Source organism: Actinoplanes italicus (assembly GCF_003001815.1).
GTDB classification, from domain to species: Bacteria; Actinomycetota; Actinomycetes; order Mycobacteriales; family Micromonosporaceae; genus Actinoplanes; species Actinoplanes italicus.
Map to the genome: position 1 here is coordinate 56,159 of NZ_PVMZ01000024.1, position 57,671 is coordinate 113,829.

Here is a 57,671-nt window from a genome sequence, read left to right on the forward strand (position 1 = left end):
CGCGGTCGTCGTGGCGTTGCTGCCGGCGATGACCGCCGCGTTCGCGGTGGCCCGTGCCGGTGAACGGCCGCCTGTCCTGTTCTGGGTGGCCGGTGGCAGCGGTCTGGTGGCGGTGCTGACCTTCCTGATCGTCAGCGGCTCGGTCCGGGGCGGTCTCGGAGTCACCGATCTGTACCTGCTCGCGGCCATCGCACTGTGCGCCCTCGGTTACGCCGAAGGAGGCGTCCTGGCACGGGAACTCGGCGGCGCCCGTACGATCTGCTGGGCCCTGCTCGTGGCACTGCCGGTGACCGTTCCGCTGACCGTCGGGGCCGCACTCGTCCACCCGCCGCACGCGCCGGTGACCGGCTGGGCGGCGTTCGGCTATCTCACCGTGGTCTCCATGTTCCTCGGCTTCTTCGCCTGGTACGCCGGTCTCGCGCGCGGCGGGATCGCCCGCGTGGGGCAGATCCAGCTGGCTCAGCCGGTCCTGACGCTGCTCTGGTCGGCGCTGCTGCTCGGTGAGCAGGTCGGTGCCGGCTCGATCGTCGCGGCCGCGGTGGTGCTCGTCTTCGTCGTCCTCACCCAGCGCTCCCGCGCCTCGCAGCCACCCGCTGCTGCCGGACCGCGTCAGGAGACGACGGCGACGACCGGACCGCGTCAGGAGACGACGGCGACGACCGGACCGCGTCAGGAGACGAGGGCGACGACGGCGTCGAGCAGCGCCGGGCTGTAGCGGTCCGGGCGTGGCCGGAGCGGTTCGGGAGGGAGACCGTCAGAGGGCGGAACCCAGTGGACACGGCCGGGGGAGACCGTGGCCAGAGCGGAGTACCACTCGCGGAGCGGACCGGCCAGCCGGAGGTGCAGCTCGAAGTTGCGGCGCCCGCGGGTGGTGTCGGCGGCCCGGCGGCGCCGCAGCTCGGCCGGGGACGGCAGGGAGACCAGCACCAGGTCGGCGAAACCGAGCGAACCGCCCGCCACCGCGTCCCTGACCGCCGCGACCTCAGCACGCCACGCGTCGAGCGACGCCTCACCGATCCGGTACAGCGACCACACGTAGTGCAGTTTCATCGGATCGTCGTCGCAGACGGCCAGGCCGGTTCGCTGTTCGAGATCGAGGGCCTCGGACCACCGCCGCTCGTAGGTTCCGCACCAGAACGCCGCCTGCGCCGCCGGATCCGGGTCGGCCGGTGGATCCGGCGGGCGGCGCTCGGTGACGGTCGACTGCGGGAAGTGCCGGCGGCACCAAGTCGTCTTGCCGGACGCGCTCGGGCCGGTCACCGTGACGATCACCGGACCATCCTCACCGACCGCGGAATGAGTTAAGGTGCGGACATGACACCGGTCGAGGCCGTCGCCGCCGCCTACGCGCGGTGGATCACGCCTGACCTGCCGCTCTACGGCAACGATCACGATCGGTCCGACTTCGCTCCCTGACCGGCACGGGTTTCCCGCCGCCGTCGTCCACCCCTATCCGGGAGCGATCCGTCATGCCCGCTGTGGCCTCCGAACAACCGTCCGCCCTCAAGTCGGTGCTGCGCGCGACATACGTACGCCGCCTTCTCGTCTTCAGCCAGACCGGCCGCCTGCCGATGGCAGCCGCCCCGCTGGCTCTTCTGCTCTTCGCCCGTGAGGAACACGGCCTTGCCGTCGCCGGGTTGGTCGTGGCCGCTTACACGGCCGGCATGGCGGTCAGCGCGCCCCTGCTGGCCCGCATCGTCGACCGGTGGCGGCAACCGCCGGTGCTGTGGGCGTCCGCGCTGTTGTCCGCCGTCGGGTTCGTGGCGGTGGCGGTCAGTGGGCACGGCCTGCCCGTCATGATCGTCGGCGCGGTGCTCGCCGGGTTGGGCACGCCGCCGCTGGAGGCCTGCCTGCGGGCCCTGTGGCCGATGCTGGTGCCGCCCGAGAGGGTGGCCGCCGCGTACTCGCTCGACCTTGCCGTCCAGGAGGTCATCTACGTGACCGGGCCGCTGGTGACGCTCGCCGCGGTGGGGCTCGCGGGCCCGGCAGCGGGCCTGTTCGCCGCCGCGGTGTTCCAGCTCGCCGGGGTCGCCGGGTTCGCACTGACGCCGGTCGTCCGCACCTGGCGCGGTGAGGCGGGGGAGCGCCATTGGGCCGGGCCTCTGCGCGTACCCAAATTCGTGGTGATCGTCGCCGGGGTGATTTTCGCCGGTGCCGCCGTGGGAAGCCTTCCGGTGATCGTCACCGGCTATGCCGAGGCGGCCGGAAGCCGATCGCTGAGCGGATGGCTGCTGGCCGCGCAGGCGGCCGGGGCACTCATCGGCGGCCTGCTCTACACGCGTGCCACACCGGGCGGGCCCGGCCGGCTGCCGCTGACGGCGGCGGTCTTCGCGGCCGGATACGTGCCGTTGCTGCTGGTCCCGGAGCCGGTGCCGATGGCGGCGCTGCTCGCGGTGAGCGGGCTGTCGCTGCCGCCGCTGCTCACCGCGGTGTTCCTGACCGTCGACCGGCTGACTCCGGCGGGGGCGGCGGTCGAGGCGTTCGCCTGGATCATCACCGCGTTCACCGTGGGCAGTGCGGCGGGTGCCGCGGTGACCGGTCCGCTCGTTTCCGAGAGCTTGCGGTACGGCTTCGCGTTCGCTCCGCTGTCGGGCGCCCTGGCGGTGGCCGCCATGGCGATCGTCGCGCTGCCCACCCGAAAAGCGGCGCGTTAGGACGGCTGCCGGGTCCGGGCGACGCGGAAACCGACGTCGTCCAGGCACAGGGTCGGGTGGCTGCGCCGGCGTACCGAGGCCCGGCAGCTCCAGTGCTCGTCGAACCATCCACCGCCGCGCAGTACCCGGTAGCTGCCGTACACCTGCGGGTCGTAGAAGTCCCAGCACCACTCCCACACGTTGCCCAGCATGTCGTGCAACCCCCACGCGTTGGGCAGCAGCGCGCCCACCTCGTGCGGCCGCTCGCCGGAGTTGCCGCGATGCCACGCGACCTCGTCGAGCGGGCCATGACGCGGCCCGTCAGTCCCGGCCCGGCACGCGTGCTCCCACTCGGCCTCGGTGGGCAGCCGGTAGCCGTCGGCGGTGCGATCCCAGACGACGCTGTCGCGGATGTCGCCGCCCGGCAGCAGACGATCCTCAGGCGGCAGCCGGTGGTTGCGCTCGATCGGCCCGCCGGGCGACAGCGAACCCGGCCGCAACCAGGATTTCTCGGGTTCCGAGGAGGTCAGCTGGTAGGCCGGTGCCAGACCGTCGCGGCGGGACAGCGCGTTGCAGAATCGCACGGCGTCCCACCAGGACACCGAGGCGACCGGCAGCCCGTCGCCCGGGGGGCCGCTCGGGTGCGAGCCGGTGACCTCGGCGAAGAGTGCCCGTGTCACCGGCACGGCGGCCAACTGGAACGGCCGGACCTCGACGGCCCACTGACGCTGGGTGCGGCGATCGGAGAGGACGACCTCGCCCGCCGGAACATCGATCATGGAGCCGCCGATTTTAGCCCGACGCGGGCCGGCAGCGCGAGATCAGTGTTTGACCTGGAGCGCGCTCCAGGTCATAGCGTCGAACCCATGAGCGAAACGCGTATCGGAACCATCGAACTCGGACGTACCGGCCAGCAGGTCAGCAGCCTGGCCCTCGGGGCGATGCAGATGGGCAGCGCCACCGCGGAGCCCGAGGCGGTACGGATCCTCGACCGCTACCGGGAGCTGGGCGGGTCGTTCATCGACACCGCGGACTGCTACGAGTGGTGGTCGACTCCCGGCAGCCGGGGCGGTGAGAGCGAGGAGCTGCTGGGCCGCTGGATGCGCGAGCGCGGGAACCGGGACGAGATCTTCCTCGCGACGAAGGGCACCGCCCTGCCCGCCTACTCGCCCGGTCTGTGGTCGGCGGACGGCACCGCGAACTGGGAGCTGGCCCGGCAGACGTTCGCCGGTGCGGGCGCCGACACCGTGCGGCACGCGCTGGACGGCAGCCTGCGGCGCCTCGGCGTGGATCACGTCGACCTGTACTACGTGCACGTCGACGACCGGTCGACGCCGCTGGAGGAGACCCTCGAGGCGCTGGCCGGGCTGGTCACCGCCGGCAAGGTGCGCCACCTGGGCTGGTCGAACGTGCGGACCTGGCGGCTGGAGCGGATCCGGCAGCTGTGCGACCGGTACGGCTGGCCGGCACCCGTGGCCCTGCAGCAGCAGCACTCCTACCTGCGGCGCCGGGCCGGACTGAACCATGCGTCGATCGTCGACGACGAGCAGCTGGACTACCTGACCGAGCACCGCGACCTGACGCTGGTCGCCTACTCGCCGATCGTGAAGGGCATCTACGACGATCCGGCACGGCGGGCCGAGCACTGGATGATGGAGTCCTATGCCGGGCCGGACGCCGATGCCCGCCTGGAGGCGGTCACGGGGCTCGCCGCCGAGCTGGGCGTGACGCCGAACCAGGTGGTGCTGGCTTGGCTGCTGCACCAGTCGACGCCGCCGGTGCTGCCGCTGATCGGTCCGCGCACCCCCGAGCAGTTCGAGAACCTGGTGCCCGCCCTGGGCATCAAGCTCGACGGCGCCTATCTGAAGCGCCTGGATGAGGCCGGAGCCTGAGGATTTCCAGGTTTGGGCGGGTGATTCGGTATTAGCTGGACACCAGGGGGTGTCCGATGGCGCGCAAGGGTGGGTGGGCCGACCTGCCGGTCATGGTCAAGGTGCTGTGCGCGGTGTTCGTCGCCGCGCTCGCCGCGGCCCTGGCCGGCGGCGTCGGCATCATGAAGCTGGCCGACGTCGATGACGCGGGCGGCGGGATCTACGAGCGCAACCTGCTCCCGATCAGCGAACTCGCGGAGATCGACGGGTTGTCCAACGAGATCCGCGCGACCGTCCTGCGACATGTCATCACTACCACCCCGTCCGAGATGCAGGCTCGTGAGCAGGAGATCGCCGGGTTCCGTGAGGAGCTGGAGAGCCTGTGGGCCGATTATTCGTCGGGGCAGGGCACCGCCGAGGAGCAGAGTGCCAGGCAGGAGTTCCGCGCGGCGCTCGATCGGATGTACGAGGCGGCCGACGACGAGGTGCTGCCCGTGAGCCGGGCCGGGCAGGCCGAGCGGGCGGCCAAGGCCGAGGCGGAGATCTTCGACCCGGCCTTCGACAAGGTGAGCGCGGCCCTCGGGAGCCTCGACGAGTTGGAGACGGAGCAGGCGACGGCGAGCGCCGAGCAGGCGCATGGCACCTACGTGTCGGGCCGGACTCTTCTGATCGTGATCCTGGTGACCGGCCTCGCCCTGGCGCTGGCCGTCGGCTTCTTCGTGGCCCGGTCGGTCAGCGGCCCGCTGGCCAAGGTCGTGGTGGCGCTGCGCCGGGTCGAGCAGGGCGACCTGACGACGATCGTGGACTTGGACTCGCGTGACGAGCTGGGCCAGCTGGCCGGCACCCTGAACGCGACGACCGGCCGGCTTCGGTCGGTGATCGGCGGCGACATGTCCAAGACCGCGGCGAGCCTGTCCGCGGCGGCCGAGGAGCTGGCCGCCGTCAGCGCCCAGCTGCAGGCCGGCGCGGGTGACGCCGCCACGAAGGCGACCAGCGCGTCGCACGCCTCCGAGGAGGTCAACTCGGGCGTGCAGTCGATCGCCGCGGGAGCCGAGGAGATGAGCGCCTCGATCACCGAGATCGCCTCGAACGCCGGTCAGGCCGCGCAGGTGGCGGCGAAGGCGATGTCGGTGGCCGAGCGCACCAACGCGCAGGTCGCCGAACTGGGCGAGGCCAGCGCGGAGATCGGCGAGGTGGTCAAGCTGATCACCAGCATCGCCGAGCAGACGAACCTGCTGGCCCTGAACGCGACGATCGAGGCTGCCCGGGCCGGCGAGCTGGGCAAGGGCTTCGCCGTGGTGGCCGGTGAGGTGAAGGAGCTGGCGCAGCAGACCGCGAAGGCGACCGAGGAGATCACCGCCCGGATCGGGGCCATCCAGTCGTCCAGCGGTGCGGCGGCCTCGGCGATCGCGGAGATCACCGAGGTGATCGGACTGATCGGGGACTACACGACGACGATCGCGTCAGCGGTGGAGCAGCAGACCGCGACGACGACCGAGATGAGCCGCTCGGTGGCGGACGCCGCCGGGAACAGTGGGGACGTGGCTCGTACCATCTCGGGGGTCGCCGATGTCGCCGCCTCGACCGCGGAAGGAGCCCGGACCACGCAGCAGGCCGCGGACGAGCTGACCCGGCTGGCCTCCGAGCTGAACGCGATCGTCGGCGGCTTCCGGCACTGAGACGTCAGGCGGTGACCGTGGACGGGGCGGTGAGCATCTCGAGGATGCCGTCGCCGTCGACCGGGTGGGCCAGCAGGTAACCCTGCGCGTACTCGCAGCCCAGCTCGGCGAGGACGGTCAGGTCGGCGTCGTCGTCGACGCCCTCGGCCAGCGACGTCATGCCGAGCGCGTGTGCCATGCCGATCATGGCGTCGGCCAGGGCTCGGCGGGCGGGGTCGGCGGCGATCCCGTTCACGAACGTGTGGTCGATCTTGACGGTGTCCCAGGCGTGGTCGGCGACGCGGGCCATCGACGAGTAGCCGGTGCCGAAGTCGTCGACGGCGATCCGCACACCGGCGCGGCGCAGCGGGCCGAGGGCGGCTTCGACGGTCTCGGGCATGGCCAGGCCCATCTCGGTAAGCTCCAGGGTGAGCGCGGTGGACGGGGTGCCGGCCTGTTTCAGGGCGGCCAGGACCACCTCGGCGGTGGTGGTGTCGAGCTGGCGCGGCGACAGGTTGACCGCGATCGGCACCCACCGGCCGGTCTGGTTGTACCAGGTGCGCTGCTCGTGCAGGGACTGCTCCAGAACGACCGAGAACAGCCTCGCGACCGTGCCGGTGGCCTCGGCGACCGGGATGAACGCGGCCGGCGGCAGGATGCCCTCGGTGGGATGCTGCCAGCGGGCCAGGGCCTCCACCGAACTGAGGCTGCCGTCGTCGACCCGGAAGACCGGCTGGTAGACGCAGAACAGCTCACCCTGGTGGGTCAGCGCCCTGCGGAAGTCGGCGTCGCGCCGCAGCCGCTGCGTGGCCTCGGTGCGGCTCTGCACGTCGAAGCGGACCATCCGGCCGCGGCCGGCGGCTTTGGCCTGGTACATCGCGGTGTCGGCGTCCTGCAGCAGGGCCTCGGGGTCGGCGTTGAGCTGGTCGGTGGTGCGCAGCCCGATCGACAGGGAGGCGAAGAACTCGCTGCCGTCGGCGAGCCGCATCGGCCGGCCGAGCTCGGCGGCGACCCGGTCGGCCACGGCGGAGGCCTCGTCCTCGGTGACCGACGGCATCAGGATGACGAACTCGTCACCGCCGAGCCGGCAGGCGACGTCGTGCGGGCGGACCGCGCCGCGCAGCCGGTTCGCGATGGCGACGAGCAACTGGTCCCCGGCGTCGTGGCCGAGGCTGTCGTTGACGTTCTTGAAGTGGTCGAGGTCGCAGAAGAGCAGGCCGACGCGGGCCGTGCCGCCGACCGGCAGCGAGGCCAGCGCGAGCGCGAGACGGTCCATGAGCAGGGCCCGGTTGGCCAGGCCGGTCAGCGCGTCGTGCCCGACCCGGCGGGCCAGGTCGTGGATCGGGGCGATCAGCCGCAGCGCGACCAGCACGACCGACGCCCAGGCGCCGATCACCAGTGGCAGGTCGTCGGCCGGTTCCCAGAACAGTTGCACGCTGGGCAGCAGCAGGGCGGCGCCGAACAGGGTGACCGCACGGGTCACGGTGAGCATGCTGACGATCGAGCGGCGCGGTGTGGTGTAGACCATCGACGGGTGCAGGCCGGCCGTGGCGACCAGGATCGGCATGGCCATCCATCCGAGGTCGATCAGCATGCCCTCGACGTACGTGCCGGTGAGGCTCTGATGGGTGTAAAGGGCGTCCGACACGAACCAGGCGATCAGCCCGCCGAGCAGCCAGCGGACGCCGGGCGCGCGCAGTTCCACGCCGAGCGCCAGGGCCAGCGAGCAGTAGAGCACCACCAGTGTGCTGGCCGGCCCCGCCACCGCGACGATCTGGGCGAGCGGTGTTCCGTCCGTTTTGACCAGCGGATTCACCACGAGCAGCCAGGCGATGGCGGCGAACGGGGCGAGGATGACCGCCGAGTCGAGGAACGCGGTGCGCCCGGACCGGGCCGCGAGCAGGGCCGCCCCGGCCGCGATGGCCAGGTGGGCGAGCAGGTAGAACACGTCGGCCACGGACGGGAACGGCGGGCTCATTCCGCGGGCCGTGTAGGTCGCGAAGACGATGTCACCGACGCCGGAGAGTGCCAGGCCGGCCACGATGATCTGCCAGCCGAGCCGGCGTTTCGGCGCGTTGCGGGTGAGCCCGACCCAGGTGGCGATCGGGGCCGTGCAGTTGAGCAGCACGTACACCCAGCGGGTGGCGGCGTTGAACGGCGTCAGGACGTACACCGCCGCTGCCACCGAGGCGAGCACCAGGTAGATCCACCACAGGTGGCGGAGGAACCCGCTCATACGCATGCGGGACGTATCGGCCGTCAGGGCGCCGACACAAGGGTTACCGGGGGTTCTTCACGCCATCGACTGCCAGGCGGTGATCAGCGACTGGCGGAACTCCGCGGCCTGACCGGCGGTCAGTTTGGTGATCATCCGGACTTCCAGGCCGCGGACCGGGGCGTCGACCGCCGCGAGCAGCGCCCGCCCCTGCCCGGTGAGGTGGATGAGCAGCTCGCGACGGTTCTCGGCGTTGCGTTCCCGGCTGATCAGCCCGCGGGTCTCCAGGGCGCGGACGAGGTCGGCGATGGACTGCGCCGTCACGAACGAGTCGCGCGCCAGCTGGGCCGCCGACAGGCCGTCGTGGCGTTCGAGAACGGTGAGCGCGGTGTACTGCAGGGCCGTGATGCCGTGCGCGCGGACCACCTCGTCGAGGCGTGCGCGTACCGCTAGTTCGAGCTGTTTGACGAGGTAGAGCAGCGATGGCATGGGTGGCACGGTACCCCATTGACAGGAAACCTGATCGTCCTCGACGATCGAATCATCAGGATTCCTGTTGATGGCGGCCATGCATTCGTGAGAGGTTGATGACTATGGATCTGACTGGCAGGGTGGCCATCGTCACCGGCAGTGGTCGCGGGCTCGGTCTGGCCTACGCCCGGGCGCTCGTCGCCGCCGGCGCGTCGGTCGTGGTCAACGACGTCGATCAGCAGGCGGTGGACGCGGCGGTCGCCGCGATCGGCGGTGACACCGTCGGGGTGGCGGCGGCGGTCGGCGACACCGCGAGCGCGGAGCTTCTCGTCGGCAGGGCGGTGGAGACCTTCGGCAAGCTCGACGTGCTGATCACCAACGCCGGCATCCTGCGCGACCGGGTGCTGTGGAAGATGACCGACGACGACTTCGACGCCGTCATCGGCGTCCACCTGCGCGGCACCTTCACCTGCGCCCGTGCCGCCGCCGTCCGGATGCGCGAGCAGGGGACCGGCGGCCGGATCATCCTGATCGGCTCGCCGGCCGGGCAGCGCGGCAACTTCGGCCAGACCAACTACGCCGCCGCCAAGGCCGGCATCGCCGCGATGGCTCGTACCTGGGCGTTGGAACTGGCTCGCAACGAGATCACCGTCAACGCCGTCATCCCCGTCGCCGCCACCGAGATGACCAAGACGATCCCGGCGTTCGCACCGGCCATCGAGGAGGCCGAACGCACCGGCACGCCGTATCCGGCCTGGCTGCGCCACGACGAGGGCCTCGGCACCGTCGAGGACGTCACCGGCCTGATCACCTTCCTCGCCTCGGACGCCGCCAAGGGCATCACCGGCCAGGCCATCGGCGTCGGCGGCGACAAGCTGTCGCTCTGGTCGCACCCTGCGGAGAAGGCGGTCGTCTACGCCGAGGGCGGCTGGAGCGCCGACGCGATCGCGGCAGCGTGGGACTTCGAGCAGGAGACCTACGGCATCCCGGCGCCGAAGAAGTGAACGCCGACGGCCTGACCGCCAGCGAACTGATCGCCATCGACGTGCACACGCACGCCGAGGTGAGCCGGGACGGCCGCAGTTCGCTGAGCCCGGAACTGCTCGGCGCCTCCGCCGACTACTTCAAGGCGCACGGGCATCGGCAGCCGGCCATCGACGAGACCGCCGCGTATTACCGGGAGCGGCGGATGGCCGCCGTCGTCTTCACGGTCGACGCCGAACACGCCACCGGCCACCCGCGCATCGCCAACGAGGAGATCGCCGAGGACTGCGCGAAGCACCCGGAAACGCTGATCCCGTTCGCGAGCATCGACCCGCACAAGGGCCGGGCCGGGGTCCGGGAGGCCCGCCGGCTGGTCGAGGCGTACGGCGTCCGCGGTTTCAAGTTCCACCCCAGCATCCAGGGTTTCGCCCCCGACGACCGGCTCGCGTACCCGATGTACGAGGCGATCGAGGAGCTCGGCGCGGTCGCGCTGTTCCACACCGGCCAGACCGGCATCGGCGCCCGGGTCCGCGGTGGCGGCGGCATCCGCCTCAAATACTCCAACCCGATGCTGGTCGACGACGTGGCGGTCGACTTCCCGGACCTGCGGATCATCCTGGCCCACCCGTCCTTCCCCTGGCAGGACGAGGCACTCGCGGTCGCGACACACAAGGAACACGTCCACATCGACCTCTCCGGCTGGTCGCCCAAGTACTTCCCACCCCAACTCATCCGGTACGCGAACAGCCTGCTCCAGGACAAGGTGCTGTTCGGATCGGACTACCCGGTGCTCACACCGGACCGCTGGCTCGCCGACTTCGCCGCCCTCGAGATCAAGGACACGGTCCGCCCCAAGATCCTCAAAGAGAACGCCGCCCGCCTACTTCTCAGGGAGAACCCATGACCACCACCGTCAACGGCCTCGACGGACTCAGGAGCCTGGCCGGCCAGGACCTCGGCCACAGCGAGTGGCTGGAGATCACCCAGGAGCGGGTGGACACGTTCGCCGACGCCACCGACGACCACCAGTGGATCCACGTCGACGTCGAACGCGCGAAGCAGGGCCCGTTCGGAGGCCCGATCGCTCACGGATACCTCACGCTGTCGCTGGTCATCCCGCTCTTCGTCGAACTGCTGACGGTCGAGGGCATCACGATGGGACTCAACTACGGCCTGGAGAAGGTCCGTTTCCCGAGCCCCGTCAAGGTCGGCGCGAAGATCCGGCTGGCCGCCAAGGTGGTCAGCGTCGAGGACGTGCCCGGCAACGGCGTGCAGAGCACCTTCGACTTCGTCGTCGAGATCGACGGCCAGGACAAGCCCGCCTGCACAGCCCGCCCGGTCTACCGGCACTACGCCTGAGGACCGGTGATGCGCAACGCGGGGCTGGGGTCGTGGCCGGCCCGCCGGGCGGCCATGTCACCCGGCCACACCGCCCTGATCTTCGAGGAACGGCGCACGACGTACGCCGAACTCCATGAGCGCATCTCGCGCCTGGCCGCGGCCCTGCACGGCGCCGGGGTCCGCCGCGGCGATCGGGTCGCGTACCTCGGCCCGAACCACCCGTCCTTCGTCGAGACCATGTTCGCGACGTGGACGCTCGGCGCGATCTTCGTGCCGCTCAACTTCCGCCTGACCCAGCCCGAGATCGCCTACCAGCTGGAGCACAGCGGCGCGGTCGCTCTGATCCACGCGTCACCGGTCGGCGCGTTCGTCCGTACCACCGTGGCGTTGTCTGATTTTGATCGTTTCCTCGCCGCGGCGCCGGAGGTCTTCGACGAATCGGTGACGCACGACGACGTCGCCTGCATCCTCTACACGTCGGGGACCACCGGGCATCCCAAGGGCGCGATGCTCACCCACGGCAACCTCATCTGGAACTGCTGCAACCTGCTCGTCTGCGTCGACGTCGCGAGCGACGAGGTGACCCTGGTCAGTGCTCCGCTGTTCCATGTGGCCGCGCTCAACCAGTGCCTGCTGCCGACGTTCCTCAAGGGCGCCACGTCGGTGATCATGCCTGCCTGGGACGTGGACGGTTGCTTCGACGCCATAGCCCGGCACCGGATCACCTGGATGTTCGGTGTCTCGGCGATGTTCGCGGGGCTGTCCCAGTCACCGCGCTGGCCATCGGCCGACCTGACGTCGGTGCGCTGCCTGATGACCGGCGGCGCCTCGGTGCCGGAGGCGCTGATCCGTACCTATCAGGAGCGTGGCCTGGCCTTCTGCCAGGGTTACGGCATGACCGAGACGTCACCCGGGGCGACCTTCCTGGAGGCCAGGGAGAGCCGGGACCATCTCGGATCGGCGGGACTTCCGGTCTTCTTCACCGATGTACGTTGCGTGCGCCCCGATCTGACGCCGACCGATTCCGATCCCGCTTCGGCCGCTGTGGGTGAACCCGGCGAGGTGCAGGTTCGCGGCCCGAACGTCACGCCCGGCTACTGGAACGACCCGGAGGCCACCGCGGCGGCGTTCACCGGCGACGGCTGGTTCCGCTCCGGCGACCTGGCCGTCGTGGACTCCGCCGGCCACTACCGGATCGTCGACCGCACCAAGGACATGTACATCTCCGGCGGCGAGAACGTCTACCCGGCCGAGGTGGAGGCGGCCATCTTCGAGCATCCCTCCGTCGCCGAGGCGGCCGTGGTGGGCGTGCCCGACGAGAAGTGGGGCGAGGTGGGCCGCGCCTTCGTCGTCACGGTCCCGGGCGCCGCGCTCGAACCGGCCGACATCCCGGCCTTCCTGACCGGCCGCCTGGCGAAGTACAAGATCCCCGTCTACGTCGACATCCTCGACGACCTGCCCCGCACCGCCTCCAACAAGGTCCGCAAAGGCCCGCTCCGCGACCTGCCGCTGCCCCGCTCCGGATCGGTCCGTCAGAAGTCCGCACCTCAGGGTGCGGGTGGTTCATAGAGCGTCGGCAGGTCGATCAGGACGACGCCCGGGTCGCCGGTCGCGGCCTCGCGCAGTTCGGGGGTGAAGCCGGCGCCGCTGAAACAGGCCAGCCGCGCCGTCCCCGCGCCGGGACGGCGCTGGGCGGTGAGCAGCGTACGGATGTGACGGAGCCGGTCGAGGTGAGCCGTCCCCATCACCTCGCCCCACTTCACCTCGCCGATCGCCAGCAGCGGCTGCCGGTTGTCGTCGTCGAGGCCGAAGACCGCGACGTCCACCTCGTGCGACGTCCGGGACGCCGGGTCGTTGACGGCGCCGCTCGCGACCCGGTTCGGGTAGTCGCCGAACACCTCCGGTCCGGCCAGATGCCGGGCCCAATAGCGGCAGACCTGCTCGAAGTGCGGCCCGAGGACGTTGCCGACGAACCGGCGCCGGCTGCGTTGCCACAGGCGGCCGGCGTCGCGTGTGTGCTCCAGATCGGACCAGATCGGGCGCATCACCGCGTGGTAGAAGGCGACCAGCGGCTCGGCGATCCGGAACATGGTCCGGTTGTCGCGGAACGCGTCCGGATCGCGAGTCACGAGGCCGCAGTCCTCCAGGACGGTCAGCGGATGGGCCAGGTCACCGGCCTTGCGGCCCAGGAACGACGCGATGCCGCCCCGGCTCGCGTTGCCCGAGGCGATGGCGGCCAGAACGGAGTGGTAGAGCCCGGCATCACGCAGGTCGGGCTCGTCGGCGAGCAGGTAGCGGGCTTCCCGGAACAACGGACTGGTAGGCGACAGCACGGTCCGGACCACCCACGCGTCGAAGTCGTCCGGCCCGGCCGGGGTGTCGTCGCGGGCGAACTCCCGGCGGTACGCGGGAGTGCCGCCCACGATCGCGTTGACCATCAGCGCGGTCGCGTGGTGCTCGATGCCCCAGAACTCGGCGGCCAGCCGGTGATCGAGGGTGGGCACCACCAGCTCGAGCCCGGCCCGGCCGCGCAACGGCGCGTTGCCGCTGAGCAGCCGACCCATGAACGACATCGCGGAACCGCAGAGCAGCAGGCTCGCACTGCTCTCGTCGCGTTCGGCCCGGAGCGGGGCCAACGCGTTCTGGATGACCGAGGGGATCTGCGGGTTCGCCCGCACCAGGTACGGAAACTCGTCGATCACCACCGGGATCCGCCGCTCGCGCCCCAGGCCGAGCAGGGCGTCGATCGCCTGATGCCAGCCGTCGAGTGCCAATGGTGCCGGCGCGCCGGTGAATTCGCCGAGCAGCGCGCCGAGCCGGTTGAGGGATTCGCGGTCGGCAGCCTCGTCGGCCGGGAAGTAGAAGCCACCGGTCGCCTGGCACAGCGACCGCAGCAGGAACGTCTTGCCCTGGCGGCGCCGTCCGGAGACGACGCCGAGCAGGGCGCCGGGCTGCGGATCCGTCACGAACGCGCTCAGGGCGGTCCACTCACGTTCGCGGTCGAACATCTCCACGGGTCGTTCCAGCACGATGCCATCCTTTCATAACCACAGTTATCATAACTGTGGTTATGAAAGCGGCCACGCAGCGCTGACCAGGGCGGGGAGCACGGTGGCAGCGGTACCGGTCAGGTTGAATGCGGCGACCGCGTCCAGCGGGGTGGGCTGCGGGTTCACCTGGATGACGGTCGCGCCGAACTTCGCCGCCACCACCGGGATGTCCGCGGCCGGGTAGACCAGGCCCGACGTGCCGATCGTCAGCAGCACGTCGCACTCGGTCGCCGCCTGCACCGCGGCCTCCAGCGGCTCGGCCGGCAGCGCCTCGCCGAACCAGACGACGCCCGGCCGGATCGGGCCGCCGCAGTGCTCGCAGCGGGGCGGGGCCAGGCGGCGGCCCTCCTCGGGCGCCGCCTCACGGCTCGGCTCCGCCGGCCGGGAGCAGGTCGCGCAGCGCGGGGTGAACAGGCTGCCGTGCAGGTGGATCGGCGCGGTCGAACCGGCCTGCTCGTGCAGGTCGTCGACGTTCTGCGTGATCACGACGGTGTGCGGGGCGTGTGCCTCGATCGCGGCGACCGCCTCGTGGCCGGGGTTCGGAGCGACCCGCAGTGCCAGGGAACGGCGCCACTCGTACCAGCCCCAGACCAGATCGGGGTCGTCCTCGAAGGCCTGCGGGGTGGCCAGTGCCTGGGCGTCGAACCGCTCCCAGAGGCCGGTCAGCGCGTCCCGGAAGGTGGGCACGCCACTCTCCGCCGACATGCCGGCCCCGGTGAACACCACCACCCTGCCCGCCCCGGCCAGCGCCTTCGCCGCGTCACGCACGTCCACCATGTCGCTCCCCCGTTCGGTGTCGGACGTATCCAACCGCACCCACGAGCGTCACAGAAACGAATTGGCCCCCTGGTCGTTGGAGGTGCTGTGCCGTTACTCCCCGGTGAACGAGCCCGCCGCCGCCTGCGTCACGCGGGGGACCGTCTGCTGACCGCCGTCGGCGACTGGACCGCGCCCAGCGAACGGCCCTCCTCCTACGACGAGAACAGCATGAGCACCCTGGTCCGGACCGTCACGGCGGTGGCCGGGGCGGTGTTCCTGCTGGCCATGCTGCTCATCTGGTTGCTGCGCTGAGCACGGCCGCCGCGCAGGACTCCGGGTCGTCGGCGAACGGCAGGTGACCGCAACCCTTGAGGGTGATGTGCCGGGCGGACGGGAGCACGGTCCGGGCGCGGCGCGACTGCGGGAACGGGAGCACGGCGTCGCGGGTGCCCCAGGCGATCGTGACCGGGGTACCCGTCTGCTCGTACCGCCAGGGGGGTAGATCGCCGAAGGCGTCCCGTGCCGCCGCGAAGCCGGGAGCGCCGGCGAGAGCGCGTGCCGCCGCGACGGCCCCGGCCGGGTCGAGGCGGCGCGGGCGGGCGTAGAAGAGCGAGCAGAACGCGGCCCGCCCGAGGTTCGACGCCATGATGCCCGGGAGGCGGGCGTCGAGGCGGCCGGCGGCGACCCGGGCCGCCGTGACGACACCCTGGCACCAGCGGCGGCCCGCTCCGCTCCAGAAGCCGATCGGCGCGAACGCGGTGACCGCGCGGGCGCGCCCGCGGCGGCCGAGTTCGAGGGCGATGCCGCCGCCCAGCGAGCTGCCGGCCACCTCGGGATTCTCGACGCCGAGCGAATCGAGGAAGCGCTCGACCTGGTCGGCGAGGTGGGCCACCGAACCGGCGTGCGGCACGGGTTCCCACAGCGGTGACTCGCCGAAGCCGGGCAGGTCGAGGGCGATCACGTCACGGTGGCTGGCCAGCGTCGCGACGATCGGCGCCCACACCTGGCGGTGGCTGCCCAGGCCGTGGATCAGCACCAGCGGCGGGCCGGATCCGCGGCGTTCATGGGCCAGCTCGGTCATCCGTCATTTATGAGACCGATTCGCGCTTAGCGCAAGACCTGGAAGTCCGTTGTTGACATGTTGCCAATAACGATGTGATGGTACGGCGATGTCGTACGACTACGACGTCCTCGTCATCGGCTCCGGGTTCGGTGGCAGCGTGACCGCGCTGCGCCTGACCGAGAAGGGCTATCGCGTCGGCGTCCTCGAAGCGGGTCGCCGGTTCACCGACGAGCAGTTCGCCAAGACGTCCTGGCGGCTGCGCGACTACATCTGGGCGCCCGCGCTCGGTTGCTACGGCATCCTGCGGCTCACCCTGCTGCGCGACGTGATGATCATGTCCGGGGTGGGCGTCGGCGGCGGGTCGCTCGGCTACGCCTGCACCCTCTACGAGCCGCCGGACGCGTTCTACGCCGACCCGCAGTGGTCGGGCGTGACCGACTGGAAGACCGAGCTGGCCCCCTACTACGACCAGGCCAAACGCATGCTCGGGGTGACCGTCAACCCGGTCGCCACCGCCTCCGACCAAGCGCTCAAAGCGGTCGCCGAGGACATGGGCGTGGGCCACACGTTCCGCCACACGCCGGTCGGGGTGCTGTTCGGCGACGAGCCCGGTGTCGCCACGGCGGACCCGTTCTTCGGCGGCGCCGGGCCCGAGCGCCGCACCTGCACGCTGTGCGGGTCGTGCATGACCGGCTGCCGCGGCAACGCGAAGAACACACTGGTCAAGAACTACCTGTACCTGGCCGAGAAGGCCGGCGCCGTGGTGCACGAGCGGACCACGGTCAAGACCGTGCGCCCGCTGCCGGACGGCGGCTACGCCGTCGACACCCGGGGACGCGTGTTCACCGCCGAGCAGGTCGTCTTCTCCGGCGGCGCGCTCGGCAGCCAGCGGCTGCTGCACCGGATGCGCGACCGGGGACACCTGCCGCACGTCTCGCCGCGGCTGGGTGAGCTCAGCCGTACCAACTCCGAATCGATCCTCGGCGCCCGCACCCGCCGCAGAGACCGCGACTACACGCACGGCGTCGCGATCACCTCGTCCATCCACCCCGACCCGGTCACCCACGTCGAACCGGTCCGGTACGGCCCCGGCAGCAACCTGCTGGCCCTGCTCGCGACCGTCCTCGTCGACGAGGGCCGCCCCCGCTGGTGGCACGCGCTCAAGACCCTCGCCCGGGCCGGTCGTGACCTGCGGCTCTACACGTCCCCGCGGAACTGGTCGAAGGAGACGATCGTCCTGCTGGCCATGCAGCCGCTCGACAACTCGATCACCGTGCACACCCGCCGCGGGCTGTTCGGCCGGCGGATCACCAGCAGACCCGGCATCGGCGAACCCAACCCAGTGTGGGTGCCGGCCGCCCACGACGTCGCGCGGCGGGTCGCGGCCGAGATCGACGGGGTGGCCACCGGCGCGTTCACCGAGATCGTCAACCGGCCGGTGACCGGGCACTTCATCGGCGGCTGCGCCATCGGCGACTCCCCGGAGACGGGCGTCGTCGACCCGTACCACCGGCTCTTCGGTCATCCCGGCCTGCACGTCATCGACGGCTCGACCGTCGCCGCCAACCTGGGCGTCAATCCGTCCCTGACCATCACCGCCCTCGCCGAGCGGGCAGTCGCGCTGTGGCCCAACAAAGGCGACGCCGATTCGCGGCCATCCATGAATGACGGCTACACGCCGGTCGAGCCGGTGGCGCCGCGTGAACCGGTCGTGCCCGCCACCGCGCCCGCGGCACTACGACTGACCATCGGAAGGCGACCATGACCAGGATCGCGATCATCGGGGCCGGGTTCGGCGGGGTGGCGGTCGCCGCCGAGCTGCTCAAGGCCGGGTTCACGGACATCGTGGTCCTGGAGAAGGCCGACCGGATCGGGGGCGTGTGGCGCGACAACACCTATCCGGGGTGCGCGTGTGACGTACCGGCGCCACTGTATTCCTACTCGTTCGCGATGAACCCCAGCTGGTCCCGGCGCTATCCGCCGCACGACGAGATCCTCGCCTACCTGGCAGACGTGGCCGAGAGATCGGGTGTCTCACCCCTGGTGCGCTTCGGTGCGGAGGTGACGTCGGCCCGCTGGACCGGTGACCTGTGGGAGATCGCGCTGGCCGGTGGTGAGGGGCTCGAAGCAGACGTCCTCATCCCGGCCGTCGGCCAGCTGTCCCGGCCGTCGATCCCGTCCCTGCCCGGCGCCGACACGTTCGCCGGAGTCGCCGTCCACACGGCCCACTGGACGCCGGACATTCCGATCGACGGCAGCCGGGTCGCGGTCGTCGGCACCGGTGCGAGCGCCATCCAGCTGGTGCCCGCCATCGCCGGGCAGGCCGCTCACATCGACGTCTACCAGCGCACCGCTCCCTGGACGGTGCCCAAACCGGACCGTCGCTACAGCCGGTTCCGTAAGTCCGCGTACCGCAGGATCCCGGCCTTGATGTTGCTCTCCCGCGCCGCCACCTGGGGACTCACTCTGGTCCCCGGGGCCGCGCTCAGCGGCAACCGCGCGGCGAACGCGTTCATCCGCGCGTACTCCTGGGTGCAGCGCCGCTGGCAGATCCGCGATCCCGAGCTGCGCGCCAAGGTGACCCCCGACGAGGCGATGGGCTGCAAGCGGCTGCTGTTCACCAACGCCTGGCTGCCCACTCTGGCGCGTCCCGACGTCGACCTGATCACCGAGAAGATCGTCGCCGTCACCCCGACCGGCATCCGCACCGCCGACGGCGTCGACCACCCGTGCGACGTCCTCGTCTACGGCACCGGCTTCGCCGCCACCGAGTTCCTGGTCCCGATCGAGGTCACCAGCCACGACGGTCACCGCCTCAATCGCCTCGCCGACGAGTGGCGCGACGGCGCGCACGCGTACCTCGGCCTGGCGGTCCCCGGCTTCCCGAACATGTTCCTGGTCTACGGCCCCAACACGAACACCGGCAACACCTCGGTCATCTACTTCCACGAGGCCCAGGCCCGGTGGATCACTCAGGCGGTGCGTGCGGTCGAGGCAGGAGACATTCTGGCGGTACGGCCGGACGTGGCGGCCACCTACGACGGCGAGATCCAGTCCCGCCTGGCCGGAAGCGTGTGGACGACGTGCCAGAGCTGGTACCGCAACGCCACCGGCCGCGTCGTGACCAACTGGCCGGGCAAGGCCAAGGAGTACCGCCGCCGGACCGCCACCCTCAACCGCGCCGACTTCGTCCCGGGTGGGACGCGAGGCTGATCAGGCGGACGCGAGTTGTGGGCGGAGGGTCCGCAACAGGTCGAACGGGTCGGTGTGGACGCCGAAGCGGGTGCGTAGGGCGCGGGTCGCGGCGTGCACGCCGGCCATGCCGTGTACGCCCTGGCCCGGCGGTGTGGAGGCGCTGCAGAGGTAGACGCCGGGCAGTGGGGTCTCGTACGGGTTCCAGCGCGGCGCCGGGCGCAGCAGCAGTTGCCGCAGGGTGGTCGCGCCCCCGGAGATGTCGCCGCCGATGTAGTTGGCGTTGCGGGCCTCCTCGGCGGTGGCGGTCGACACGTGCTGGGCCAGGATCAGGTCGCGGAAGCCGGGGGCGAAGCGTTCCACCTGGGCGATCACGAGGTCGCTGACGTCGCGTACGGAGCCGTTGGGCACGTGGGCGTACGTCCAGAAGGTCTGCTTGCCGTCGGGTGCGCGGCCGGTGTCGACTACGCCGGGCTGGACGGCCAGCACGTACGGCCTCGGGTGATGCCGACCGGCGGCGACGGCCTCCTCGGCGGCGATCGCCTCGGCCCGGGTGCCGACCAGGTGCAGGGTTCCGGCCCGGTGGCAGTCGGGCGCCGTCCACGGGACCGGGCCGGACAGTGCGAAGTCGACCTTGCAGACGGCGCCGCCGTGACGGAAGCGGCGCAGCTGGTCGGCGTATCGCGGGGGCAGCTGCGTCCCGGCGATGCGCAGCAGCTCACCGGGTGCGGTGTCGAACAGGACGGCCCGCGCCTCCGGCAGCTGGGCCAGGGTGTCGACCCGGTGCCCGGTGACGATGCGGCCGCCGTGGGCGGTCAGGGCGGTGGCCATGGCGTCGGCGATGGCCGCGCTGCCGCCGCGGGGCAGCGGCCAGCCGACGGCGTGCCCGAGCGTCGCCAGGACCAGGCCGGCGCCGACCGCGGCCGGGGCGCGGGGCGAGGCGATGGCGTGCGCGTTGACGCCGGCCAGCATCGCCGGGGCGACCGGCTCACGGAAGCGGGCCCGGCTCAGCGGTGTGGACTGTTCGGCCATCCGCACGCCGAGCCACAGGGCGCCCGCCGGGTGGTGGGGGACGCCGCGCAGATCCGACATGACGGTGTCGATCAGCGACGACCAGCGGCTGACCAGCGGGGCGAGCAGGGCACGCCAGGCGGGGCCGTCGGATCCCAGTCCGGCGGCGGTACGGTCGAGGTCGCGCCAGGCGATGCCGGCCCGGCCGCCGTCCAGCGGATGCGCGTACGAGACCTCCGGGTGCAGCAGTTCGACGCCGTGACGTGCCAGGTCGAACGCGGCGAAGAACGGGGACGCCACGGCCATCGGGTGGACCGCCGAGCAGACGTCGTGCCGGAAGCCGGGCAGGGTCAGTTCCTCGGTACGGGTGCCGCCGCCGTAGGTGTCGGCGGCCTCGTGCACCTCGACCTCCAGCCCGGCGGCGGCCAGGACCAGTGCCGCGGCCAGCCCGTTCGGCCCGGAGCCCACCACCACCGCGTCCACGGTCGTCATGATCCCGCTCCCTCCGCCGCGGCCCCGGTGGCCGCTGTGATGATCAACGGGCCGGGGCGATCGGAGGTGCGGGCCGGCGGCCTCACACGGCGGTTCGGGTGCCGGTGGGCAGGCCTGGGAGGGTCGGGATGACGTCCGGCGGTTGCGGGCGGTTCAGGCCGAACCCCTGCAGCAGGTCGACACCAGCCGCGGCCAGGCCGGACGCGGTGGGCTCGTCCTCGACACCCTCGGCGACCACGGTCAGGCCGAGCGCCTTCGCGATCGCGATCACCGAGTGGATGATCGTGGCGTGCGCGGGGGAGTCGAGCATCCGCATCACGAACGACCGGTCGATCTTCAGCTCGTCGATCGGCAGCCTGGGGAGCAGCCCGAGCGAGGTGTAGCCGGTGCCGAAGTCGTCGATCGCCACCCGTACGCCCCGCGAGCGCAGCTCGGCAAGCTGTGCCGCCACCTGCTCCTGCCGGGTGAGCACCGCCGTCTCGGTGATCTCCACGGTGAGCATCGACGCCGGCACCCCCTCCAGGTCGAGCAGGGTGAGGATGGTCCCGACCGCCCGGTCCTGCGCCAGGTAGGCGGCCGGCAGGTTGACCGACACCGGCAGGTGGTGGCCCTGGCCGTGCCAGACCGCGGCCTGCCGCAGCGCCTCGGCGAGCACCCAGTCGGTGAGTTCGAGGATGACGTCGGAGCGTTCGGCGTCGGGCAGGAAGACACCCGGCGGCAGCAGGCCACGTTGCGGGTGCTGCCAGCGCACCAGCGCCTCGGTGCCGTGCATCGTCCGGCTGTTCGCCTCGTGCAGCGGCTGGTAGTGCAGCCGCAGGTTGCCGGTCCGCAGGCCGGCGCGCAGCTCGGTCAGCTGCCGCAGGTCGACCCGCTGGTTGGTGTCGAGGCTCGGGGTCCACTCGACGACGCCGGTGCGCTCGTGCTTGGCCCGTCGCATCGCGGCCGCGGCCCGGCGCATCAGCACCGTGACGTCGTGGTGGTCGGCGTGGCTGATCCCGATGCTGGCCTCGACGCTGATCGGCAGGCCGTCGATCGGGTGCGGGCCCTGGATTCCGGCGGCCAGGCGGCGGCCGGCGCTCTGCGGTGTCTGTCCGGCCGGCAGCTCGGAGAGCAGCACCACGAACTGGTCGCCGTCGAGCCGGGCGGCCAGGTTGCCGGGGCCGAGGGCGCCGCTCAGCGCGGTCGCGACCCGGTGCAGCAGCGTGTCGGCGCCATGGTGGCCGAGTACGTCGTTGGCGTCCTGGAACCGGTCCAGGCCCAGGTGGACGACCGCGATCAGATTGCCGGCGTCGATCCGCCGCTGGCCCTCGGCCTGGGCGGTGGCCCGGTTCGGCAGCCCGGTGAGCTGGTCGGTCCGGGACAGCTTGGCGAACCGGCCCGCCATGGCGGCGAGCAGGTCGACGATGGGCGCGATGCCGTGCCGGCCGTCGGGCCACGAGACCAGGACCGGTTCGTCGCGTTCGGCGGCCGGGCGGGCCAGCGCGGCCTCGGCGGCCACGTCGATGTCGGTGTCGGCGGGCAGTTCCAGGGTCGTTCCGCCGACCAGCTCACCGGCGGTGCGGGGGAGCGCCGGGACGCCGCGGAGCCGGTCGACGGCCGCCCGGCTGAGCAGCCGGTGCCCGCCACCGGACTCGATGATCGCGCCGGGTGCGAGGCTGTCGGCGGCCAGCCCGGCCTCGATCTCGCGTAGCGCGGTCGAGGCCGGCAGCGGCTTCATCGGGATGCCGATCTCGCCGAGCTTGCGGGGCAGGCGAGGGCCGGCCGGGGCGGTCATGCCAGTCCGCCGAGCGCGGGCCGGCCGATCCGGAAGCAGGAGACCACGATCTCGTCCCGGCCGCGCGGGCGCAGCCGGACCATCAGCCGGCCGTCGTGCCCGGCCAGGATCGCGTCGGCCCGCTCGCCGCGCAGCGCCGCGCGCCACAGGTCGAACAAGGCCTCCCGGTCCTCGGTGATCACCAGGGCGCACAGCGCGGGGACCGGCTCCGGCACGGCGGGAACCGACATGGAGAGCACAGCCAGGCGTTCCACCAGATCGTCGAGGTCACGGCGGACGGCCTCGAGATCGAGCTCGGTGTTGCGCTCGTGGGTCCGGTCGAGCAGCATGCCGTCCCAGACGGTCGCGCCGCCCGGCTCGCGGTGCGGGCGCGACGCCCCGTACAGCCAGCGCCGGGATCCGTCGCGGCGGATCACGCTGCCGCGCCAGTCCCAGGGCTCCAGCGTCTGCGCCGACACCAGCACGCTGGAGGCGAACCCCTCCTGGTCCTCCGGCGCGATGGCGTCCAGCAGCCCGGCAGCCGACTCGACGATCTCCTCCGGCTCGAGCTGGTAGATGTCGCGGCAGCCGTCGGAGACGAAAGTGAACGACGCCTCGCCGGTCGGCTCCATCCGGAACTGGTAGAGCATCCCGGGCGCGTTGTTCACGGTGTTCCAGAAACGCTGCTCACCGGCCGCGATCGCGTCCTGGCTGCGCCGCCGCTGGGTGTCGTCGATGGCGATCGTGCAGACCCCGTAGACGGAGCCGTCCGGGTCGGTCAGCGGCACCCGGGTCACCACGTACTGGCGGATCTCGTCGCCGAACGGCACCTCCTCGAGGACCGTCTTGGCGGTGCCGCTCGCGATGACCTCCTGGTCGTGGCCACGGCCGACGGCGGCGACCGCCGCCGACACCAGGTCGGCCTCGGCCCGGCCGACCATGTCGGCGGCGGTGACCTGGAAGATCCGCTCGTACTCGCCGTTGACGAACAGGTAGCGGCCGTCCAGGTCCTTCGCCGAGATCATCGCGGTGGTGTGCTGCAGGATCGCCGAGATCAGCGTGTTGCTGCGCTGCAGCTCCTGCTGGGCCCGGTGCCCGTCGGTCTGGTCGGTGACGAACGCGAAGAAGCCGTCGTCGCCGAGCGCGTCGACGGTCATCGAGATGCGCAGCTCGGAGCCGTCCCGGTGGACCGCGGGCACCTCGATCGGATGGCCCAGGCCGCCGCTGTCGCCGCCGACCAGCCGCCGGGCGAACCCGGCGTGGTGCGCGGACCGCAGCGGTGCCGGGACGATCGTGTCGGCCAGACGGCGGCCGATGACCTCGTCCCGGGGCCAGCCGAACAGCCGCTCGGCGGCCGGGTTCCAGTCCCGGATCACCCCGGAGCGGTCGATCTGCACGTACGCCAGGGCCGAGGCGTCCACGGCACGGTCCCGGAGGCCGGCCGCCGGCGGGGCGGTGATCTGAGGGGCTTCGACGGTGAACACGCACCGTCTATCGACCCGGCGGCAGCCGACTTGAGAGGCCGGTCAGACCGCGGCGGGCGCCGGGGCCGGGCGCCACTGCTCGGAGCCGAACACCTCGTAGCGGATCCGCTCGTCGGGAACGCCCCGCAGGTGCAGGCCGGCGCGTACCACCTGCATGAACGGCGCCGGGCCGCACAGGTAGACCGAAGCGTCGGGGTGCACCGGGATGAGGTAGGTGTCGATCCGCCCGGTGTACGCGTCCGGCTCACCGGCGTGCTGCTCGTACCAGTTCAGGCTCCGGTACGACCGCAGGCGCGACCCGTTGGCGGCCATGTCGGCGCGCAGCGGGTGACGGTCGGGACTGCGGTCGGCGTGCACCGCGGTCACCTCACGGGTCGGCTGGGTACGCGCCACGTGCTCCAGGATCGCCGCCATCGGTGTGATTCCCACCCCGGCACTGACCAGCAGCAACGGCTCGTCGCCGGGGTGCAGGACGAGATCGCCGTACGGCCGGCTGATCGGCAGCTCGTCGCCGGCCCGGACGTGGTCGTGCAGGAACCCGGAGACCACCCCGTCGGGAGCCCCGCCGGCACCGCGCACCCGCCTGACGGTGATCCGCAGGGTGCCGCCGGTCGCGGCCTGCGACAGCGAGTACTGCCGCAGCTGGCGGCCGGCGCCGGGCAGGTCGGCGACGACCGTCACATACTGTCCCGGCCGGAAGTCGGGCGCCGGCCCGCCGTCGGCCGGAACCAGCACGAACGAGACGGTGTCGTGCGCCTCGGTGATCCGCTGTGCGACGGTGAAGGAGCGGAACGGGTCGCGCCCGTCCACCCCGGCCTCGGCGTAGATACGCGCCTCCCGGCCGATCAGCTGGGCCGCGAACAGCCAGTAGACCTCGTCCCAGGCAGCGCCGATCTCCGGCGTGACCGCGTCGCCGAGCACCGTGCCCACCGCGCGCAGAAGGTAGCGGCCGACCAGCGTGTACTGCTCGGGGCGGATGCCGAGCGCGCAGTGCCGCTGCGCGATCCGCTCGACGATGTGCTCGAACGGCACGCCCCGCGGGCCGGCGCCGATGAGGTGCGCGGCGTAGGCGGCGACCGCCCCGGACAGCGCGCCGCGCTGCTCGCCGGTGGCCTGCGCGCTGCGGCTGAACAGGTTCAGCAGCTCCGGGTTCTCGCCGATCATCGACCGGTAGAACTCGGTGGCGATCGCTTCGAGGTGTTCGCCGACGACGGGCAGGGTGGCCTCGATGACCGGGGCGCTGGATGCGGACAGCATGAGGGATCTCCTCTTCGAGAGCGGAGCCTCGGCGGATCTTCAGGAGCCGAAGCGGCCGAGGGTGAGCAGCACCTGACGGACCGGTGGGGCGGCCAGGTCGCCGATCGTGATGGGGTCGAGCGAGGCGTGGAACGCCTCCTGTGCGGCACGCAGCGCCCCGCGCAGCCGGCAGCCGCCGCTGAGCGGACAGCCCGGCTCACCGTCGCAGTCGACGACCTCGGAGTCGCCTTCGAGGTCGCGGACCAGCCGGCCGATGGACGCCCCGGAGGCACCGGAGGCGAGCCGGACCCCGCCGTTGCGCCCGCGGACGGTCTCGAGCAGGCCGAGGTGCTGCAGCCGCTGCACCACCTTGGCGAGGTGGTTGCGGGGAACCGCCACGGCGTCGGCCAGCGTGTCGATGGTCAGCAGGTCGTCCTCGCGGGCGGCGGCCAGCATCAGGACGCGCAGACCGATGTCGGTCGAGCGGTTCAGTCGCACGGTTCGACCCTACTAAAAGAGGTATTACAGAGTCCTGTTTTGAGCCGGAGATCACTGAGGGGGTGCGCGGCACCCCCTCAGTGAGGAATCAGCTCAGCTTGAACGCCGTCGCCTTGGCGGCGACCGTGAGCTGCCCGTTGCGGTGGTGCAGGAACTGTCCCGGCGCGACCCGGATGTTCACGCCGCCACCGCGGGCGGCGATCCGGGTGACCGGCGTGCCGGTCGTGCCGAGCGACACCGTCGTGCCGCTGACCACCAGGAACTTCGCCGGCTCGTCGACCGACTGGACCGTCTCGGTGCCGTCGGCCGCCTTGACGAACCGGAACTGGGTCAGCTCCAGCTCGCGCGGCGCGTGCGCGACTCCGAACGCGTCACCCACGTGCTTGACGAACGAGCGCGGACGGTCCGCGGGCGACAGGCGCACGATGGGCCCGCCCGAGCCGACCGGGATGCCGAACAGCGGCGTCCCGTCCTCGTGCCAGTAGAGCTTCTGCACGCGGGTGTGCCGGTTGGGGTCGTACAGCGGGTCGCCGGTGATCTGCTTGTAGTCCCGGGCGTGGTACACCAGCACGTCGGTCTTCCCGTCCTCGGCCACCGTGAACGAGTTGTGCCCGGGACCGTACCGCTGGGTCTGGTCGTTGGAGACGAAGATCGGGTCCGGGCTCTTCGTCCAGCTCTCGCGCTTGAGCAGATCCGCGCCCGCCGAGGCGGTGAGCAGGCCCATGCAGTAGTTGGCGTCGGTGGCGCTGGCCGAGTAGGTGATGAACACCTTCCCGTTGCGGATCAGCACCGCCGCGCCCTCGTTGACCTTGAACCCGATGATCTCCCAGCTCTTCGTGGGAGTGGCGATCCGGGTGGGCTTGGTCTTGAACGTCCACGGGTTCGCCATCTCGGCGATGTAGAGGCTCGTGTTGACCGCGATCTCCGGCTCGCTCTGCGCCCAGACCAGGTACTGCCGGCCCTTGTGGGAGAAGCTGGTGGCGTCGAGCGTGAAACCGTCCCACTCGGTGGCGAGCTGGCCCTTCAGCACCCAGCCGGCCGGGTCGCGCGGGTCGTCGAGCGCCGACTCCATCACGTACGTGCGGATCCGGAACACGTCACCGGCGTCACCGGCGGCGAAGTAGATGTACCACTTCCCGCCGATCCGGTGCAGCTCCGGCGCCCAGATGTGCCCGCCCATCTTCCCGCTCGTGGGGCGGCGCCAGATCACCGTCTCCTCGGCGGTGGCGAGGCCCTCGATGGTCGGGGCCCCGCGCACGACCAGGCGGTCGTACTCCGGCACCGAGCCGGTGAAGTAGTAGGTGCCGTCGACCGGCTTGGTGATCCACGGGTCTGCGCGCTGGCTGATCAGCGGGTCGACGGTCGGCACACCGTAGATCTCAGCATCGCTGGGCAGTGAGCCGGGCTGCGGCGCGCCGTCGGCGCTCACGGGCAGGACGACGGCCAGGGCACCCACGGCGCCGCCCGTCAGGATGGTTCGGCGGTTCATGATCGGGCTCCTCATCGGGTCCGGATGCGCAGGAAGGTGACCGAGTTCGCGGGGAACTCGCGCGTGAACGTGGACGAGATGCCGTGCACGGTGGACGTGACCGGCAGGATCGGCTCGGCCGACCGGGTGTTCTGCTCGGCCGGGTCACCGGTGATCACGGTCTGCTTCGCTGTCCGGGCCACCTTGCGCCCACCCAGGTCGATCTTCGTGAGCGCCGGGGTGTCCTGCGCGTTGACGACCTTGACGATGATCTCGCCGCGCTTGGTGTCCTCCGTGACGACCTGGGCGAACGGCTCGGTGACGCCGTTGTCGTCGAAGGAGCCCCACTCGACGCCGTCCAGGATCAGGGTGACCTTCGTACCCCGTACCTGAATCTTGAGGTCGTAGGTCTGCCCGGTCGTGACGGTGTTCGGCTTGGTGAGGATCTGCTCCTTGGCGGACGTGATCCCCTTCTCGACGGCGCCCTGCGTGTTGTTCCAGCCACCCAGGTTCCACCAGTAGAACTGGCCGGTCTCCTTGATGCCGAACGCGACCAGGAAGCCCTCGGCGCCGGCCGTCTTGGTGGCCTTCAGCGTGTAGTCGTAATCGGTCTCGTTGATCGTGGCGGCCTTGACCATGGTGTCCTCGGTGTCCGTGGTCGTCTGGGTGTAGGCGCCGTTGGTCACCGCCCAGTTGCCGCGGCCGGTCACCGACGTCCAGCCGGCGGCGTCACCGTCGCCGAAGTCGTCGGCGTACAGCACGGTGCCGTCCGGCCTGGTGACCTTGACGTCGTCGTAGACCGCCGCGGTACGCCAGGTGGAGAGCCCGATCGCGCCGGTGATCGGCTTCGGCTGGGCCACCGCGCCGGTCGCGACCGACGGCAGGACCTTGTCACCGACGTTGTTCATGAACAGCTTCTGCACCTGGTAGCTGGTGGAGCCCCACGACTCGTCGTTGTCGAACCAGATCATGTCCGGCTTCCACTGCACGTTGTCGATGTTGGCGAGCAGCGGCGCGTAGGAGGCCATCTTCACCACGTCGGCGTTGCGCTCCAGGCCGGTCATGTAGGCGGCCTCCGCGAGGGAGTTGTACAGCTTGTTGTCCAGCGACGCGTATTCACCGAGGAAGACCTTCGGGCCATTGCGGTCGTACGCGTCATAGCGCCTGTTGTTCTGCAGGAACCACGCCGGGCTGTTGTAGTAGTGCTCGTCGACCATGTCCGAGCCGTGCTCGCGGTTCTTGGCCCACAGGTTCTCGAACGTGCTGCCCTGGTCGTCCGGGCCGGAGTTGCTGACCACGACGATGTCCGGGTACTTCGCCTTGATCGCCGACTCGAACCTGAGGAAGTTCGCCCAGTACTCGTTGGGCAGGTTCTCCTCGTTGCCGACCGCGATCGTGGTGAGACCGAACGGCTTCGGGTGACCGGCGTCCGCGCGAACCTTGCCCCACGTGCTGGTGGCCGGGCCGTTGGCGTACTCGATCAGGTCGAGCGCGTCCTGGATGTGGCGCTGCAGCAGCGCCTCGTCCACGGTGGCCCGGTTCTGACCACAACCGGTCACCAGGGCGGGGACCACGGGCAGCGGCATGGCGCCGATGTCCTCGGAGAACTGGAAGTACTCGTAGTAGCCGAGGCCGTAGGTCTGGTTGTAACCCCAGAAGTTCTTGTTCGTGGCGCGCGTCTCGACCGGGCCGACGGTGTCCTTCCACTGGTACGAACGGGCGCGCGGGTAGTTGTTCGCGGCGTCGTAGGAGTACATGCTGCCGGTGTTGACCAGGCAGCCACCCGGGAAGCGGACGAAGCCGGGATCCAGCTGCTCGACCTTCTCGGCCAGGTCCTTGCGCAGGCCGTTGGCGCGTCCCTTGTAGGTGTCGCGCGGGAACAGCGAGACCTCGTCCAGCTTCGCGCTGCCGGAGGTCTTGACCGACAGCCGGGCGACGTCGCTGGTGGCGGTGGCCCGCAGGGTGCCGGTGTACTTCTTCCAGGTGTCACCGGAGACGGCGAGGGTGAGCGGCGCGGAGAGCGCGGTCCCGGTCGCGGTCAGGAGGGTGACTTCCAGCGAAGTCGCGGCGCCCGCCCGTGCCCAGACCGAAAAATCGTACTTGTCAGACTTCTTCACCGCGAGGCCGGTGTTGTAGCCGGCGTTGGTCAGGCCGGTCGCGCCGGTGACGCTCAGGTAGTTGCGGTTGCGGTCGTTGATCCGCTGGTCGTCGTTGGTCACCACGGCTGAGCCGGTGACCGTCCACGCCGTCAGCCCGTTGTATCCGGACGCATCGGTGGTGTTGAATTCGAACGAGCGGTTACGGACGAGTTCGGCGTACAGGCCGCCGTCGGCCGCGTAGTTGATGTCCTCGAAGAAGACGCCGTACATGGACTTGGGGATGGCCGCGCCGGTCGCGTCCGGGTTCACGGTGATGGTGTAGTCCGGTTCGACGGCATGTGCGACGACCGGCGGGGCGACCGCGAGCGGGAGCGAGACCAGAACTGCGGCCACGCCCGCGAGGCGGTAGGGGATTCTGCGCATGAGGGGTCCTCCGGTGCGGATCGCAACGGTTTCAGAAGTGTTTCCGGTGGACGGGTTCAGCAATGTGTACGCAAACATCGACATCCCTGTCAAGAGTTCCGAGTCGATGTTTGCAGCGCTGAAATGCCAGGAGAATTAACTTGTTAGCGTTAACCTGCGGGAACCCTCGGGAGCTGGTATAGAGGGAGGTTCACGTCTCGTTCACCTCGGCGACACCGTGCCGGGGTGCTCGGTGTCCACCTGGGCTTTTAGCGTCCGCTCAGCCCGTCGTCGAATGATGGCGGAGGACCGAGGAGAACGAACCGATATGCCAGACTTCAGCCGTCGACTGCTGCCGCTGCTGGGACACAGCGGTGGTAGCCGCGACGCGATGACCTGTCTGTACCGATGTGGCAACGCGTGTGACCACCCCGTGCCGAACGAGTCGGACAACCCGTACCTGGGCGATGTGGTCAACGCCGAGATGAGCCGTCGTGGCGTCGTCCGTGCCGGTGCCGTCGGCGCGATGGTTCTCGGCTTCGGTGGTTCCGCGCTCGCGGCCGCCTCGCCCGCCGCGGCAGCTCCGGTCGGTGCCGCCGCCCCGATCGGCGAGGCGCTGGCGCACGGCCGGCACCACCACAAGGCCGGCAGGCTCACCTTCGAGACCGTCGCGCCGAACACCCTGGACCAGGTCACCATCCCGGCCGGTTACGAGTCGCACGTGGTCATCCGCTGGGGCGACGCGGTCGTGCCCGGCGCGCCGAAGTTCGACGTGGACAACCAGACCGCGGCCGCCCAGGCGAAGCAGTTCGGCTACAACAACGACTTCGTCGGCGTCATCCCGATCCCGGGTGACAAGGAGTGCGCGCTGCTCGTGGTCAACCACGAGTACACCAACGAGGACCTGATGTTCCGTGGCTTCACCAGCCTCGACAACCTCAGCGTCGAGCAGCTGAAGATCGCCATGGCGGCGCACGGCCTCTCCGTCGTGCAGATCACGCGCTCCGGCCGCAGCGGCAAGTGGGAGGTGTACAAGGGACGCGACCGGCGTTTCAACCGCCGGATCACCGCGCTGGCGACCGAGTTCAAGCTGACCGGCCCGGTGGCGGGTTCGGCGCTCGTGAAGACCGCCGCCGACCCGTCCGGCAAGATCGTCATCGGCACGCTGAACAACTGCGCCGGCGGCGTCACCCCGTGGGGCACCGTTCTGTCCGGCGAGGAGAACTTCAACCAGTACTTCGTCGGTGGCGACGCGGCCCCGGCGGACGCCAAGCCGAAGCTGGCCCGTTACGGCATCTCCACCACGGCCCGTTACCCGAGCGGCAACCGCAAGTGGGAGCGCGCGCAGGAGCGCTTCGACCTGGCCCTGCACCCCAACGAGGCCAACCGCTTCGGCTGGATCGTCGAGGTCGACCCGTTCGACCCGCACGGCCGCCCGCGCAAGCACACCGCGATGGGCCGCTTCAAGCACGAGGGCGCCAACGTCATCGTCGCGAAGAACGGCAAGGTCGTCGCGTACATGGGCGACGACGAGCGCTTCGACTACCTGTACAAGTTCGTGTCGGACTCCAAGTTCATCGACAGCGACGCGCCGTGGGCCCGCAAGCACAACCTGACGCTGCTCGAGTCCGGCACGCTGTACGTCGCCAAGGTCACCGGGGACAGCCCGGTCACCGAGATCGACGGCACCGGCAAGCTGCCCACCGACGGGAAGTTCGACGGCAAGGGCCAGTGGATCAAGCTGGTTTCCGGCAACCGGTCGTTCGTTCCCGGCATGACCGCGGAAGAGGTGCTCACCTTCACCCGGCTCGCCGGTGACGCGGTCGGCGCCACCAAGATGGACCGTCCCGAGGACGTCCAGCCGAGCCTGCGTACCGGCAAGATCTACGCGGCGATGACCAACAACACCAACCGCGGTGTCGGCACGAACCCGGCCTCCGACGAGGCCAACCCGCGCAACGCCAACAAGCACGGCCACATCTTCGAGATCACCGAGGACCGGGGCGACCACACCGGCCTGACCTTCTCGTGGCAGCTGCCGATCGTCTGCGGCGACCCGAAGGCCGCCGACACCTACTTCGGCGGGTACGACAAGAACGCGGTCTCCCCGATCTCCTGCCCCGACAACGTCGCTTTCGACAGTGCCGGCAACCTGTGGATCTCGACCGACGGCAACGCGCTGGGCAGCAATGACGGGCTCTTCGCCACCCCGATCGAGGGCAAGGAGCGCGGCCACCTGCGTCAGTTCCTCACCGTTCCCAAAGGCGCCGAGACCTGCGGCCCGTTCATCACCTCCGACGACAGGTCGGTCTTCGTCGCGGTCCAGCACCCCGGCGAGATCACCGGCGCGTCCGTCGACAAGCCGGCCTCGGTCTGGCCGGACGGCGACTTCGCCAAGCCCGGCGTCGTCGTGACCTGGCGCAAGGACGGCGGCCCGATCGGCAGCTGACCGCGCTCGTCGGGTACGGCCGCGGTGTTGCCGGACCGCGGCCGTACCCGATCTGGACACCTGCTGACAGAGGGATCTACTGTGGCGGCCGTGACCGGTCGCCACCCGCTCCCCGTCCTGGTGAGCTCGCTCGTGCTTGCCGTGGCGCTCGGCGTCGCCTTGAACTCGTCCAGCTGGGCGGTCAAGCAGACGGCCTACGTGGGCGGGTTCGCTGTCATGATCATCATGTTGGTGCTGGCCGCCGTCGTGCAACGCGGCCGGGCACCCGGCGTGCTCGTGCTCGGAGCGCTCACCGTGCAGGGCGCGACCCTGTCGGCGCTGGCTCTCGATTTCGGCCCCCTGGGTTCGGCCGTGCTCGCCGTCTGGGCCGCGGGACTGGCGTTCGTCTGGTGGCGGATCCTCCGCCGGGCCTCGCGTGAACGTGCCAATGCCCTCATGATTTCCGGGCTTCCGGAGGTTCACCCGGTCGACTGAGGGAACCCGGGTGCGGCCGAAATGATCCGCACCACCCCCGTCGGCCGTGTCACTGACCGACCGGGAACGGGGCATCGGCCGGGGGTGACGGGATGGGCGAGACGCAGACCAGGGTGAGACGGGAGGCCGTCGTGGTGGCAAGCCCGCCACCGGCGCCCGTCGTACGTACCCGCCCGCGTCCACCGGGCTGGCTGGTCAGCCTGCTGCCGGGGCTGATCATGCTCGCCGCCGGCCTGTTCCGCGCCGACCGTCCCACCCTCAGCTGGGACGAGGCGACGTCCGCCGAGGTGTCGTCCCGCTCGGTGTCGCAGATCCTCGACCTGCTGCCGCACCTCGACGCCGTCTTCGGCCCCTACTACGTGATGCTGCACGGCTGGTCGGCACTGACCGGCACGTCCGAACTGGCGCTGCGCCTGCCGTCGATCATCGCCATGGCCGCGGCCGTGGCGACCACCGCCGAACTCGGGCGCCGCCTGTTCACGCCGCTCACCGGTCTCACCGCCGGCCTGATCCTGTGCCTGATCCCCAACACCTCGCGATACGCGGCCGAGGCTCGCCCGTACGCCTTCGCCTGCTTTTTCGCGATTCTGGCTTTTCTCCTGCTGGTCGAGGCGGTCCGGCAGGGCAGGACGAAGATCTGGATCTGGTACGGCCTGAGCGTCACGTTCCTGGGCCTTGCCCATCTGATAGCCCTCACCACGCTGGCCGCCCACGTGGCCCTGATCGTGATGGAGGGCCGCCACCGCGTCCGCTCGTGGGCGGTCGCCGCCACGGCCGCGATCGTCCCGGTGCTGCCGATCGCCTACCTGGGCGCCACCCAGCAGGGCACGCAGCTGCACTGGGTCGACCCGATCACGATGAGCGGGATCCGGGCCATGCCCGGCGAGATCGTCGGCTCCCGTGAACTGGTGTGGCTGCTGATCGGCCTGGCCGTGCTGGCGGTGTGGTGTCCCTTGCCCCGGCTGGTCCCGCTGGCAGTTCTGGCGATCGTCCCGCCCGCCGTCCTGGCCGCGGTGTCGGCGCTGGCCACACCGATGTGGGTGGCCCGCTACATGCTCGTGGTCCTGGCTCCGCTGGCGATCCTGGCCGCGGTCGCCCTGACGGCCACCCGCACCGAACGCCCCCGCCACACGATCGCCCGGGTCGTGGCCGTGCTGCTGGTGCTCGCCTTCATGGCCGTGCCCGGCCAGCACGCGGTCCGCACGGCGACCGCCAAGAACGGCCCCGACTACCGGACCATCGCGAAGATCATCGGAGCCGATGTACGCCCCGGCGACGTGATCGTCTACCCCGCGAAGAACCGCGCCATCCGCGCCGGAACCGACCACTACCTGGCCGGACAACCGGCGGCCCCGGCCGACCCGCTGGTCCGGGTACCGTCCGCCGAATCGGGCTGGCTGATCGCCGACGAATACCCGGACGCGCTCCCGCATCTGACCGGCGCCCCGCGGATCTGGCTGGTCGTCGGCGACCGCCGCGACGACCCGGTCACCGCCCGTCCCGAGTTGCGCCCGCTGCTCGACGGCGGATATCGGCAGATCGGTTTCTGGCACCCGAAGCGAGCGACCGTGGCCCTGTACGAGAAGCGCGGCTGACGCTCTCCGCTGCGCCTGGCAAGCTGTCCCCCATGAAGGTTCTGCTGCCCGGCACCATCGAACTCGACCCGGTACTGCCCGCCGGTGTGGAGACGGCCGTCTACGACGCGCGGCGGCCGCTGCCCGACGAGCATCTCGACGCCGAGGTGCTGGTTGCCTGGGGAAACGCGCAGGAGAACCTGACCGACGCCGCTCAGCGGCTCACATCGGTGCGCTGGGTGCAGACGCTGGCCGCCGGCCCGGACGCCGTGCTGCAGGCCGGATTCGCGCCGGACGTGGTGGTCACCGCGGGGCTGGGACTGCACGACAAGACCGTGGCCGAGCACACCCTGGCCCTGGTGCTGGCCGCCGCCCGCCGGCTGAATCTGCTGGTCCGTGCACAGGTCGGCCACCGATGGGCGGAGGAGCTGGGCGGACTGCAGCCGCTCCGGTCCGCGAAGTCCTTCCGTACGCTCCGTGAGGCAAAGGTCTTGATCTGGGGGTTCGGTGGGATCGCCGCGACCCTCGCACCGCTGCTGGCCGCTCTCGGCGCCGACGTGACCGGGGTCGCGCGCCGCGCGGGCGAACGGCACGGCTTCCCGGTGGTGACCGCCGCCGACCTGCCGGACCTGCTGCCGTCCACGGACGTGCTGATCAACATCCTGCCGGCCACCCCGTCGACCGCCGGTGTGCTGAACGCCGCGATCCTGGAACGTCTGCCCGCCCACGCCTGGGTCGTCAACGTGGGCCGGGGCGCGACTCTCGACGAGGAGGCACTGCTCACCGCACTCCGTTCGGGCCGCCTGGCCGGGGCGGCCCTGGACGTCTTCGACACCGAGCCGCTGCCGCCGACCTCGGGCCTCTGGGACGAGCCGAACGTCATCATCACCCCCCACGCGGCGGGTGGCCGCCCGTTGGGCGCGTCGGCCCTGCTCAGCGAGAACCTGGCCGCCTTCGTGACCGGAGCCCCGCTGCGCAACCTGATCACGCGCTGACGCCGGCGCCGCGATCCGGGCGGTGGCGCCACGGGTGTCGAGCGGGCCGTGGACGCGGTCGCGGCCGGCGCTCGACCGTCCCGCCGGAACTAGTGGGTCGAGCGGGCCCGGACGTGCAGACGTTCGCCCTGCGGCCCGAAGATGTTGATCAGTTCGGCGGGTTCCGGGCCGTCATTGGCCAGCGAGTGCGGCAGGCGGGTGTCGAACTCGGCGGCCTCGCCCGGCTCGAGCAGCAGGTCGTGGTCGCCGAGACGCAGCCGGACACGGCCGGAGAGCACGTACAGCCACTCGTACCCCTCGTGGGTCTTCTGTTCCTGCCCGCACGAGGGCGGCCCGGGCGGCAGGATCTGCTTGAAGGCCTGAGGCCCGCCCGGACGGCGGCTGAGCGGGATGAACGTGTGCCCGTCGCGCTGGATCGGCCTTGCCCGGACCCGTGGGTCGCCGGTCTCCGGCGCGTCCACGAGTTCGTCGAGGGTGACCTGGTAGGCCTCGGCCAGGGGCAGCAGCAGCTCCAGGGTGGGCCGCCGGGTGCCGGATTCGAGGCGGGACAGGGTGCTCACCGAGATTCCGGTGGTCTCGGCCAGACGGGTGAGTGTGATGTCCCGTTGCTGCCGTAGTTCGCGTAGCCGGGGACCGACGGCGGCGAGCGCTTTTGCCATAACGGCAACGATAGTTGCCAGTGGGCGGGAGCGGGGGCACGGTGGGGCGCAAGAGGACGGGCGAGAGAGGACAACGCCGATGGAGAAGCAGACGTACGACGTCGTGGTGATCGGCGGCGGGGCGGCCGGCCTGAGCGGCGCGCTGGCGCTGGCGCGGTCACGGCGGTCGGTGCTGGTGGTGGACAGCGGTGAGCCGCGTAACGCGCCGGCCGCGCACATGCACAACCTCCTGGGACGCGACGGCACCCCGCCGGGCGAGCTGCTGGCCGCCGGCCGGGCCGAGATCATCGGGTACGGCGCCGAGGTGCTCACCGGCCGGGCCGAGTCGGCGGCCCGCGACGGCGACGGCTTCCGGGTGACGCTGGCGGACGGCGGCACGGTCCGCGGCCGCCGGTTGCTGATCACGACCGGTCTGGTCGACGAGCTGCCGGAGATCCCGGGACTGGCCGAGCGCTGGGGACGCGATGTGGCGCACTGCCCGTACTGTCACGGCTGGGAGCTGCGCGACCATCGGATCGGCGTGATCGCGAACGGGCCGCTGAGCGTGATCCAGGCGCAGATGTGGCGCCAGATCTCCCCGCACGTGCTGATCCTGCTCAACGGCGGGGCCGCTTTCGGCACCGAGCAGAGCGAGGAGCTCGCGGCGCGCGGCATCCCGGTGGTGCCCGGCGCGATCGAGGGACTGCAGATCTCCGGGGACAGGCTGACCGGCGTACGCCTGGCCGGCGGTGACGTGGTGGCGGTGGACGCGGTCGTGGCCGGTCCCCGGTTCACCGCACGCGCCGGGGTACTGGAGTCGCTGGGGCTGGAGTCGGCCGCGTTCGAGATGCACGGGCACCTGCTGGGCCGGCGGGTGTCGTCGGACGAGACCGGCGCCACCACGGTGCCGGGCGTGTGGGTGGCCGGGAACGTGACGAACCTGGGCGCGACGGTGGCGGTGGCCATGGCCGGCGGGCAGACCGCGGCCGCGGCGATCAACATGGACCTGATCGCCGAGGACACCCGGCACGCGGTCACCGCGTACCGGGACCGGATCGCCACGATGTTCACCGAGGACGCCTGGGAGGAGCGCTACCGCGGAAAGGACGCGATCTGGAGCGGCCGCCCCAATCCGGTGCTGGTCGCCGAGGTGAGCGGGACCACCACCGGCCGGGCCCTGGACGTCGGCTGCGGTGAGGGCGCGGACGCGGTCTGGCTCGCCCAGCGCGGCTGGGAGGTCACGGCGGCCGACATCTCGTCGGTGGCCCTGGGCCGCGCCGCCGGGCACGCGGCCGAGGCGGGTGTCGCCGAGAAGATCACGTTCCGGCACGCCGACCTTCAGAAAGACCCTGCGGGGGAGGGGTACGACCTGGTCAGCGCCCAGTTCATGCACCTTCCGCCGGAGCCGCGCCGGGAGCTGTACACCCGGCTGGCGGCGGCCGTCGCGCCCGGCGGCACCCTGCTGGTGGTCGGTCACCACCCGTCGGACCTGGCCACGTTCGTCGGCCGGATGCACTTCCCGGACATGCTGTTCACCGCCGAGGAGATCGCGGACCTGCTGCCGCCGGACGGCTGGAAGATCGTGACGGCCGAGGCCCGTCCCCGCCCGGGTACCGACCCGGAGGGTCACGCCATCACCATCCACGACGCCGTCCTGGTCGCCGAACGCCGCCGATGAGGTGCGGCTGGCGCTCGCCGGCGGGCTGGATTCTGGGCTAAGCGGGCAAATCGGCAACGGAGCAACGGTCGCCTTGCTGGAATGGGCACATGCGGCCGGATGATGCTGAAGGATTCACCGGCCCGGGCGACGACGTCCGGGCCGCGCTCGCGTCCTGGCGCGACGGGATCGTCGACCCCGGCGGCGCCAACCGTCTCATCGACCTGCCACGCGGCGGCGCCGACCTCGTCGAGATCGTCGCCCCCGACCCGGCCGGGGTCGTGGACGCGCTGCGCCAGGGCCGCGACTGCCCGCTGATCGGCGCCGGCGCCAAGAAGAGCACCGGCGCCCTGCGCACCGACCTGCCCGACGGCGTGCTCGAACCGCTGCTGCGCCGCCTGCGCCGGCACACCCAGCTGGAGCAGGCCGACCGGGGCGTCGACGTGCTCTACCTGGCGCTCGGCCTGCTGCACTGGCAGGACCCGGCCGGCACCGCGCACGCCAGCCCGCTGCTGCTGATCCCCGCGGAGCTGGTCACCCTCGGCCCCGGCGAGGTACCGCGGCTGCGGGCCGGCGCCGGCGATCCGATGGTCAACCCGGCGCTGGCCGCCCGCCTGATCCCGCTCGGCGTCACCCTGCCCGAGGTGGACGACCTGCTGGACGGCGCCGGACTGGCCGACTTCGACGTCGAGGCGCTCACCGCCGCGATCGGCGCGGCCGTCAGCAGGCAGTCCGGATGGCGTACCGCCGCGATCGCCGTGCTGGCCCGGCTCGACCCGGCGGCCGAGGCGATCCGCCGCGACCTGCTCGACAACGAGGACCGCATCCTCGCCCACCCGGTGGTCCGCGCGCTGGCCGAGACGGACGGCGCCCCCGGAGCGTTCGCGTTCGAGCCGCTCACCCCGGACGAGATCGACGTCCTGGCCCCACCCGACGACGTGCCGCTGGTCCTGGACGCCGACGCCGCCCAGCGGGCCTGCGTCGCGGCCGCCTGCGAGGGCCAGAGCTTCGTGGTCGACGGCCCGCCCGGCACCGGCAAGTCGCAGACCATCGCCAACATGATCGGCGCGCTCACCCACGCCGGCAAACGGGTCCTGTTCGTCTCCGAGAAGGCGTCCGCCCTGGACACCGTCCAGCACCGGCTGGCCGCCGCGGGGCTCGGCAACTACCTGCTCGATCTGCACGGCGCCCGCGCCTCCCGCAAGCAGGTGGCCGCCACGCTGGCCGCGGCCCTGGAGGCCACGCCGCTGCCCGCGCCGGGCATGGACCCGGCCGCCCGTGACCTGCTCCGCGAGCGGCGCGAGCAGCTCAACGCGTACGCCCGCGCCGTGCATGAACCGCGGGAACCGCTGACCCGCAGCCTTCACGATGTGATCGGACGTTTCGCCCGGCTGTCCGGGGTGCCGGAGGCTCCGGCGCCGGGCCTGCATGCCGCCGCCCTGACCGACGCCGCCCTGGACCGGATCCGTGCCGCCGCCGGACGACTCACCGAGGCGTGGCGCCCGGCACTGGAACGCAGCGGATTCCGGTGGCGCGAGGTGGCCGAGCGTGAACCGCTCGCCGAGGCCCTGCAGGAGGCCCTGCTCGCGCTGGAGGGTCTGGCCACCGCCGCGGGCGTGAACGCGCCGGTCACCAACGCCTTCCACCTACGCCTGCCGACCGACGCGGCGACGCTCGCCGAGATCGCCGAGCATGCCGCGCAGCGCCCGGCCGGCGTCGCCGACTCGTGGCTGACCGCGAACACCCTGCGCCCGATCCGGCTGGCCGCCGAGGAACTCGCCCAGCGGATGGAGGTGAGCCGCCGGGCAGCCGACGCGGTCCGTCACCGCGCCGGCGTCGCCTGGGAGGTCCTGGCCGCCCCGATGGAGCTGGACACGGTGCCGCAGCCGCCCCGGCTCGAACCGCCGGCCGTGCACCTGGAGCCGCTCACCGCGGCCGACGCGAAGGCGCTGGCCGGCCGGTTCACCGCGGACTCCGACGAGCTGGAGCACCAGCAGCGCAACCTCGACCGGGCCACCACCCGGCTCGGCCTGCCCGACGTGATCACCTTCTCCGACGTCGAGCTCGTCCACCTGGTGACCGAACTCGGCGCCCGGACCGACAAGCCGGACCCGTCGTGGTTCGCGCCCGGCGCCCAGTCCGCGGTGCACGCCGCCGCCGGCACGCTGCGGCTGCACGTCGAGGCGGTGCAGGCGGCCCGCGCGGCCGCCCACGAGATCTTCACCGACGCGATCCTCACCGAGCCGGTCGAGGACTTGGCCGACCGGTTCGCCAACGTGCACCGCGGCGCCCGCAAGCTGCTGGCGCCGCACCGGCGCGACAAGGAGGCCGTGGCCGCGCTGACCCAGCCGGGCATCGGCGTCGACGAGGCGGTCGCCGAACTGGGGCTGGCCGTCGCCTGGCGGCGTGCGCACGAGGGCCTGGTCGCCGCGGAACGGCTGCACGCCGGGATGCTGGGCCGGTTCTGGAAGCGGCTCGACACCGACTTCCCGGCGATCGGCCGCGCCCTGCAGACCGTCGCCGAGGTGTTGCGGGTGACCCCGCCGGAGGCGCTCGGCCGGGTCGTCGAGTACGTCTGCGCCCCGCACGTGGCCGGCGACGAGCTGCACCGGGCGGTCACCGAGGCCCGCGACGTGTTCCGGCACTGGCGGGCCACCCTGCGCCCGGAACCCGAGGCCGCGGCCCGGCCGGAGCTCGGTCACGGGCCGGTGCAGCACGCGATCGCCTGGATGCGCGCGCAGGTCGCGCCTCTGCGTGACACCGCCGGGGTGCTGCGGCAGCTCGGCGACGCGGTCGGCCGCGACCTCAACGTCGCGGAGGCGATCGGGGTCATCGAGGTACGCCGGGACGTGATCGAGGCCGAGCAGGCGTTCACCGCGGCCGGTCACGGGTACGAGACCACGCTCGGCCCGGTGTACCGGGGCAAGCAGACCGACCTGCGGGCTCTGGAGAACGCGCTGGAGTGGACGGCGCACGCCCGTACCCTGCGCACCGGCACCGACGCCGCCCTCAACAACGAGCAGGCCCAGGCGATGACCGCCGGTCGGCCCACCCCCGACCTGACCGGCCTGATCGACGCCTGGCACACCGCCCGGCAGCGGATCATCGACGCGTTCGGCCCTGCCCGCCAGGTCCGGCTCGGCACCGCCCTCGACCGCTACGAGACGGCTCGTGACCTGCTGCGCGACCTGCTCGAGGACGAGTCCGGCCAGCACGAGTGGTTCGACTATCTGGCCGCCCGCGGAGTGCTGGCCGAGTACGGCCTGGACACCGTGGTCGACTACTGCGCCGATCATGCCGTGGACGTTCGGCGGCTCGGCGACGTGATCGAGCGGGCCGCCTACCGGGCCTGGATCGACCAGATCCTGGCCGAGGACGAGCGCCTGCAGCCACTCGCCTCGGCGGCCCGTGACGAGCTGACCGACGAGTTCCGCCGCCTCGACGCCGAACTGGCGCAGGACGCGGCCGCCGCCGTCATCGAGGCGCTCAACGACCGCCGCCCGGCCGTCACCGGTGACGGCGGTCCCGCCCTGATCCGCGCCACGGGCCGGCAGCCGGACGGTCACCCGCCGGTCCGCGACCAGCTCGCCGCCGCCTGGGACACCGTGGCCGCCCTCAAGCCGTGCCTGGTCATGCCACCGTCAGCGGTCAGCCGCCTGCTGCCCGAGCAGGCCGCCTTCGACGTCGTGGTGATCGACGAGGCGTCCCGGATGACCCCGGCCGCCGCCGTGGCCTGCGCCTACCGTGGCACGTCCCTGGTGATCGTCGGTGACGACGCGCAACTGCCCCCGGCCGGCGACCAGCCGTCGGTGCTGGTGGTCGCCAACGACTGCGGAGCCTTCACCCGGCTCGGCCTGACCAGCCACTACCGCAGCCGGCACGAGAGCCTGATCGCCTTCGCCAACCAGGCGTTCTACCAGGACCGGCTGGTCACGTTCCCGGCCGCGCACGATCCGGGAGCGGACCTGGGCGTACGGCTGCACCAGACCGGCCCCGAGAACGAGGCCACACTGGTCGCCGAACGGGTGCTGCACCACCTCACCACCCGCCCGTCGCTGTCGCTGGGCGTCGTCACGCTGACCGCGGCGCACGCCGACGAGATCGCCGACGCGGTCGAGGCCGCCCTGGCCGGCCGCCCCGATCTGGAGAGCTTCCTGGGCGACTTCGTGGTCGAGGGCGCCGACGTCGCGCAGGGCGACGAACGGGACGTGATCATCCTGTCCACCGGCGCCGGCCTGGACGCGGCCGGCGGGCCCACCGGGGCGCGCCGCCTCGACGTGGCGATCACCCGGGCCCGGCAGCTCGTCGAGGTGGTCTCCGCGATCGGCGCCGGTGACCGGGAACCCGCGGGCGAGGGCGAGCGCCGCCTCGCCGCGTACCTCGACTACGCCGAGCGCGGCGGCCCGGTCGCCGAGCCGGCGCTCACCCCGCTGGAGGAGTCGGTCCGCGACACCCTGGCCGGCTGGGGGCACCGGGTGGACGCGCTGTCGATCGGCTGCGGTGTGCGTCTCGACGACTCCTACGTGCTCGGCGTGCGGTGCGACGGCTCCCTGCCGGCGGCCCGCGACCGCGACCGGCTCCGCGACCAGGTCCTCGAAGGACTCGGCTGGCGGCTGCACCGGGTGTGGAGCGTCGCCTGGTACAGCGACCGGGAGGCCGAGGAGGCCCGGCTGCGGGTCGCCGTCGAGAACGCCCTGGCCACGCCGGACGTCTTCGCCGACCTGCCGGAGGAGACACTGACCGCCCGCCCGGCGCAGCGTCCGGAGTGGGCCCTGCCCTACGAACGCGCCGCCGTGGAGCCGCTGCCGGCGGCCACCCGCCTCGACGACGACACGGCCCGGCGCCTGCTGATCCGTACCGCCGAACGCATCGCCGAGGTCGAGGGCCCGGTGCACGTGACCGTCCTGACCCGCCGGATCCGTGAGGGGTGGAACATCAGCCGGCTCACCCAGCAGATCAAGGCCGCGATCGAGACCGCTGTCAGGGATTCCCGCGCCGGATTCGACGGATCGTTCGTGACCGCCCCGGACTCACCGATCCCGGCGGTCCGCGTCCCGGCCGACGGGGTGACCCGCAAACCGGACCAGGTCGCCGACGCCGAGCTGCAGCTCGCCCTGGAATACCTGGTGCTGGACGCCGGCCTGGTCGAGGGCGAGGACCTGCTCGCGGCGGCGGGCCGGCTCTTCGGGTGGAGCGGCAGCCGCACCGGAGCCGCCCGGCTGGCGGCGATGCTCGACGACCTCGTGTCGGCGGGCAGGCTCATCGCGCACCGCAACGGGCTGATCGCCGCGCCCGAGGACGACCTGCTCGACCTGCCCGACCCGGCGTCCCTGCCGCGTCGCGAGGACGCCGATGCCGGGATGCGGATCGAGGTCAACCTTTGACGTAGTCGTCGTGGGGCACCCCGGCCGCCCACAGGGCGGTCCGGGTCCGTACGCAGTGCCGCACGATCGCCGGGTCCTCGGTGGCCGCGCCGCAGGCGTTGGTGCCGTCCGGCTCGAACAGGGTGAACACCACCCGCCGATCGTCGAAGAGCCAGAAGTCGTCGTCACCGACCGGCAGGCCGTCCGCCGCGGGCCGGGGGAGCCACCGGATCTCCTCACCGGCCTCCACGTTGAACCCGGAGATGTTCAGCAGCCACCGGGTGTAGTCGGCGTGCGGCACCGGGACCACCCGCAGCCGCCGCACGCTGCGGCCGGTCTCGGTCACCTCGCGGACCGTGTCGAGCCACGGCCGCTGCCAGGCGGAGTCGTCGGGTTCGCCGTCCAGGAACCGCTGGAACGGCACGGCCTCCTCGGGTGTCCGGTAGAAGTCGCGTACCTCGAGATGGAATGCGGTCCGCTCGAAGGACCGGAACATCGCGTGGAACGCGTCGGCCGGTAGCAGCAGCATGTTCCCAGCCTGATCACCGTGGAGCGAGTGGTCCACACAAGTCCGCGCGTTGACGCAAGGGGAGGAAAACTCGTGTTCAGAAGTTGCGGGGGAGCTCGCGGTTGAGGACCTTCCCGGTGGCGTTGCGCGGCAGTCCGTCGAGGAACACCACCTCGCGGGGCACGCTGAACCGGGCCCGGTGGGCGCGCACGTGCTCGCGGATCTCGTCGGCGCCGAGCGTCTCGCCGGGGCGCAGCACCACGTAGGCGGCCAGGCGCTGACCCCAGTCGTCGTCCGGCACGCCGATCACCGCGACCTCGCGGATCTGCGGCAGCGCTGCCAGCAGATCCTCCACCTCGGCCGGGAACACGTTCTCCCCGCCGGACACGATCATGTCGTCGGCGCGGCCGTCGACGTAGAGGCGGCCCTTGTCGTCGAGATGGCCCAGATCGCCGGTGCCGACCTCGGTCCGGCTGCCCGCCTCCTGACCGGTGTATCCCTCGAAGAGCATCCCGTTGCTCACGTGGATCTGCCCGTCGACGATCCTGATCCGGGTGCCGTGCGGCGGACGGCCCGCCGTGGTCGGAGCCTCCCGCAGGTCGGCCGGGGTGGCGATGGAGACCCAGGAGGCCTCGGTCGAGCCGTACAGGTTGTAGAGCACGTCGCCGTAGCGGTCCATGAACCGGGTGGCGAGGCCACCCGGCAGGGCGGAGCCACTCACCGCGACTGCCTTCAGTCCGGCATGTCCGGTCGGCAGGTCCATCAGATTCTGCAACATGACGGGTACGGCTACGAGTGCCGTGACTTGCTGAGCCGCGAGCGTGGTCAGCACCTCTGCGGGGTCGAAGCGGCGGCGCAACACGATGGTGGCGCGCAACGCGAGGGCGATCTGCATCCCCGCGTAGCCCCAGGTGTGGAAGAGCGGCGCCGCGATCATGATCCGGTCGCCGGCGTGGAGCGGGATCCGGTCGATCACCGAGCAGAGCGGACTGAACCCGCCGGGCGTCGGCCGTCTCGCGCCCTTCGGCATCCCGGTCGTCCCGGAGGTCAGCACGATGGTGCGGCCGGGTCGTTCGGGCGGTGTGCCGAGCCCCCGCGGTGTGGCCGCGATCAGCTCGTCGATCTGCTTCTCGCCGATCCGGTTGGGCACGTCACCCAGGCGGTCGGTGAACTCGTCGTCGTGGATGAGCGCTGTGAGGTCCTGGGCCTTGGCGATCTCGGCCAGCTGGTGCGCCGACAGGCCGGTGTTGATCAGTACCGGGTCGGCGCCCAGGGTCGACACCCCGATCAGCGCTTCGAGCATGCGCGCCGAGTTCCGGCAGAGCAGCCCGACCCGCTGGCCGGCGGTGACGGGCAGCGCGGCCGCCAGCCGGGCCGACCGGTCCAGCAGTTCCGCGTAGGTGACCTGCCGCTCGTCGTCGACGACCGCCACCCGCTGCGGGCTCCGGGCGGCCGCCTGCCGCAACTCGCCGGCCAGCCCGAAGCCCCACCGCCCCAGGGACGCGAACTGGCGTACCACCCGATCGGGCCGTGCCGGGGTGAGCAACCCGCGCCGTGCCATCGTCGCCGCGATGAACAGCGCGTCCATCAGCGGATCTGCACGCCGGAGACGGCCCGGGCGATCACCAGCCGCTGAATCTCGGAGGTGCCCTCGAAGATCGTGTAGATCTTGGCGTCCCGGTACATCCGCTCGACGGGATGCTCGCGCAGGTAACCGGCCCCGCCGAGGATCTGCACCGCCTTCTCGGTGACCGCGACCGCCACCTCACCGGCCTTCAGCTTGGACATCGAGCCCTCACCCGCGGCGAACGGCTTGTCGTTGCGCCCCATCCAGGCGGCCCGCCACACGAGCAGCCGGGCGGCGTCGATCTCGGTACGCATGTCGGCCAGCGCGAACGCGATCGCCTGGTTCTCGATGATCGGGCGGCCGAACTGCACCCGGTTCTTCGCGTACTCCAGCGCGTACTCGTACGCGGCCCGTGCGATCCCCAGCGCCTGCGCCCCGACCGCCGGCCGGGACAGCTCGAACGTGCGCATCGCGGCCTGCCCCGAGCGCCGCTGCCCTTCTCGGGCCCGCGCGAGCCGCTTGTCCAGAGCCTCCTTGCCGCCGAGCAGGCAGCTACCCGGCACCCGCACGTCGTCGAGGAACACGTCGGCGGTGTGCGAGGCCCGCAGCCCCAGCTTCTTCAGCTTCCGCGTGCCGGCCAGTCCCTTCGTGCCGGGCGGCACCACGAAGGCGGCCTGCCCGCGCGACCCGAGCGACGGGTCGACGCTGGCCGTGACCACGTGGATCTCGGCGATCCCGCCGTTCGTGGCGTAGGCCTTCTGACCGCTGAGCACCCACTCGTCGGTCGCCTCGTGATAGACCGCGCGGGTCCGCATCGACGCCACGTCCGACCCGGCCTCCGGCTCGGTGCTGCAGAACGCGGCCACCTTCGGGTCGGCGGCATCGCCGAAGCACTGCGGGATCCACTCGACCATCTGGTCCGGTGTGCCCGACCCGTAGATCGCGGCCACCGCGAGCGAGGTGCCGGAGATCGCCATCCCGATCCCGCCGTCACCCCAGAACAGTTCCTCGTTGGTGATCGGCAGACTGAGCCCGCTCTGGTCCGACCAGGTGTTGGCCAGGAACTCGAAGCCGTACAGCCCGATCTTCGCGGCTTCCTGCAGGATCGGCCATGGAGTCTCCTCCCGCTCGTCCCACTCGGCCGCGGCCGGCCGCACCACGGACTCGGCGAACCCGTGCACCCAGTCGCGCAACTCGGTTTGTTCGTCGTTGAGATCGAGCCAGAACTCCACGGACAGCCCCTCCGACGGCAGGTTAACTCGCCGGTAACTTTACGAGCGCGCCCATCACCCTGACAACCATCAATGGGCGGGTGTCGTGATCCCATCAGGGTCGCGCCTCTGCCGGACGTGTGCGCCTGCCCGCGTTGATCATTCCCGGTAACCAGTACGGCAGCGGCCGTTCATGATCTGAGCTGGATACCCGGTCCGAGTACCGCATGATCGTCGGTGCTGGTCACGCTCGCCATCGCGGCGGGCGGTGTGGCCGGCGTCGGCGCGAGCCCGGCCCCGGCCGCGGACTGTTCGCGCGGTGTCGGCAACAACATGAGGGCCGGGCGGCCACGGACGCGGACCGTCCGCTGAAGGTCGGTCCGGGTGCCTCCTGCGCCAAGAACGGTGCCGTCGTGCAGGCCCACGGCGACATGGTCTACCTGCACCGCAAGACGGTCAACAGCGCCGGGAACACCTGGTGGTACCTACGGATCGAGGGAACCCGGAAGTACGGCTGGATCTACGACCCGTACCTGACCACGAAGGACTCCGACGAGAACGACGACGGGATCGCGAAGGTCATGTGGTGCTGACCGCCTGAGCGTGCGGGCCGTTCAGGCGGCCCGCACGACCGTGCCGGTCAGATGCGGGCGTTTCGACGCCACGGTCAGCCGCCAGCCGCCGTCGGCCGGCAGTGTCTCGAAACGCACCCGCGACGGCAGCGGGATCGGCTGCTTGAAGGCCACCTCCACGGTGTACGCCTCCGGCAGCCGCCCCTCCAGCGAGGCCAGCGCCCGCGCCTTCGTCCACATGCCGTGCGCGATCGGGCCCGGGAAACCGAACAGCCGCGCACCCAGCCGGGACGTGTGGATCGGGTTGCGATCACCCGACACCGCCGCGTAGTCGCCGCCGACCCGGGCCGGCACCCGCCAGACCGCACCGCCATCGGCGGCACCACCATCGGCACCGCCGCCCGCGCCAGGCTCCGCGGGACGATCGGAGCGCGCGGACGTGATCCGCAGGTACGTCGAGACGCCGCTCCACACCTCGGCACCGTCCACCGAGGCCGTGGCGATCACGTCGAACTGCCGGCCCCGAGGATGATCCCGCAGGTCCGCGACCCGGACGGCCAGGTCCAAGGGGGTGTCCGCGGAGAGCGGGCGGCGCACCGCGATCCGGTTGGCCACGTGCACCAGCCCGATCAGCGGCAACGGGAAGTCCGGGCTCGTCATCAACCGCATCGCCAGCGGGAACGCGAGCACGTGCGGATAGGTTCCCGGCAGCGTGTCGGACAGCCGGAACCCGCACACCCGGTCGTACGCGGCCAGGTGCGACCGGTCCACGACCACCCCGCGCCGCACCACCTCGACATCGGGCAGGGCCCCGCCGGCCTTCCGTGCCCCCGGCAACAGGCCCAGCACGGCCCGCGCGTAGGCGGCGCCCACCCCCGGTTCCGCGCCCAGTTCGACGACCGCCACCACGTCAGGCTCCCAGCAGGCTCTGGCCGCAGACCCGGACCACGTTGCCGGTGACCGTCGCCGAGCCGGGTGACGCCAGCCACGCGATGGTCTCGGCCACGTCGACCGGCAGACCGCCCTGCGACATGCTGTTGAGCCGGCGACCGGCCTCGCGCAGACCGATCGGCATCTTCGCCGTCATCGCCGTCTCGATGAAGCCCGGCGCCACCGCGTTGATCGTGACGCCGCGCTCGGCCAGCACCGGCGCGTACGCCTGGACCAGCCCGATCACCCCGGCCTTGCTGGTCGCGTAGTTGGTCTGGCCGCGGTTGCCGGCTATCCCGGCGATCGACGCGACGCCGACGATCCGCCCGCCGGACGGGATCAGGTCGCGTTCCAGCAGCAGCCCGTTGACCCGCTCGGGCGCGGTCAGGTTGACCCCGATGACCTGGTCCCAGCGGGAGGAGTCCATCCGCGCGATCGTCTTGTCCCGGGTGATCCCGGCGTTGTGGACCAGGATGTCGACACCGCCGTGCGGCCCTGCCGCGAGGTACCCGGCCAGCCGCTCGGGCGCGTCGGCGGCGGTCAGGTCGAGCTGCAGCGCCCGGCCGCGCGTCTCGTTGGCGACACCGGCCAGCGCGTCCCCGGCGGCCGGCACGTCCAGCGCGATCACCTCGGCGCCGTCGCGGGCCAGGACCCGGGCGATGGCCGCGCCGATGCCCCGCGCCGCCCCGGTGACCAGGGCGAGCCTGCCGTCGAGCGGGCGGTCCCAGTCGGACGGCGTCGGTGCCGCACCGGCGCCGACCCGGATCACCTGGCCGGACACGTACGCCGAACGGCCGCTCAGCAGGAACCGCAGCGTCGATTCGGCCGCCGCCTCGCCGCCGGGGGCCACGTAGACCAGCTGCGCGGTCACCCCACGCCCGAACTCCTTGCCGATGCTGCGGGTCAGACCCTCCAGGCTCCGCTGCGCGATCGCCTCCGACGGCGAGGCGGTGGTCTCCGGAGGCGATCCGAGGACGATCACCCGGCCCGAGGCTTCCAGGGCGCGGGCGTACGGGTGGAAGAAGTCGAAGAGAGCGCGGAGCCCGTCCGAGTCCCCGATGCCGGTCGCGTCGAAGACGAGCGCGCTCACCCGTACGCCCTCGCCGGTCTGGTCCTTGATCTCGGCGCCCGCGGCCTCCAGCAGCTTGCGGACCGGCTCGGCCAGCCGCCCGCCCGGCGCCGCACCCAGCAGGACCGGCCCGCTGACCAGGGGATCGCCGGCCTTGAAGCGACGCAGGCGCGGCGGATCAGGCAGCCCGAGGCGCTTGACCACGGTCCGGCCGAGACCGGAGTTGGCGAAGTTCGCGTACCTGTCAGCCATAGCGGTAGCCTACCGGTGAGTAACCCTATGAGCATTCCTGTGTCGATCTGGAGGATAGTCGTGCCGAACGTGCGCCGTGTCGCCGTGCTGGGCGGGAACCGGATTCCGTTCGCCCGGTCCAACAGCCGCTATGCCCAGGCTTCGAACCAGGACATGCTCACCGCGGCCCTGGACGGCCTGGTCGCCCGCTTCGGGCTGGCCGGCGCCCAGCTCGGCGAGGTCGTCGCCGGTGCGGTGCTCAAGCACTCGCGTGACTTCAACCTGACCCGTGAGGTGGTGCTCGGGTCGCGGCTCGACCCGCGGACCCCCGCCTACGACATCCAGCAGGCCTGCGGGACCGGTCTGGAGGCCGCGATCCTGGTCGCCAACAAGATCGCGCTCGGGCAGATCGACGCCGGTGTCGCCGGTGGCGTGGACACCACCTCCGACGCCCCGCTGCAGGTCAACGAGGACATGCGCCGGGCGCTGCTGGAACTCAACCGGGCCCGGTCGCTCGGCGCGCGGCTCAAGGCCGTTGCCAAACTGCGCCCGCAGCACGCCATCCAGCCGGAGCTGCCCCGAAACGCCGAACCGCGTACCGGGCTGTCGATGGGCGAGCACGCGGCGATCACGGCGGTGAAGTGGAACATCGACCGTGCCGCCCAGGACGAGCTGGCGCTGACGTCGCATCAGAGGCTCGCTGCGGCGTACGACCGCGGCTTTTTCGATGATCTTCTGACGCCCTATCTGGGTCTGACCCGGGACCAGAACCTGCGCCCCGACTCCACGCTGGAGAAACTCGCTTCGCTCAAGCCGGTGTACGGCAAGCAGAACGCCACAATGACGGCCGGCAACTCGACGCCGCTCACCGACGGCGCGTCGGCGGTGCTGCTGGCGTCGGAGGATTGGGCCGCGGCGCGGTCGCTGCCGGTGCTGGCCTGGTTCGCCGACTCGGAGACCGCGGCCGTCGACTACGTGCACGGTGACGAGGGGCTGCTCATGGCGCCGGCCTACGCCGTGCCGCGGATGCTCGCCCGCAACGGGCTCACCCTGCAGGACTTCGACTACTACGAGATCCACGAGGCGTTCGCGTCGCAGGTGCTGTCGACGCTGGCGGCGTGGGAGTCGCCGGAGTTCTGCAAGGACCGGCTCGGCCTGGACGCGCCGCTCGGCTCGATCGACCGGGCGAAGCTGAACGTCAACGGTTCCTCGCTGGCGGCCGGCCACCCGTTCGCCGCGACCGGCGGCCGGATCGTCGCCACGCTGGCGAAATTGCTGGCCGCGAAGGGCTCGGGCCGCGGCCTGATCTCCATCTGCGCCGCCGGTGGGCAGGGCGTCGTCGCGATCCTGGAGCGCTAGCGATTCCGCGTGGTGATCTGTGGTCCGCGGGTGGGCGCGGGTCACCACGTTGGGCCGGTGTTGTTGTCGCGTGGTGATGTGTGGTCCGCGGGTGGGCGCAGGTCACCACGTTGGGCCGGTGTTGTTGTCGCGTGGTGACCTGCGGTCCGCGGGCGGGCGCAGGTCACCACGTTGGGCCGGTGTTGTTGTTGCGTGGTGATCCGTGGCCCGTGGGTGGGCGTAGGTCACCACGTTGGGTGGGTGTTGTTGTTGCGTGGTGACCTGCGGTCCGCGGGCGGGCGCAGGTCACCACGCAACGGGGGATCAGCGGGCGGTGCAGGTCGTCGTCGTGGACGGGGCGTTTCCGGTGCCCTGGAAGCCGAACGACGTGCTGGCGTTCGCGGCGACCGTGCCGTTGTAGCCGACGTTGGTGAACGACACCGCGCCCGAGGTGCCGCTCGCCGTGGCGCTCCACGTGTTCGACACCGCGGCGCCGGTGGGCAGGGTGGCGCCGACGGTCCAGCCGGTGAGCGCAGCGGTTCCGGCCTTTACCGTGACGGTGGCGACGAAGCCGCCGTTCCAGGCGTTGACGGCGACGGTCGCGGTGCAGCTCTTGGTGCCGGACGGCTGGCTGGGCGACGGCGAGCCGGGGTTGCTGGGCGACGGCGAGCCCGGGTTGCTCGGTGACGGCGAGCCGGGGTTGCTCGGTGACGGCGACGAGGTGCTGCCGCCGAAGGCGCTCAGCACCGCGTTGTACGCCGCCTTGGGGTTGCCGCTGCCGTCGAACAGCAGCGGGGTGCCGCTGGCACGCCACGAGTCGGTGTCCCGGATGCCCCAGACGGTGATGCCGTTGCACCGGGTGACGGCGAGGCAGTCCTTGACCACGTTGCCGTAGGTGGTGGCCTGCGTGGTGCCGGAGCCCTCGATGTCGAGCTCGGTGATCTGCACGTCGACGCCGAGGTCGGCGAAGTTCTGCAGGGTGGTGCGGTAGTTGCCCGGGTAGGGCGATCCGCTGTTGAAGTGCGACTGGAAGCCGACGCAGTCGATCGGCACACCGCGTGCCTTGAAGTCCTTGACCATGTTGTAGACGCCCTGCGTCTTGGCCCAGCTCCAGTTGTCGGTGTTGTAGTCGTTGTAGCAGAGCTTGGCGGCCGGGTCGGCGGCGCGCGCGGTCTTGAACGCGTCCTCGATCCAGTCGTTGCCGGTGCGCTGCAGGTTGGAGTCGCGGCGGCCGCCGTTGCCGTCGTCGAACGCCTCGTTCACCACGTCCCACGAGTCGATCTTGCCCTTGTAGTGGGTCATGACCTGGGTGATGTGGTTCTTCATGGCGTTGCGCAGCGCGGTGCCGCTCATGCTCTGCATCCAGCCGGGCTGCTGCGAGTGCCAGGCCAGCGTGTGCCCGCGCACCTTGGCGCCGATCTCGTTGGCGCGGGTGATCAGCCGGTCGGCGGTGGTGAAGTTGAACTGGTTCTGCTGCGGCTCGAGAGCGTCGATCTTCATCTCGTTCTCGGCCGTGACCGAGTTGAACTCACGGTTGAGGATCGTCGAGTAGGTCGAGTCGCTCAGTCTGTTGAGCGAGACCGCGGTGCCGAAGTAGCGGCCCTTCTCGGCGGCTGCCGCTCCGAGGGTGGTGGCCGCCTCGGCGGATGGGGACAGGGCGACGAACGTTCCGGCGGCGAGCAGGCCGGTGGCCAGCACGCCCAGGATGGTACGGGGACTCCTCATGGGGGATCTGCCTTCGGTCCAGTCGATTCGGGGTATCGACGGGTGGCTCTGGACGGCCGAAACTTTAGTTATCCCGTCCGTGATCCACCAAGGTCAAATTGTCCTTTCTCCCCGCTAATGATGAGGATGGGAGCGCGCCCATATGGCGGAGAGGCTCCGAAACTTTCGGAACTACTTGGTGGTACGAAGCACCTCGGCGACCGCCGCGGCGGCGGCTGGTGCGTCATCGCCCTCGGCGTGCACGGTGACCGTGGTCCCGGCGGCGGCGCCGAGCGACATCAGACGCAGGGCGCTGCGGGCGCTCGCTGACCTCTCGCCGTACCGGATCTCCACGGTCGCGTGGAAACCCGCGGCGGTCCGGACCACCGCGCCGGCCGGACGGGCGTGGAGTGCCGCGGGCAGGACCACCGCGACCTCAGAACTTGGGGACATCACGGGCCTCCCGGGCGGCGTCGGCGACGGTGTCGAGGTCGGCGCCGGTCGAGGCGAGGACCGCGGCGGCCACCGCGCCCTCCACGAACGGGGCGTCCACCAGCAGAGGGCCGGGTGAGAGATCCTCCAGGACGGTGCGGGTGGTCAGCACCGCGCTGCCCAGATCGGCCAGCACCAGCACGCCGGCCCCGGCCTCGGCACGGCCGATCGCGGCAGCGATCAGTTCCGCGCTGGTGCCCAGCGTGCCGTCCTCGGTTCCGCCGGCCGGTTCCACCCGGACGTCGGGACCGGCGACCTGCGCGAGCAGATCCCGCACCCCGGACGCCAGTGACGGGCTGTGTGACACGAGCACGATCCCCACGTACGCCATGGATCCCGATGGTAGTCACGCCAAAGGCTTGGCCGAATCACTCAGCGCGACCATGCTGAGGGAGGGACCGAGGCAAAGGAGCCGGCCGTGAAGAAATTCATCAACGATCCGAACGACGTGGTGGCCGAGGCGCTCGCCGGGATCGCCGCCGCCCATCCCGGCGACCTGCGTGTGGACACCGCCGGGCAGTACATCTGCCGCGCCGACGCGCCCCGCTCCGGCAAGGTGGCGCTGGTCTCCGGCGGCGGCTCCGGGCACGAGCCGCTGCACGGCGGCTTCGTCGGGCCCGGGATGCTCGACGCCGCCTGCCCCGGCGAGGTCTTCACCTCCCCGGTGCCCGACCAGATCCTCGCCGCCACCAAGGCCGTCGACGGCGGCGCCGGGGTGGTCCACGTGGTGAAGAACTACACCGGTGACGTGATGAACTTCCAGATGGCCGCGGAGCTCGCCGCCGACGAGGGGGTCACGGTCGAGACCGTCCTGGTCGACGACGACGTGGCGGTGGAGAACTCGACGTGGACGGCCGGGCGGCGCGGCACCGGCGCCACCCTGCTGGTCGAGAAGATCGCCGGGGCGCTGGCCGAGGAGGGCGGCAAACTGGCCGAGGTCGCGGCGATCGGCCGCGAGGTCAACACCGCCTCCGGCTCCTTCGCGTACGCGTTGACCGCCGGCACCACCCCCGCGGCCGGGCGTCCCGGCTTCGACCTGCCGGACGACGAGATCGAGGTCGGCGTCGGCATCCACGGCGAACCCGGCCGTCGCCGGGAGAAGCTGCGCCCGGCGCGGGACCTGGTCCGCTCGGCGCTCGACGCGATCCTGGAGGCCAAGCCGGTCGCTGACGGCGATCAGGTGATCGTGCTGGTCAACGGTCTGGGCGGCACCCCGCTGCTCGAGCTCTATCTGGTGTACGGCGAGGTCGCCACGGTGCTGGCCGAGCGCGGTGTGCGGATCGTCCGGCGGCTGGTCGGCAACTACGTGACCAGTCTCGACATGGCCGGTCTGTCGATCACCGTGACCCGGGTGACCGACGAGATGGTCCGGCTGTGGGACGCGCCGGTGCGTACTCCCGGACTGCGCTGGGGTGCCTGACGTGGATGTCGCTCTCGCCACCGCCTGGCTGCGCGCGGCCGCCGACGCCGTCACCGCCGACGCCGATCTGCTGACCCGGCTCGACTCCGCGATCGGCGACGGCGATCACGGCGCGAATCTGCGGCGCGGCTTCACCGCCGTCGTCGCGGTGTTAGACGGCTCGGAGTTCGCCGGCGTGGGCGACGTGTTCGTCCGGGCCGGCGCCACCCTGATCTCCAAGGTGGGCGGCGCGTCGGGTCCGCTGTACGGCAGCGCCCTGCGTGCCATCGGCAAGGCGTTGCCGCCCGGTGAGTCCGCCGACCTGGCCGATCTGGCCCGGGCGCTGCGGGCCGGGCTGGACGCGGTGTCCAAGCTGGGCGGTGCGGCTCCGGGCGACAAGACCATCGTGGACGCGTACGGCCCCGCGGTGGCCGCCTTCGAGGACGCGGTGGCCGGTGGCGCCGCCCTGCCCGAGGCGGCGGCCGGCGCGGCCCGGGCAGCCGGTGACGGGGCCCGGGCCACCACACCGTTGACAGCCCGCAAGGGCCGCGCCTCCTACCTCGGCGAACGCAGCGCCGGCCACCAGGACCCGGGCGCCACCTCGACCTGGCTGCTCTTCCAGGCGCTGGCCGACGTCACCGCCCCCTGAGGTCCCACCCGCCCCTCTCGTCAATCTGGACGAGTCAGCCCGCCGGAGCCATCCGTGCCGGAAGACTGGGTCCGGGCGGCTCTCTCAAGCGCGAACCGGCGGTGCCGATCCTGCGGTCAAGGGCTGGACGATGAGAGATGGGGACACCGGGGATGGCGTTGAGCAGGTTGTTCGATGACCGGTCGCTACGCACCAAGATCGGCGCTGCCGCGATGACCGCGACGGTCAGCGGGCTGATCGTCGGTGGGCTGGCCGTGAACACGATCTTCGAGCTGAACGATAACGCCGCGGTGGCCCACCGGCAGTCGCTGGCGATCGAGACGGCCGTCGGGTCGTTCAGCACCAACATCGAGGCTTTCAGCGGCGGCATGTCCTCGCTGCAGCTCTACCCGTCGCTCGCCGACCGGATCAAGCAGGGCATGGAGGCGAACCAGGCTGCGGTCGCCGACGCCTTCAAGGCGCTCGACCAGCATCTGCCCGGTGACGAGGTGGTCGCCAAGGCGAAGACCGACTGGGCCGACTATCTCGCCTTCATCAGCGCCCCGCCGGCCGGCCGGGCGACTCCGGCGCAGCTCGCCGAAGCGGTCAAGAAGTACGACAGTCTGCGAACCGCCCTCGCCGAGGACCAGAGCGCCCTGCGCGAGCGGGCCGTCAAGATGGCCGAGAAGAGCATCAGTGACTCCGAGTCGTCCGGCTCCTCGGCGGCCTGGACCGTCGGCGTGGTGCTGGTGATCGGCATGCTGCTCAGCCTGGTGATCGGTTTCCAGGTCGCGGCGCGGGTGCGCCGGACCGTCCGTGAGGTCGGCCGGATCGCCGAAGGGCTGGCTGAGGGCGACCTCACCCGTACGTCCGGAGTGAAGAGCCGTGACGAGATCGGCCGGATGGCCGCCGCCCTGGATCAGGGTGTGGCCCGGCTGCGTGAGGACATGGTGAACCTCGGCGGCAGCGTCGGCACCCTGCAGGACGCGGCCGGCCGGCTCAGCTCGGTGGCCGGCGGCGTCGACGCGGCCGCCAGCCAGGCGTCGGTGCAGGCCGGCACGGTCGCCAGCGCGGCCGACACGGTCTCGCACAACCTGCAGGTGGTCTCGGCCGGCTCGCAGGAGATGGGCTCGGCGATCCGCGACATCAGCATCTCCACCTCGGAGGCGTCCGAGGTGGCCGCGCAGGCCGTCCGGGTGGCCGCCGAGACCAACGCGATCGTGGGCCGGCTCGGCGCCTCGTCCGAGGAGATCTTCACCGTCGTCAAGGTGATCACCAGCATCGCCGAGCAGACCAACCTGCTCGCCCTGAACGCGACCATCGAGGCGGCCCGCGCCGGCGAGGTGGGCAAGGGCTTCGCGGTCGTCGCCGGCGAGGTCAAGGACCTGGCGCAGGAGACGGCCAAGGCCACCGAGGACATCTCTCAGCGGGTGCAGGCGATCCAGGCCGACACCAGCGGCGCGGTCACGGCGATCGGCGAGATCACCGAGATCATCGAGCGGATCAACGGCATCCAGCTGACCATCGCCTCGGCCGTCGAGGAGCAGACCGCGACGACCGCGGAGATGAACCGCACGCTCAGCGAGGCGGCGAACGGCGCCGGGGACATCGCGATGACCATCGGCTCGGTCTCCGAGGCGACCCGCAAGACCACCGACACGGTCGGCGAGACCCGTCACGCGGCCGACGACCTGAGCTCCACGGCGGCTCAGCTCCAGGCGGTCGTCTCACGATTCCGCTACTGAGCCCATCGAGACCCATTGAACGTTCGCTCAGGTGATGCCAGGGTGGGGGCATGTACCCGCCCGAGCCCTGGCATCTGCGCGGACAGATGTATCTGTCGGTCTTCCTGATCCCCCGTCGCGACATGCCGGCCCTGCCGCCGGTCCTGGACGCGGCGGTGCGCCCGCTCACCGTCGGCGGGCGCGTCGCCGTCGGCGCCGCCTGGGTGTCGTACGAACCGGGCGGCGTCCTGCACTACAAGGAGCTGCTCAGCGCCGTCCTGGTGCACGAGCGCGGCCGCCCGCGGGTCAGCATCACCGACATCTGGGTGGACAGCGTCGCCTCCCGCGAGGGCGGCCGCCGCCTCTGGGGCATCCCGAAGGAGCTGGCCGACTTCCGGATCGACACGGACGCCGAGCCACTGGTCGACGCGACGATCTCCACCCCGGACGGTGCGTCGTTCGGTTCCGCGCTGGTGCGGCTGAAGCGGCGGTTGCCGGGCCGGTTCCCGCTCGGTTTCACGGTGGCCCAGCAACTGGGCGAGCAGGTGCGCCGCACCCCCGTGCGGGGCCGCGCCGGACTGCGGACCGCCTCCGCGGCGTGGCGTCCCGAGCCGGACGGCCCGCTCGGCTATCTGGCCGGCCACCGTCCCGTCCTCAGCCTCGCGATCACCGACTTCTGGCTGGTCTTCGGACGTTCCGCCGAGGACCGCGCGAAGAACCGGGCCCGCTCGGCCTGACCCCTGCGGCTGTGTCGTTCTGCTGTCCCAGCGCCGCTGAGACAGCAGAACGACACAGCCGCATCGGTCCTTCACCGCCGGGTACGGTTCGCGGGGACGATCCGCCGCCGACCGCGTCGAGGAGCACGATGAGCGCCGAGCACCACCACCATGCCCACGGTGACCTGCCGCAACTCCCGCAGGGACGGCGCCTGACCCTGATGCTGCTCGTCCCGGCGGTGCTGGTGACCCTGGTCGGGATGCTGCTGCTCTGGCCGCGGGACACGCCGACGGCCGAGGGCGCGGACGGGCCGGTCACGGCAACCGGTCAGGTGGTGGCGGTGTCGCCCGAGGAGTGCCCGGCGGTGCCGGAGGGGGAGAACCCGCTGGAGAACTGCGGCACCGTGACGGTCCGGCTGGACGACGGGACGCAGGTCACCACGGACATCCCGGTGGGGCCCGGGGCGCCCGAGATCGAGGCCGGTGACGACGTCACGATGCTGGTGCTCAACGAGGAGGACGGCAGCAGAAGCTACTCGATCACCGACCACCAGCGTGGCGGGCAGCTCTGGCTGCTCGGCGCCGCCTTCGCGCTGGCGGTGATCGCCTTCGGCCGATGGCGGGGCCTGACCGCGCTGGCCGGGCTCGGCGTCACCTTCGCCATCCTGCTCTGGTTCATCGTCCCGGCGATCCTGGACGGCCGGTCCCCGGTGCTCGTCGCGGTGGTCGGCGCCGCCGCGATCATGCTGATC

At 71.6% G+C, this 57,671-nt stretch carries 47 protein-coding genes (2 of these 47 running past the window's edge); 24 read left to right on the forward strand and 23 right to left on the reverse strand.

Translation table 11 applies throughout. From position 1 onward, the window contains the following. Positions 1-715, forward strand: the 3' portion of a protein-coding gene (locus CLV67_RS41360; protein WP_106328711.1) for a DMT family transporter. 302 nt of this gene lie to the left of the window's left edge; the window shows 715 of its 1,017 coding nt (coding positions 303-1,017); its start codon lies off the left edge, out of view; the stop codon is at positions 713-715. Here CLV67_RS41360 and CLV67_RS41365 read toward each other — a convergent pair. Further along, the gene (locus CLV67_RS41365; protein ID WP_106328713.1) at positions 670-1,272 is read right to left on the reverse strand and encodes a hypothetical protein; all 603 of its coding nucleotides are present in this window, start codon (positions 1,270-1,272) and stop codon (positions 670-672) included. The two genes, CLV67_RS41360 and CLV67_RS41365, sit on opposite strands and share 46 nt — an antisense overlap. 197 nt (positions 1,273-1,469) lie before the next feature. Here CLV67_RS41365 and CLV67_RS41370 point away from each other — a divergent pair, with 197 nt between their 5' ends. Continuing rightward, a complete protein-coding gene (locus tag CLV67_RS41370) occupies positions 1,470-2,654 on the forward strand; it encodes an MFS transporter (RefSeq protein WP_106328715.1) in 1,185 nt (394 codons plus the stop codon). On the opposite strand, the gene CLV67_RS41375 is transcribed toward CLV67_RS41370, so the two are convergent. Further along, positions 2,651-3,412 (reverse strand): SUMF1/EgtB/PvdO family nonheme iron enzyme, encoded by a 762-nt coding sequence (locus tag CLV67_RS41375; RefSeq protein ID WP_106328717.1) that lies wholly within the window; start codon positions 3,410-3,412, stop codon positions 2,651-2,653. The two genes, CLV67_RS41370 and CLV67_RS41375, sit on opposite strands and share 4 nt — an antisense overlap. Positions 3,413-3,499: 87 nt before the next feature. Between CLV67_RS41375 and CLV67_RS41380 the strand changes: the two genes are divergently transcribed. Continuing rightward, the gene (locus tag CLV67_RS41380; protein WP_170154208.1) at positions 3,500-4,525 is read left to right on the forward strand and encodes an aldo/keto reductase; all 1,026 of its coding nucleotides are present in this window, start codon (positions 3,500-3,502) and stop codon (positions 4,523-4,525) included. A 56-nt stretch (positions 4,526-4,581) separates the two neighbouring features. After that, the gene (locus tag CLV67_RS41385) at positions 4,582-6,183 is read left to right on the forward strand and encodes a methyl-accepting chemotaxis protein (RefSeq protein ID WP_106328719.1); all 1,602 of its coding nucleotides are present in this window, start codon (positions 4,582-4,584) and stop codon (positions 6,181-6,183) included. Between the two features lie 4 nt (positions 6,184-6,187). On the opposite strand, the gene CLV67_RS41390 is transcribed toward CLV67_RS41385, so the two are convergent. Beyond that, positions 6,188-8,398: a putative bifunctional diguanylate cyclase/phosphodiesterase gene (locus tag CLV67_RS41390; protein ID WP_239166852.1), complete on the reverse strand. Its 2,211-nt coding sequence runs from the start codon at positions 8,396-8,398 to the stop codon at positions 6,188-6,190. A gap of 57 nt (positions 8,399-8,455) precedes the next feature. Further along, positions 8,456-8,866: a MarR family winged helix-turn-helix transcriptional regulator gene (locus tag CLV67_RS41395; RefSeq protein WP_106328723.1), complete on the reverse strand. Its 411-nt coding sequence runs from the start codon at positions 8,864-8,866 to the stop codon at positions 8,456-8,458. 104 nt (positions 8,867-8,970) lie between these two features. Between CLV67_RS41395 and CLV67_RS41400 the strand changes: the two genes are divergently transcribed. The 4 genes from CLV67_RS41400 to CLV67_RS41415 are packed head-to-tail and all read left to right on the forward strand — an operon-like array spanning position 8,971 to position 12,742. After that, positions 8,971-9,852 (forward strand): SDR family NAD(P)-dependent oxidoreductase, encoded by an 882-nt coding sequence (locus CLV67_RS41400; RefSeq protein WP_106328725.1) that lies wholly within the window; start codon positions 8,971-8,973, stop codon positions 9,850-9,852. Further along, positions 9,804-10,736 carry an amidohydrolase family protein gene (locus CLV67_RS41405; protein WP_428839497.1) on the forward strand — a complete coding sequence of 311 codons (933 nt, stop codon included), beginning with the start codon at positions 9,804-9,806 and terminating at the stop codon, positions 10,734-10,736. Before CLV67_RS41400 ends, CLV67_RS41405 begins: the two co-directional genes overlap by 49 nt. After that, the gene (locus tag CLV67_RS41410; protein WP_106328727.1) at positions 10,733-11,191 is read left to right on the forward strand and encodes a MaoC family dehydratase; all 459 of its coding nucleotides are present in this window, start codon (positions 10,733-10,735) and stop codon (positions 11,189-11,191) included. Before CLV67_RS41405 ends, CLV67_RS41410 begins: the two co-directional genes overlap by 4 nt. 9 nt (positions 11,192-11,200) lie before the next feature. After that, positions 11,201-12,742, forward strand: coding sequence for an acyl-CoA synthetase (locus CLV67_RS41415; protein ID WP_106328729.1), 1,542 nt, complete (start codon positions 11,201-11,203; stop codon positions 12,740-12,742). On the opposite strand, the gene CLV67_RS41420 is transcribed toward CLV67_RS41415, so the two are convergent. Both CLV67_RS41420 and CLV67_RS41425 read right to left on the reverse strand, forming a co-directional pair. Beyond that, positions 12,721-14,202, reverse strand: a complete 1,482-nt coding sequence (locus CLV67_RS41420) for an AAA family ATPase (protein ID WP_239166853.1) — start codon at positions 14,200-14,202, stop codon at positions 12,721-12,723. The genes CLV67_RS41415 and CLV67_RS41420 overlap by 22 nt on opposite strands. 39 nt (positions 14,203-14,241) lie before the next feature. Further along, entirely contained in the window at positions 14,242-15,000 is a 759-nt protein-coding gene (locus CLV67_RS41425; protein WP_106328731.1) for an SIR2 family NAD-dependent protein deacylase, read from the reverse strand. Between the two features lie 87 nt (positions 15,001-15,087). On the opposite strand from CLV67_RS41425, the gene CLV67_RS41430 reads away from it, so the two are divergent. Beyond that, entirely contained in the window at positions 15,088-15,294 is a 207-nt protein-coding gene (locus tag CLV67_RS41430; protein WP_106328733.1) for a hypothetical protein, read from the forward strand. On the opposite strand, the gene CLV67_RS41435 is transcribed toward CLV67_RS41430, so the two are convergent. Further along, positions 15,275-16,063: an alpha/beta fold hydrolase gene (locus CLV67_RS41435; protein WP_106328735.1), complete on the reverse strand. Its 789-nt coding sequence runs from the start codon at positions 16,061-16,063 to the stop codon at positions 15,275-15,277. The two genes, CLV67_RS41430 and CLV67_RS41435, sit on opposite strands and share 20 nt — an antisense overlap. An 88-nt stretch (positions 16,064-16,151) precedes the next feature. On the opposite strand from CLV67_RS41435, the gene CLV67_RS41440 reads away from it, so the two are divergent. Both CLV67_RS41440 and CLV67_RS41445 read left to right on the forward strand, forming a co-directional pair. After that, positions 16,152-17,810 (forward strand): GMC oxidoreductase, encoded by a 1,659-nt coding sequence (locus tag CLV67_RS41440; protein ID WP_106328737.1) that lies wholly within the window; start codon positions 16,152-16,154, stop codon positions 17,808-17,810. After that, a complete protein-coding gene (locus CLV67_RS41445) occupies positions 17,807-19,258 on the forward strand; it encodes a flavin-containing monooxygenase (RefSeq protein ID WP_106328739.1) in 1,452 nt (483 codons plus the stop codon). The genes CLV67_RS41440 and CLV67_RS41445 overlap by 4 nt, the downstream gene beginning before the upstream one ends. Here CLV67_RS41445 and CLV67_RS41450 read toward each other — a convergent pair whose 3' ends face one another. From CLV67_RS41450 to CLV67_RS41480, 7 genes are all read right to left on the reverse strand, one after another. Then, positions 19,259-20,740, reverse strand: a complete 1,482-nt coding sequence (locus tag CLV67_RS41450) for a phytoene desaturase family protein (RefSeq protein ID WP_106328741.1) — start codon at positions 20,738-20,740, stop codon at positions 19,259-19,261. Between the two features lie 82 nt (positions 20,741-20,822). Then, positions 20,823-22,514, reverse strand: a complete 1,692-nt coding sequence (locus tag CLV67_RS41455) for a putative bifunctional diguanylate cyclase/phosphodiesterase (RefSeq protein WP_106328743.1) — start codon at positions 22,512-22,514, stop codon at positions 20,823-20,825. Beyond that, positions 22,511-23,977, reverse strand: a complete 1,467-nt coding sequence (locus CLV67_RS41460; RefSeq protein WP_106328745.1) for a PAS domain-containing protein — start codon at positions 23,975-23,977, stop codon at positions 22,511-22,513. The genes CLV67_RS41455 and CLV67_RS41460 overlap by 4 nt, the downstream gene beginning before the upstream one ends. Positions 23,978-24,019: 42 nt before the next feature. Then, positions 24,020-25,234, reverse strand: a complete 1,215-nt coding sequence (locus CLV67_RS41465) for a globin domain-containing protein (protein WP_106328747.1) — start codon at positions 25,232-25,234, stop codon at positions 24,020-24,022. Positions 25,235-25,273: 39 nt separating this feature from the next. Next, positions 25,274-25,711 (reverse strand): RrF2 family transcriptional regulator, encoded by a 438-nt coding sequence (locus CLV67_RS41470; protein ID WP_106328749.1) that lies wholly within the window; start codon positions 25,709-25,711, stop codon positions 25,274-25,276. A gap of 88 nt (positions 25,712-25,799) precedes the next feature. Further along, positions 25,800-27,200, reverse strand: a complete 1,401-nt coding sequence (locus tag CLV67_RS41475) for a glycoside hydrolase family 43 protein (RefSeq protein WP_106328751.1) — start codon at positions 27,198-27,200, stop codon at positions 25,800-25,802. Positions 27,201-27,211: 11 nt separating this feature from the next. Then, positions 27,212-29,701, reverse strand: a complete 2,490-nt coding sequence (locus CLV67_RS41480) for an alpha-L-arabinofuranosidase C-terminal domain-containing protein (RefSeq protein ID WP_106328753.1) — start codon at positions 29,699-29,701, stop codon at positions 27,212-27,214. Between the two features lie 307 nt (positions 29,702-30,008). On the opposite strand from CLV67_RS41480, the gene CLV67_RS41485 reads away from it, so the two are divergent. From CLV67_RS41485 to CLV67_RS41500, 4 genes are all read left to right on the forward strand, one after another. After that, positions 30,009-32,129, forward strand: a complete 2,121-nt coding sequence (locus tag CLV67_RS41485; RefSeq protein ID WP_106328755.1) for a PhoX family protein — start codon at positions 30,009-30,011, stop codon at positions 32,127-32,129. 90 nt (positions 32,130-32,219) lie between these two features. After that, positions 32,220-32,603, forward strand: coding sequence for a hypothetical protein (locus CLV67_RS41490; protein ID WP_146169507.1), 384 nt, complete (start codon positions 32,220-32,222; stop codon positions 32,601-32,603). Between the two features lie 92 nt (positions 32,604-32,695). Beyond that, positions 32,696-34,198 carry a glycosyltransferase family 39 protein gene (locus tag CLV67_RS41495; protein ID WP_106328759.1) on the forward strand — a complete coding sequence of 501 codons (1,503 nt, stop codon included), beginning with the start codon at positions 32,696-32,698 and terminating at the stop codon, positions 34,196-34,198. 32 nt (positions 34,199-34,230) lie between these two features. Further along, positions 34,231-35,172: a phosphoglycerate dehydrogenase gene (locus CLV67_RS41500; protein ID WP_106328761.1), complete on the forward strand. Its 942-nt coding sequence runs from the start codon at positions 34,231-34,233 to the stop codon at positions 35,170-35,172. A gap of 89 nt (positions 35,173-35,261) precedes the next feature. On the opposite strand, the gene CLV67_RS41505 is transcribed toward CLV67_RS41500, so the two are convergent. Then, complete coding sequence (locus CLV67_RS41505; RefSeq protein ID WP_106328763.1) at positions 35,262-35,831, reverse strand: helix-turn-helix domain-containing protein; 570 nt, start codon at positions 35,829-35,831, stop codon at positions 35,262-35,264. A gap of 79 nt (positions 35,832-35,910) precedes the next feature. On the opposite strand from CLV67_RS41505, the gene CLV67_RS41510 reads away from it, so the two are divergent. Beyond that, positions 35,911-37,488, forward strand: a complete 1,578-nt coding sequence (locus CLV67_RS41510; protein ID WP_106328765.1) for a bifunctional NAD(P)/FAD-dependent oxidoreductase/class I SAM-dependent methyltransferase — start codon at positions 35,911-35,913, stop codon at positions 37,486-37,488. A gap of 89 nt (positions 37,489-37,577) precedes the next feature. Next, positions 37,578-42,851 (forward strand): DUF3320 domain-containing protein, encoded by a 5,274-nt coding sequence (locus CLV67_RS41515; RefSeq protein WP_106328767.1) that lies wholly within the window; start codon positions 37,578-37,580, stop codon positions 42,849-42,851. Here CLV67_RS41515 and CLV67_RS41520 read toward each other — a convergent pair. From CLV67_RS41520 to CLV67_RS41530, 3 genes are all read right to left on the reverse strand, one after another. After that, a complete protein-coding gene (locus CLV67_RS41520) occupies positions 42,841-43,359 on the reverse strand; it encodes a DUF6879 family protein (RefSeq protein WP_106328769.1) in 519 nt (172 codons plus the stop codon). The two genes, CLV67_RS41515 and CLV67_RS41520, sit on opposite strands and share 11 nt — an antisense overlap. Positions 43,360-43,435: 76 nt before the next feature. Further along, the gene (locus tag CLV67_RS41525) at positions 43,436-44,926 is read right to left on the reverse strand and encodes an AMP-binding protein (protein WP_106328771.1); all 1,491 of its coding nucleotides are present in this window, start codon (positions 44,924-44,926) and stop codon (positions 43,436-43,438) included. Beyond that, a complete protein-coding gene (locus tag CLV67_RS41530; RefSeq protein WP_106328773.1) occupies positions 44,926-46,137 on the reverse strand; it encodes an acyl-CoA dehydrogenase family protein in 1,212 nt (403 codons plus the stop codon). Before CLV67_RS41530 ends, CLV67_RS41525 begins: the two co-directional genes overlap by 1 nt. A gap of 392 nt (positions 46,138-46,529) precedes the next feature. Between CLV67_RS41530 and CLV67_RS41535 the strand changes: the two genes are divergently transcribed. Next, positions 46,530-46,709 carry a hypothetical protein gene (locus CLV67_RS41535; RefSeq protein WP_106328775.1) on the forward strand — a complete coding sequence of 60 codons (180 nt, stop codon included), beginning with the start codon at positions 46,530-46,532 and terminating at the stop codon, positions 46,707-46,709. Between the two features lie 21 nt (positions 46,710-46,730). On the opposite strand, the gene CLV67_RS41540 is transcribed toward CLV67_RS41535, so the two are convergent. Both CLV67_RS41540 and CLV67_RS41545 read right to left on the reverse strand, forming a co-directional pair. Further along, positions 46,731-47,597 carry a MaoC/PaaZ C-terminal domain-containing protein gene (locus CLV67_RS41540; RefSeq protein ID WP_106328777.1) on the reverse strand — a complete coding sequence of 289 codons (867 nt, stop codon included), beginning with the start codon at positions 47,595-47,597 and terminating at the stop codon, positions 46,731-46,733. A gap of 1 nt (position 47,598) precedes the next feature. Further along, a complete protein-coding gene (locus CLV67_RS41545; RefSeq protein ID WP_106328779.1) occupies positions 47,599-48,939 on the reverse strand; it encodes a 3-oxoacyl-ACP reductase in 1,341 nt (446 codons plus the stop codon). Between the two features lie 60 nt (positions 48,940-48,999). On the opposite strand from CLV67_RS41545, the gene CLV67_RS41550 reads away from it, so the two are divergent. Then, positions 49,000-50,277 (forward strand): acetyl-CoA C-acetyltransferase, encoded by a 1,278-nt coding sequence (locus CLV67_RS41550; protein WP_106328781.1) that lies wholly within the window; start codon positions 49,000-49,002, stop codon positions 50,275-50,277. Between the two features lie 303 nt (positions 50,278-50,580). Here the strand turns inward: CLV67_RS41550 and CLV67_RS41555 are convergent, their stop codons facing one another. The 3 genes from CLV67_RS41555 to dhaM all read right to left on the reverse strand — a co-directional run bounded on the left by CLV67_RS41555 (position 50,581) and on the right by dhaM (position 52,783). After that, a complete protein-coding gene (locus CLV67_RS41555; protein ID WP_106328783.1) occupies positions 50,581-51,981 on the reverse strand; it encodes a glycoside hydrolase family 10 protein in 1,401 nt (466 codons plus the stop codon). A gap of 171 nt (positions 51,982-52,152) precedes the next feature. Next, the gene (locus tag CLV67_RS41560; RefSeq protein ID WP_106328785.1) at positions 52,153-52,413 is read right to left on the reverse strand and encodes an HPr family phosphocarrier protein; all 261 of its coding nucleotides are present in this window, start codon (positions 52,411-52,413) and stop codon (positions 52,153-52,155) included. Beyond that, complete coding sequence (gene dhaM, locus CLV67_RS41565; RefSeq protein ID WP_106328787.1) at positions 52,397-52,783, reverse strand: dihydroxyacetone kinase phosphoryl donor subunit DhaM; 387 nt, start codon at positions 52,781-52,783, stop codon at positions 52,397-52,399. Before dhaM ends, CLV67_RS41560 begins: the two co-directional genes overlap by 17 nt. An 87-nt stretch (positions 52,784-52,870) precedes the next feature. Between dhaM and dhaK the strand changes: the two genes are divergently transcribed. From dhaK to CLV67_RS41590, 5 genes are all read left to right on the forward strand, one after another. Beyond that, positions 52,871-53,872 carry a dihydroxyacetone kinase subunit DhaK gene (gene dhaK, locus CLV67_RS41570; RefSeq protein ID WP_106328789.1) on the forward strand — a complete coding sequence of 334 codons (1,002 nt, stop codon included), beginning with the start codon at positions 52,871-52,873 and terminating at the stop codon, positions 53,870-53,872. A 1-nt stretch (position 53,873) separates the two neighbouring features. After that, positions 53,874-54,500 (forward strand): dihydroxyacetone kinase subunit DhaL, encoded by a 627-nt coding sequence (dhaL, locus tag CLV67_RS41575; RefSeq protein ID WP_106328883.1) that lies wholly within the window; start codon positions 53,874-53,876, stop codon positions 54,498-54,500. 152 nt (positions 54,501-54,652) lie between these two features. Continuing rightward, entirely contained in the window at positions 54,653-56,224 is a 1,572-nt protein-coding gene (locus CLV67_RS41580) for a methyl-accepting chemotaxis protein (protein ID WP_239166858.1), read from the forward strand. Between the two features lie 50 nt (positions 56,225-56,274). Beyond that, positions 56,275-56,940, forward strand: a complete 666-nt coding sequence (locus CLV67_RS41585; RefSeq protein WP_106328791.1) for an acetoacetate decarboxylase family protein — start codon at positions 56,275-56,277, stop codon at positions 56,938-56,940. Positions 56,941-57,068: 128 nt separating this feature from the next. Continuing rightward, a protein-coding gene (locus CLV67_RS41590) for a YibE/F family protein (RefSeq protein WP_106328793.1) crosses the window boundary here: on the forward strand, positions 57,069-57,671 show its beginning. Its footprint extends 759 nt past the window's final position; 603 of the gene's 1,362 nt are visible here — the first part of the coding sequence; it begins with the start codon at positions 57,069-57,071; its stop codon lies off the right edge, out of view.

Excerpts from the sequence above, each read along its gene's own strand:
- CLV67_RS41370 (WP_106328715.1), top strand. The coding sequence starts at position 1,470 with ATGCCCGCTGTGGCCTCCGAACAACCGTCCGCCCTCAAGTCGGTGCTG.
- CLV67_RS41375 (WP_106328717.1), bottom strand. The coding sequence starts at position 3,412 with ATGATCGATGTTCCGGCGGGCGAGGTCGTCCTCTCCGATCGCCGCACC.
- CLV67_RS41380 (WP_170154208.1), top strand. The coding sequence starts at position 3,500 with ATGAGCGAAACGCGTATCGGAACCATCGAACTCGGACGTACCGGCCAG.
- CLV67_RS41385 (WP_106328719.1), top strand. The coding sequence starts at position 4,582 with ATGGCGCGCAAGGGTGGGTGGGCCGACCTGCCGGTCATGGTCAAGGTG.
- CLV67_RS41390 (WP_239166852.1), bottom strand. The coding sequence starts at position 8,398 with ATGAGCGGGTTCCTCCGCCACCTGTGGTGGATCTACCTGGTGCTCGCC.
- CLV67_RS41395 (WP_106328723.1), bottom strand. The coding sequence starts at position 8,866 with ATGCCATCGCTGCTCTACCTCGTCAAACAGCTCGAACTAGCGGTACGC.
- CLV67_RS41400 (WP_106328725.1), top strand. The coding sequence starts at position 8,971 with ATGGATCTGACTGGCAGGGTGGCCATCGTCACCGGCAGTGGTCGCGGG.
- CLV67_RS41410 (WP_106328727.1), top strand. The coding sequence starts at position 10,733 with ATGACCACCACCGTCAACGGCCTCGACGGACTCAGGAGCCTGGCCGGC.
- CLV67_RS41415 (WP_106328729.1), top strand. The coding sequence starts at position 11,201 with ATGCGCAACGCGGGGCTGGGGTCGTGGCCGGCCCGCCGGGCGGCCATG.
- CLV67_RS41425 (WP_106328731.1), bottom strand. The coding sequence starts at position 15,000 with ATGGTGGACGTGCGTGACGCGGCGAAGGCGCTGGCCGGGGCGGGCAGG.
- CLV67_RS41435 (WP_106328735.1), bottom strand. The coding sequence starts at position 16,063 with ATGACCGAGCTGGCCCATGAACGCCGCGGATCCGGCCCGCCGCTGGTG.
- CLV67_RS41440 (WP_106328737.1), top strand. The coding sequence starts at position 16,152 with ATGTCGTACGACTACGACGTCCTCGTCATCGGCTCCGGGTTCGGTGGC.
- CLV67_RS41445 (WP_106328739.1), top strand. The coding sequence starts at position 17,807 with ATGACCAGGATCGCGATCATCGGGGCCGGGTTCGGCGGGGTGGCGGTC.
- CLV67_RS41450 (WP_106328741.1), bottom strand. The coding sequence starts at position 20,740 with ATGACGACCGTGGACGCGGTGGTGGTGGGCTCCGGGCCGAACGGGCTG.
- CLV67_RS41455 (WP_106328743.1), bottom strand. The coding sequence starts at position 22,514 with ATGACCGCCCCGGCCGGCCCTCGCCTGCCCCGCAAGCTCGGCGAGATC.
- CLV67_RS41465 (WP_106328747.1), bottom strand. The coding sequence starts at position 25,234 with ATGCTGTCCGCATCCAGCGCCCCGGTCATCGAGGCCACCCTGCCCGTC.
- CLV67_RS41475 (WP_106328751.1), bottom strand. The coding sequence starts at position 27,200 with ATGAACCGCCGAACCATCCTGACGGGCGGCGCCGTGGGTGCCCTGGCC.
- CLV67_RS41480 (WP_106328753.1), bottom strand. The coding sequence starts at position 29,701 with ATGCGCAGAATCCCCTACCGCCTCGCGGGCGTGGCCGCAGTTCTGGTC.
- CLV67_RS41485 (WP_106328755.1), top strand. The coding sequence starts at position 30,009 with ATGCCAGACTTCAGCCGTCGACTGCTGCCGCTGCTGGGACACAGCGGT.
- CLV67_RS41495 (WP_106328759.1), top strand. The coding sequence starts at position 32,696 with ATGGGCGAGACGCAGACCAGGGTGAGACGGGAGGCCGTCGTGGTGGCA.
- CLV67_RS41500 (WP_106328761.1), top strand. The coding sequence starts at position 34,231 with ATGAAGGTTCTGCTGCCCGGCACCATCGAACTCGACCCGGTACTGCCC.
- CLV67_RS41505 (WP_106328763.1), bottom strand. The coding sequence starts at position 35,831 with ATGGCAAAAGCGCTCGCCGCCGTCGGTCCCCGGCTACGCGAACTACGG.
- CLV67_RS41510 (WP_106328765.1), top strand. The coding sequence starts at position 35,911 with ATGGAGAAGCAGACGTACGACGTCGTGGTGATCGGCGGCGGGGCGGCC.
- CLV67_RS41515 (WP_106328767.1), top strand. The coding sequence starts at position 37,578 with ATGCGGCCGGATGATGCTGAAGGATTCACCGGCCCGGGCGACGACGTC.
- CLV67_RS41520 (WP_106328769.1), bottom strand. The coding sequence starts at position 43,359 with ATGCTGCTGCTACCGGCCGACGCGTTCCACGCGATGTTCCGGTCCTTC.
- CLV67_RS41525 (WP_106328771.1), bottom strand. The coding sequence starts at position 44,926 with ATGGACGCGCTGTTCATCGCGGCGACGATGGCACGGCGCGGGTTGCTC.
- CLV67_RS41545 (WP_106328779.1), bottom strand. The coding sequence starts at position 48,939 with ATGGCTGACAGGTACGCGAACTTCGCCAACTCCGGTCTCGGCCGGACC.
- CLV67_RS41555 (WP_106328783.1), bottom strand. The coding sequence starts at position 51,981 with ATGAGGAGTCCCCGTACCATCCTGGGCGTGCTGGCCACCGGCCTGCTC.
- CLV67_RS41560 (WP_106328785.1), bottom strand. The coding sequence starts at position 52,413 with ATGTCCCCAAGTTCTGAGGTCGCGGTGGTCCTGCCCGCGGCACTCCAC.
- dhaM (WP_106328787.1), bottom strand. The coding sequence starts at position 52,783 with ATGGCGTACGTGGGGATCGTGCTCGTGTCACACAGCCCGTCACTGGCG.
- CLV67_RS41580 (WP_239166858.1), top strand. The coding sequence starts at position 54,653 with ATGGCGTTGAGCAGGTTGTTCGATGACCGGTCGCTACGCACCAAGATC.
- CLV67_RS41585 (WP_106328791.1), top strand. The coding sequence starts at position 56,275 with ATGTACCCGCCCGAGCCCTGGCATCTGCGCGGACAGATGTATCTGTCG.